This window comes from Hymenobacter pini, from assembly GCF_020421205.1.
GTDB classification, from domain to species: domain Bacteria; phylum Bacteroidota; class Bacteroidia; order Cytophagales; family Hymenobacteraceae; genus Hymenobacter; species Hymenobacter pini.
The window spans coordinates 403,701-460,568 of sequence record NZ_JAIZZH010000001.1 but is presented as its reverse complement, the minus strand read 5'-3'; the positions used below and the strand labels follow the sequence as shown (position 1 = coordinate 460,568).

Below are 56,868 nucleotides of genomic sequence, written 5' to 3'. Positions count from 1 at the left end.
GCGGCTGCGGAGCTGCCACCACTAGCCCCCATGGCCTTTACTTTGGTAGATACTGGTATGGCCACCGGTCCCGCCTGCACACCGGGCGGAAACTGTTGCTAGTCCGAGCACTCTTCTTGGCGGATGGGCAGGGGAATGTAGAATCTGACAGTCGGGCGCAATGGTTCTGCTTGGGGCCGGCCCGGCATGTGGTGTACTGGCGGCTGCCGTGCTTTTTTGGGCTTATCTGTAGCATGCTACCACATTTCCCGTATACTTCCGATAGTATATTCCCTGCTCCCACCTGCTAATCTGCTCTGCGATATGGCCGCTCCTTTCCTCGTACTCACCGATTTTACCCCCGCTGCCGACCAAGCCCTCCGCTACGCGGCGGCACTGGCAGCCCCCGTACAGGCTCCACTGGTGCTGTTACACATCCGCCGCGAAACCCTGCTCGACCCGGATGCTTTTAATGGCAGCATCCGGCATCTGAGTGAAGGAGAAGTAGCAGCCTCTCTGCAGGAGCGGATTCAGGGGCTTACGTTGCCAGTAGTTGTGGAGTCGGCGGTGGATGGGGTTGAAGTGGCCGTGGCTGATGCGGTTCGTCGGCATGCTCCCAGCGTGGTGGTGCTGGGCAAACCCGATACCGAAACTACTCCGGATGAATTGGTCAGCAGCACGTCATTGAAACTGCTGCGTGCCACCCGTACCCCGCTGCTGGTGGTACCCGTGGGTACGCAGGCCGCCGTGCCGCCCCACAACATTACGGTAGCCGCCGACAACAACTCTATCAGCCTGAAAGCCCAATCGGAAGGCATTCGGGAGCTGCTGCTGCAACTGAAGCCTCGCCTTACGGTAACGCACGTAGCAGAGCCCGAAAACGACGATACCTGCTCAGCAGCGGTGCAAGCGGTGGCAGCCAGCTCCCTGGTGGCTGGCTCCGACATCCGGATTCACTCGCACGGAGTGCGCCACCGCCGGATTCCGGAGGGCATTTTGCAAGCTGCACAGGAAACGCACGCCGATTTACTGGTGCTGGTAGCCCGCCGCCGCAGCTTCCTGGGGCAACTATTTAACCGAAGCGTTACGTCACAGGTGATCTTGCACGGGCACTTGCCCATGCTCCTCCTTCCCGCCCTGGACTAACGGTAAACCGGTAAAAAACCGGGTGCAGCTGACGCTCCGCAGGCACTACCTGCGCGGATTGAGCGTCAGCTGCACCTGGTCACTTTTGCACCGGTGCATTAGCTGCCCACTACCGGACTACGACGTTCCAGCAGGCATACGTCGCGCCACTCACCGTGCAGTTGCCCTAGCTTCTCCCGCACCCCTACCAGCCGGAAGCCAGCTTGCTCGTGCAGCCGTAGGCTGGCAGTATTCTCACGAATAATACCCGATTGCAGCGTCCAAATGCCGTTTTGCTCTGATTGTTGCACCAGTTCACGCAACAGCAGCAGGCCGGCGCCTTGCCCTCGGTGTAAGGCCCCCACGTACACGCTCACCTCAGCTACTCCGCTGTACACGCACCGCCCCGATACGGGCGTGAGGGCTGCCCAACCCGCTACCGCATCAGTGGGTGTGAGAGCCACCAGACGGCTATGCCTCACATGCGCGGCATCCCAGGCGGCCCAGTCGGGTACCTCAGTGCTGAACGTGGCCTGCCCGGTGGCAATGCCTTCGGCATAAATAGCCGCCACGGCCGGGTAATGAGCTGGTAAAAGTGGTGCCAGGGAAAGAGTTTCAGCCATGACTGGAACGTGAAGCAGTACATGGCTAAGGTAGAAGAATTGCTGTGCAAAACGACCACCAATGGCTGTTCGGCTTTTCCTGGGCAGACAGGAGCAAATACGCACCTGGACAAAAGAAGCCACACCATAACCCAGCACCCCGGCTACCTCTGCAGTTGCAGAAGGGGCCGGGGTGCCAGTGGAAGGATAAGCCTCGTTAGAAAGTAACGGAATAGGTGTAGGTGCTACCGGCCGGAATAAATAAGGAATCGGTGGTGTACTCTGTGAGGCTGTTTTTCTTTTTGTAGCCCTTCACCAAAATGGGCTGGTCGCCGGCAATGGGCAGCGGGTTTTCGATAGGTAGTCCGTCCCAGAACACAACCGGCCCGCCGCCCTGAATTTTTCGGCTGAAAGTGGTACTGAGGCCATAGGTGGTGTTGAAGTCAGACATGAAGGCGTAGCGGGCCACATCGGCCGGATTCGTAATAACGAGGCGCACGTACGCTTTGCGCGGAATCAGGTAGGCGGGCAGCGTAAACGTAGTATCACGGCGGGCATTATTTAACACCTGACTATCCTCCCCAATGGTGTAATACTGACTCTTGTTCGGGGTGTAGCGCACTGAGAAGTAGCCATCAGTCAGTTCCTCATCCTTGATGAAGAAGGAGAGTCGGTAGTTGCCGTTGGCGTCGGTGGTGGCCTGTGCTTTTAGCGTTGATTTCGGCTGATACGCCTGTCCGTAGTGCCAGCGGACTTCAACCGGCGTATTGGCCAGTGGCTGCTGCCCGTTGGCCGTTATCAGCCGGCCAACCACGGTAGTGCAGGAACCCATGCAGGTTTCCAGCTCTTCTTTTTTGGTACAGCCAGTTGCCAGGATAGCCAGAGCAGCCGCCAGGGAGATAATCGTAGATTTCATGTACACAGCGAATACAACTAGGACGGTAGAAAAACACAACCCCTAGCGAGGCAGCCTCACTCCTTGGGCTCCTTTTGAGTTTCAGTTAAGCAATAGTAACATCCGGGCCCGTCACCCGGAAAACCAACCTACGGCTTCAACCAACTTTACCGCAGCCCACCCGGCCACCTCAAAACGGTTAAAATCTCAACTCTGGCAGGCCATTACCGCACTATACCGGTCGTTATTTCTGACTTTTCAACGCGGATATACAGTTGTGCCATTTACTGGCTGCTATTTACCATTTCCACCCCGCCTGGAGGCCCGCGTACCAGTTGCGGCCCGGCGCCGGCTGGAAGTAACGCCCCCCAAAGGCGTTCAGGTCGTTGCCGAGGGAGTACTGCCGGTCCGTAAGGTTTTCGCCGCCCCCGAACACGTCCAGCGAGAAGCCGCCGAAGCTATGCCGCCAGCCGCCCCGCGTGCCGAACGTCCAGTAGCCAGGGGCCGCTTCCGTGTTGGCATCATTGAGGTAAATACGAGCCTGGTGGTTGACGGTGGGCTTGAGGTAAAAGCCAAGTGGGGCCGCTACATCAAGGCCGGCAGTGAGGGTGTGCGGGGCGGTACCGGTGAGGCGGTTGCCGCTGAAATCCTGCCCGCCGCTCTGGTAGCTGCCGAAACGGTAGTGGTTGTAGGCGTAACTGACGAAATACCACAGCCCTGGCCCGTTGGTTACCACTGTTTCCGGCATATCCGGTATTGCCTTCATCTGCCGCCACAGATAACCACTCAGTGCTGCTTCCAGTCCGCGCTGGCGGGTATTGCCAGCGTTGGCAAAGAGCTGGGTGCCCTGGTCGGTAGTGCGGGTGGTAATAGTTTGACGCTGGCGCTGGTCGTAGAGGGCCACGTCGTAGCGCAGCCGTTCGTGCCAGACAGCGCCGCGCAGCCCTACCTCGTAGCTGGTACCCCGCTCCGCCTGCAGCCCGCGGTTGATGGAGCCGTCGGAAGGCCGGATTTCCTCCTCGGTGGGTGGCGAGAAACCAGTGCTCAGGCTGCCGTACACCGTCAGTTCCGGCCCAAACTCCCGCAGCAGCGCTACCCTCGGTGACACCTCGGGGAGAAAGTTGCGTTCCAGCTCGTAGCCAGTGGGGTTGGTAGCGGCATCGGAAAGGCGGCTGATGCGGTAACGGAGGCGGTTGTAGCTGGCCCCGGCCGTGAGCAACAGCCCGGCCGGCAGCTCGTAATCGGCCTGGGCGAAGGCAAAACCGGTGATGGTCCGAATTTCATCGTCGTAGCGCAAGGTACCGGGTTGGCCGGCCCGGTTCTGGTAGTTGCGGGAGCTTTCGAAACCGGTCTGTCCTTCAGCCCCCAGCTGCAGGCGTAGCGTACGGCCGGCCAAGGCAGTGCGGTAGCTGGCCACCGTGCGCCCGCCCCCACCTAGTAACGTGTTGCGCTCAAAATCTATCAGGTAGGGCGTATTGATGCGGCTGCCGCTCAGGTACAGCGTGGTACGCAGGCTGAACCGGTCAGTGAAGCGCACCTCATGCGTGCCCCCGAGCAACGCCGCGCGCGAAGCATAGTAGGTGTGCTGCTGCACGGTGCCGGGTGCGGTGGCGGTACCGGGGCGGGCCTGGCGCGGGTTGGCCTGGAACTGGGCGCGGGTGAGGCCGCCGGGCAGCTGGTACCACAAGTCGGAGTACAGCGCGTGCAGGCCGATTGTTTGCCGTTCAGTAGCATGCCATTCGCCATCCAGGGCCAGCACGTCGCGGCGCAGGGCGCTTTGCTGACGGTACCCATCGAGGCTTTGGCGGGCATAGGTGGCGCGCAGGTAGCCCGTGGCCGAGCCAGTTTCAACGGATGCGGTGTAGCGCCGCAGCCCGAAGCTGCCCGCCGTGAAACCCACCTGGGCGGCGCTGGTGCCGGGTTCCGGCCGGCGCCCCCGGAGTAGCACGGCCCCGCCGGTACCGGCTCCGTACACGCTGGCGGCGGGGCCTTTCACTACTTCCAGCCCACCCAGCAGCGCGGGGTCGAGGAGGTTGAGCGGGGTGCTGCCACTGGCCTCGGTGAACGGAATACCCTGGTAGTACACTTTGGTATTGCGTACCCCAAACGGGGAGCGGAGCGTGCTGCCCCGCACGCTGAGGCGGTAGCTGCCACTGGCCCGCTCCTCCAGCCGCACCCCGGGCAGCGTATTCACGGCCTGCGTTAGGGCGTTCTGCGGAAACCGCTCAAAGTCGCGGGCCTGGAGCACGCCTACAGCGGCAGCAGTGCGGCGCAGCGGCAGCTGCTGGCCGTAGCCGGTTACAGTGGCTTCGGGCAGAGTTACGGCGCGGGCAGTGTCGGGCGGCGTGGTTTGGGCGAGGGCAGTAACAGGCAACAGCAACAGCGGCGCGGCGTAGCGGTAAGGCATTCTTGGTAGAACTGAGAAGTCAGAGGTGAGAACCGAGACGCGACGAGGCGCTGGTCTGGGCTTGCTAACCTGTAACTAGCGGCCAGGGTTGGGCACAGACGAATTTTCGATGCAAAATCGTTTATCTTCCTACTCTATTCTTTACCCCTATTCAACCACGTATGCACTACCTCCCCTTTCCTCGTCGTCGATATCGGGCGCTGTTTTTCCCGCCGGGCTTACTGGCGCTGGCCGGGCTGTTGTGGCTGGGGTGCGTGGCGGTACCGAGAATAGTGCCGCCGAAGAAAGCTGTGATGGAAATAGCTGTGTGGTCGCCCAAAATGTGCTCTGTTGATTTCGACGCCCCGTCGTCTATAGCAGCAAAATGGCGCGCCTCGCCTGCTTGTCTGTCACCTACAGCATTAGAAAACTTCCGGCCTTGGTATACCTCTCAGTTTACAGGAAGCATATTCTCCGATTACTTCTCTTTGCAAAAGACCCGATTTATTGCGCGTGATTTGCAGCAAAAACCTAATCAAAACCGAGGATTCCGCGTGTACTTTGCTCCTAGTGCAACGTACGCCAACTTTGTTCAACTACTGGATTTGCTTAATCAAGAGAGTGTTAGTAGGCACTGGATTGATTTATACCATCTGCCTGTAACAATATACAGTTATACCGAAAAGCCTTTGGAGAAGCCTTTATCCGAAGAGCACAATGATAGTTTAAGAGATTGGTCATGCTTACTATGTGGCGATACTATACCATATATCCCGACTGCTTTCGAGACTATTACACACTGGCTCAAAGAACAATGGGCTGCTATACTCTCCATCGACTGGCGCAACACCTGGCTTCTCCTGCTACTGCTCACCGCCCTTTCCACATGGAAACTGCGGCAACAGTGGCGCACCGCCAGTTAAGCCGTAACCTCGACCGGAAAAACGCAGTTAAGCCAAGCGCAACTATTCACCTGCGCTATGCTCCCGAAACTGACGATACCCCTGGCCGCTGCTCTTCTGGCCAGCTTTACCACTTCGGCCCAGAACGTGCCCCCGGCCGCCACGCCTTTCCACATGACGGGCAACATTTACCTGCCTAACAAGTTGCCGGCCACGCCCGAGCGAGTGGCTAGTCTGCAGGTACCTGCCGGCTTTACTATCAGCAAGTACGCCGAGGGCCTGGATATGCCGCGCATGCTGGCCGTGGCTCCCAACGGCGACGCCTACGTGAGTAACCGGGTGAAAGGCACCATCACGCTGCTGCGCGACGCCAACAAGGACGGCAAGGTGGAAACCATCCAGCAGGTAGCCCAGAAACCCCACTTGCACGGCGTGGCTCTCAAGGATGGGAAGCTGTACATTGCCGCCATCCGGGAGGTGTACGTGGCCGATGTGAAGGCCGATGGCACCCTGGGCGAGCTTCAACCCCTGTACAAAGACCTGCCCGACGCCGGCCAGCATGCCAACCGCACCCTGCAGTTTGGGCCCGATGGCCTGCTCTACCTCTCGGTGGGCAGCACCTGCAACGCCTGCGACGAAGACAACCCCGAAAGCGCCACCCTGCTCCAGCTGAAACCCGACGGCTCGGGCCGACGTGTGTACGCCCAGGGCCTGCGCAACACCATCGGCTTCGACTGGCACCCGGTTACCAAACAGCTCTATGGTCTCGACCACGGCATCGACTGGCTCGGGGATGAGGACCAGCAGGAAGAATTCAATCAGATCAAGGACGGCGGCCACTACGGCTGGCCCTCCATCATTGCCGACGGCAAGCACTACCCCGCCAACAAGCCCAAATCGGGGGAAACCTACGAGCAGTTTGATGCCCGCACGGTGCGGCCATTGCTCACGTATAAGGCCCATTCCGCGCCGCTGGGCATGGTGTTCTACCGGGGCCAGCAGTTTCCGCAGCAATTCCGGCAGGATGCCTTCGTGACCATGCACGGCTCCTGGAACCGGGCCCAGCCCTCGGGCTACAAAATCGTGCGGGTGAAGTTCAATGAGCAGGGCCAGCCCCAGCAGTTCGAGGACTTCATCACGGGCTGGCTGGTAGAAAACGACAAGTCGGAATTCGGCCGCCCCTGCAGCATCGTGGAGGCCCCGGATGGCTCCCTGCTGGTTTCCGACGACGACAACGGCGTGATTTACCGCGTAGCCTACGGCGCAACCGGTAAAGACAACAAAAAGCCGAAGAAGCGCGGGTAGTAGCGCGCAGCTCCGCTTCGCGCACGAGCCGCAGGCGAGTAGCCGGTTCCGCACCTGACGCTTGTTACTCGCTTCGCTCGTGCGCGAAGCGGAGCTGCGCGCTACTGTTACCCGCGTTAGGATTTAACAACGGATTTTGGAGCCGTTACGGGTATTGTAGCTGGCAACGGCTCATCAGGTTCAGGAAGGGCTTGCCCACTGAGCGTACGGGCTAATTGGGCATGGTCGAGGGCGCCTTCGTTGTGGGAGAGGAAAATGGTAGCCACGCCGTTGCCCACGAAATTGGTGAGGGAGCGGGCCTCGCTCATAAACCGATCCACGCCCAGCAGTAGGGCCAAGCCTTCTACCGGAATAACCTTCACCGCCGTGAGCGTGCTTGCCAGCACCACGAAACCCGAGCCCGTAACGCCAGCCGCGCCTTTGCTGGTTATCATCAGAATACCCACGATGGTGAGCATCTGAGCCCCGGTGAGCTCCACGCCAAACACCTGGGCCAGGAAAATGGTAGCCAGCGAGAGGTAGATGGTAGTGCCGTCGAGGTTGAAGGAATAGCCGGCCGGGACTACCAGCCCCACCACGGGCTTGGCGCAGCCCAGGCGCTCCAGCTTCTCCATCAGCCCCGGCAGCCCTGCTTCAGAGGACGAAGTACCCAGCACAATCAGCAGCTCCGCCTTGATGTAGCCCAGGAACGCCAGAATGCTCACCCGGCAATAGCGCAGAATGGCCCCCAGCACCAGAAACACGAACAGCCCGCAGGTAATGTACACCGTGGCCATGAGCTTGGCCAGCGGCAGCAGCGTGGCAATGCCGTACTTACCAATGGTATAGGCCATGCCCCCGAAAGCCCCGATGGGCGCAAACAGCATCACCAGGTGCAAGCCCCGGAACACGTACTTCGAGGCCCAGCTTAGCCGGTCGATGATGGGCTGGCGGCCGGCGTAGCGGCTCAGCACCATGCCCAGCACAATGGACACCAGCAACACCTGCAGCGTGAAGTTATCGGCCAGAAAGTGCAGCCAGCTAAACTCCCCGGCGCGTTGCGTGAACTCGCCCACCGCTTGCCCATCCAGCTTACCGGTGCTCACCCCGTCGCCAGGCCGGATGAGGTAGGCCACGCCCACGCCGATGATCAGGGCCAACGTGGTTACCACTTCAAAGTACAGCAGCGCCTTGCCCCCAATGCGGCCTACTTTTTTCAGGTCGCCCATGCTGCTGATACCCAGCAGAATGGTGAGGAAGATAATGGGGTTGATGAACAGCTTAACGACGCTGATAAAGCCTTTGCCCAGCACATCCATGCGCACGGCGGTGGCCGGGGCGAAGTGGCCCAGCAAGGCTCCGGCCACAATGGCCGTCAGCACCCAGAACGTCAGGTTGGAAACTAGTTTTTTCATGATGGAGTCGGGGAAAACCCGGCGGCACACGGTGCCGAGAACAGGAGTGGCTAGTGAGTGTACCCCTCGGTGCCGGAAAAAGTGTCAAGAAAAAAGTGCTAGTGAGGCCCAACTGCCCCCAGCCACCACGCCAGCAAAGCTAGCAGGGGCAAGGAAAGCGGAATGCCCAGGCCCACCATTTGCGCGGCCAGCGGCGGATTGAGGCCGTAGCGCTCCGCCACCACAGCAGCCGTATTCATGGGCCCGATGGCCGCGCCCAGCACGCACAAATCCACCACCCGGCTGGGTTGCGCGCCCAGGCCGTGGTAGAGGCCGAAGATGAGCAGCGGGGCCAGCAGCAGCTTGTACGTGAGGCCCAGGCCCAGAGCCCGGCGCTGAGCCTGAGGCACCTTCAGGTTCATTTGCAGCCCCACCGAGAGCAGGGCCACCACCGAAAACGGGGCGCTAAGCTTTTCCAAGACCCCACGCACCAGCTCCGGGTGCCGGTAGCCGGCAGCATTGGCCCCCAGCGCCAGCACAAAGGCCACGAAGGGCGGAAAGCGCAGCACCGTACCGGCCATACTTCGCCACGAAGGCTCCGCCGACCCGTACCACGCGGACACGGCCACGCCCAGCGTCACGCCAATCAGAAACGAGCCCGCCTGGCTCATCATAATGCCCAGCTCCAACCCCGCCGGCCCGTACAGCAGCTCAAAAATGGGAAAACCCACGAAGGAGGTGCTGCTGATGCCCGCCGTGATAATGAGCGCGCCCACCGTATTCCGACTCAGCCCCAGCCGCGGCCCCAGCGTGCCGAACAGCAGCCCGCTCATCCCAAAAATCAGCCAGGGAGCCAGCACGGGCAACAGGAAGTGCCGGTCGAGGTGGGCGTCGGCGAGGTGCAGAAACGTGAGAGCGGGCATGAACACCAGCACCAGCAGCTGATTGAGCACTGCGGCCGTACCCGCCGGCACGGCCTGCCGCCAGCGCAGCCAGGCACCTACTACCAGACACATGAGCAGCAGCAGCAGGTTGGTCATGCAGGGAAGGTAAAAGCAAAAACGTGAGGGGCCGCCAGACTGGCCGGATAGCAGGTTGAACTCGTTGCAGCTATAAAGCCCAGTCTGCTAGTCTGCCGCGCCCGGCAGCCCCAGGCGCCGGCCTAGAAGGTCAGCGTCACGTTGGTGTAGTAGTACGCGCCGTTGAAGCCAAATTGAGCCACGTTGCGAGAGTAGGGAATTTCGCCGTTGGAGTAGCTGGCAAAGCGGCGGGAGTCCACCCGGTCGGGGTACACGTTGGTCAGGTTGTTGGCACCCAGCGTAATCGACACCTTTTCGCTGGGCGTATACACGGCCGAGAGGTCGAGCAGGGTTTTGCCGCCGAATTTCTGGCTGATGTGAGGCACGTAGATGACGGTGGTAACGCCGTTGGTGGTGACGGTGCGGTTGGCCGGCTTTTCGTAGGCGATAACGGAGCCGAAGTAGGTGGCCCGGGGCGTGATGCTGAACTTGCCTACCTGGTAGGTGGCCGAGAGCAGAATTTTCTGCCGGGGCTGAGCCCGCTCAATCAGCCCGATGCTCACCGTATCAATCAGCAGAATGGGCTTGGCGGTGCCTGCCTGCAAAGCAGCCGGCGTGGCTGCCGTCGAGACGATGTTGGTGGCGTTGAAGGTCAGGGCCAGGCTGGCCGTCAGGCGCTGCTTCTCCCCCATTTCGGTTTTGTAGGTCGATACCAGGTCAATACCGCGGGTGCGGGTATTGATGGCGTTGGTGAAGAAGCGGATTTCGCTGATGTTGGCGAAGTCCGAGGTTTGCAGCGCCTTGATATCGGACTTGATGAGTCGCTCACTATTGATGATGCGGTCCTTGATGTCGATCTGGTAGGCATCCACGGTGAAGAGCAGGTTGTTGCCGGCCTGCACGGCCGCGCCCACGCTGTAGTTCCAGGAGGTTTCGGCCTTGGGGTCGGCCACGCCCAGGGGCTTCAGGCGCGGGTCGTTGTTACGCAGCTGCTTGGTTTGCACAATGGCCCCGGCCTGCACGGTGGAGGTGGTTACGCTGTTGTAAATCTGCTGGAGCGAAGGTGCCCGGAAGCCCCGGTTGATGGAGCCGCGCAGGGAAATATTTTCCGTCACCTTGAAGCGGCTGGCGAGCTTACCCGAGAGGTTGGAACCGAAGTCGGAGTAGTTTTCGTAGCGCAGGGCCGAAGTCAGCAGCAAACGGGGAGTAATGTCGCTTTCCACATCCACGTACACGCCCACGTTGCGGCGGGTGGAGTTGGTTTCGTCCTCGGGGGCAATGCCGGGGCGGCCGCTGGAGCCGGGGGCCTTGGCCGTGCGGGCCGGGGTGGTAGGCGTGGCCGGGGCTGCCAGCGCAAACGGCCCTACGAAATATGATTCGGGGCTCCCCTTCTCCAGCTTAAACTGGTCCACGCGGAATTGCCCGCCGAAGGCCACGTTAAAGGACTTGACCCCGAACCGGTCCAGGTAATTGCGCGATATGTTCACCTCGCTGGTACTTTGCCCGAAGGCGCTACGGCCCACGTAAAAGTCAGTCGGCGAGTCGGCGCCCATGGAGGGGTTGGCCGTTTTGTTGGCGTTCAGGTCGAGGTAGTTGTAGCCGTAGCCGGTGCTGAAGTCGAGGTTCCACTGCCCGGCTACCTTGCGGCTCAAACCCACCACGGCCGAGTAGTCGTCGGAGCGGCCGGGCAACTCGGGCAGGTAGCCGTTGGGCTGCACGGGGCTGTAGTTCACGTTGTTGGGCTGGGCATTGCGGAAGAAACCGTAGGCCAGAATGTCCTTGCGCGACGCCCCCCCGAAGCTATACACCGTCCAGCCCGAGCCGCCAACCGGCAGGCCCAGGTTGTAGAAGCCCTGGTAGATATCGGCCTTGTTGCTGCCGTACACGCCCACTCGGAAGGGCTGCCCCACGGGCGGGTACACCCCGGCCTTGGCCCGGGCGTTGTTTTCGGCCTCAATCTGGGCGGCGGTGGGCTGGGCCGGCAGGGCCGGGAAAGCCGTGTAGATGCCGCCCACGTAGTTGTCGGAGCGGTTGGTCTGGCCCTGGTGCTGGTACTGCAGCGTCAGGTTGAGGTAGCCGGGGTTCGTCTTGCCCAGCTTCAGGCCGTAGTTGGCCCCGGCCAGGTACTGGGCCCCGTCGCCTTCCTGGGTAATACCAAACTGGGTTTTGACGGTAGCCACGCCGGTGCTGCGGTTCAGCCCCAGGTTGATAACGCCGGCAATAGCATCGGAACCGTACTGGGCCGCTGCACCGTCGCGCAGTACTTCAATCCGCTCAATGGCCAGGGCCGGGATGGAGTTCAGATCGGTAACTACCGTACCCGAGCCTACCGTTACGTTCAGGTTCAGGGCCGAAAACTGGTGGCGGCGCTTGCCATCCACCAGCACCAGCACCTGGTCGGGGGAGAGGCCGCGCAACGAGGCCGGGTCGGCGTAGTTGGCCACCCCGTTCACGCCGGTTTTGGCCGAGTTGAAGGAAGGCGAGTTGAACTGTACCTGCTGGCCCAGGTCGGTCTGGCCGGTGAGCTGCAAATCCTTGGCATTGAGCACGTCCACGGGCATGGGGCGCTCCACGTCGGTGCGAGGCAGGCCGCGGGAGCCCACTACGGTCACGTCGCCCAGGTCGGTGGTGCTGGTTTCCAGGCGCACGTTAATGGTAGTTTGCTGGCCCACGGTAATCTGCTGCGCTTTAAAGCCAATGGCCGAAATTGCCAGCGTAGCACCGGGCTTCACGGTGAGCGAGAAGTTGCCGTCGGCATCGGTGCTGGTGCCGTTGGTGGCTCCTACCTCCACCACCGTGGCACCGGGAATGCCGGCCCCATCGGGCCCGGTAATGCGGCCCTTCACGGGGCCGGCCACCGGGCGGCTCAACTCAGTAGCTGCGGGCAGGGCCAGACCGTGGGCCGCCGCTGCGCCAGGCAGAGCCAGCAGCAGAAAAAGCGCCTGTCCCGGGAGCAGGGGCCGCCGCGTAGGCGCGGAAAAAAAGCGTAAAGGAGAGGTCATGTGCAGGGGGAATTTTGGGGTTAGGGAAAGAGCAGGAAACAGTTCTCCAAACCGGCCTGGGGAGCCGGAAAGCGGAGTAAAAACCGAGCGTACGGGAAGGGCAAAATTTCAGGCCAGGCGGCTTGTGCTAAGCTGGAGGCTGGCCTTCGAGGTCGTGGAAGGAGGTGTGCCGGGTTTCCGTCATCAGCAAACTCACCAGCAGGGAAATGGCAATGCAACCGGCTACGTACCAGTAGAAGTAGGCTTCGTGCCCGATGCGCTTGCACCAGAGCGCAATGTATTCGGCCGTGCCCCCGAACACCGCCACCGTGAGGGCGTGGGGCAACCCGATGCCCAGGGCCCGCACCTGCACCGGAAACAGCTCCGACTTCACCACCGCGCTGATGCTGGTGTAGCCACTCACGGCCACCGAAGCCAGCAGTAGCAGCCCCAGCGCCGGGGCAGGCCGCGTTACGTGGCTCAGGGCCGTGAGCAGGGGCACGCTACCCAACGCGCCCAGCAGCCCGAACCCGATGAGCAGAGGGCGTCGCCCAATCCGGTCGGCCAATGCACCGAACAGGGGTTGCATGGCCGCAAAACCCAGCAGCGCCAGAAAGCAGGTGTTGGTGGCCGCACTCCGGGTCATGTGGGCCGTATTCACCAGAAACTTCAGCATGTAGGTGGTGAGCGTGTAGAAGGCCAGCGTGCCGCCTACCGTGAGACCAATCACCTTGAACACCGAGCGGGGGTAGCGGCGTAGCAGCTGGATACTACCGCGCAGCTCTTCCGACTCCTGCTGCTGGGCGATAAAAGGCGCTGTTTCGTCAAGATTATGGCGCAGGTACAGGGCTACCACCGAGAGCAACGCCCCCACCACAAACGGAATGCGCCAACCCCAGGCCAGCAGCTCGGCCTCGGTGAGCAGCACCTTCAGCAGCACCAGCTGAATGCCCAAAGCCAGCAGCTGGGCCCCAATCAGGGTGAAGTATAGAAAGCTGGAGTAGAAGCCCCGGCGGCGCTGGGTGGCCATTTCGCTCAGGTAGGTGGCCGATACGCCGTACTCCCCGCCCACGCTCAGGCCCTGCAGCAGCCGGGCCGTGAGCAGCAGAATCGGTGCCACGATGCCCACCGTTTGGTAAGTGGGCGTGAGGGCAATCAGCAAGGAGCCCAACGACATCAGCAGCACCGACAGGGTCATAGACTGCTTGCGGCCCACTTTATCGGCAATGCGCCCGAACATCCAGCCCCCGATGGGCCGCATCAGAAAACCCAGGGCGAAAATGCCGGCCGTTTGCAGCAGTTGGGCCGTGGTGTCGCCGGAGGGGAAGAAGGAGGCCGAGAAGTAGAGGGAAAACGCCGAGAAAACGTACCAGTCGTACCACTCCACCAGGTTGCCCACCGAGCCGCTGAAGATGGCCCGCAGCCGGCGCCGCGAAATCTGCTCGGGAGCAGCGGCGGCAACGGATGGAGCGAGCAGAACCATGGCGGGGAGTATCGGGGGTGGGAGAAGTAAGTCAGCCCGCGTATCCGGCTGACTTGCTTCAAATGAACAACCCGATTTTGAAGAAACTTTATAGAAAACTTATGGGGAGTATGAAATTTACTGTCCAGCCTCCACGGCGGCGGTAGGCGGAGCAAAATCCACCCGCAGGCAGTGCCAACCGTCGGCAAAGGTGTAGGCCAGTTGATGGTGGTACAGTGCCCCGATGCGCTGCACAATGGCCAGGCCAATCCCAATGGAATCGAGGGCGGCATTGCCTTTCTTGAAGCGCCCGAACAGCTCAGCCACCGGCAGCAAGGGCGGCAGCCCGGTGTTGCGCAGCTCCAATGCGGCCGGCGTGAGCGTCACCTCAATTTCACCGCCCGGCAGGTTGTGGCGGATGGCATTACTGAACAGGTTATTCAGCAGCAGTTGGGCCAGGGCTTCATCCAGGGGCACGCTCACGCCGGGCGCCACGTGCTGGGTGGTGCGCAGGCCCTTCATTTCGGCCAGGTCGGCGAAGGTGGCCTCGGTGGCGGGCACCAGTTGGCTCAGGTCAGTAAGCGGGGCCGGGTGGGCTTCGTAGTGCTCCAGCTTGGCCAGCAGGGTCAGGGCCTGGTTGATTTTGGCCAGGCGCTCCAGCTGGTCGTGGATGCCCGTGAGCATGAGCAGCTGCTTCTGGGTAAGCTCCGAATCCATGAGCAACTCTACCTGGGCTTTCATGCTGGCAATGGGCGTTTGCAGCTCGTGAGAGGCGTTTTCCGAAAATTCCTGCAGGCCCTGGTAGTCGCGCTGGGCCTGGCGGGTCATCTTCATCAGGAACTCGTTGAGCACGTTGAACTCCAGCGTGCGGCTGGGCTGCAGGCTGATGGTGGTTTTCTGGCTGAGCTGAAACCGCTCGATGCCGCGCAGCAGGGCGTTGAAGGGCTTGAGAATGTACCAGGAAATCACCTCGCTCAGAATGACCACCAGCGCCAGCAAAAACACAAACGTCCAGGCAAATACCAGCATGATGCCGGTCAGGTATTCGTCGCTGGGAATTACCACCACGGCCTGGCTGGTAATGCCGTAGCGCTGCCCCCTGATGCGTGGATACGTGGTAAGCCGCACCACGCTGGCCGTGGATTGCAGAGCCGGTACCCACTCCTCCCGCACCCGCACCTGCTGGTCGTGGGTGGCCGTGTCGGCGGGGGCCAGGCGACGGATTTGCACCTGAGCCCGGGCCGGGTGGGCGGAATAGTCCCGGCCGCTGGCCAGCTGGCGGCCTACTGTGGCGTTGAGGTGGCGCAGCTTGCCAATGGTAGTCTGCGTGACGCTGCGCGACATGGCCCCGTACACGATGGTAAAGCCCACGGCCAGCACAAACAGCGTAATTACCGCGTAGGCAATGGTATAGCGGTAATTGAGCTTCATGGCTGGTGAGATGGTGAGTTCTTGTTCTAATGGCGCGAGAGGCGCGGCGTTGCCTTTCTAGCGGCGTTGTTATTCAGCAGTATCAATGTGGACTTTGGGCTAGTGGCGCCACTGGCGCCGACATAACGTAAACTCACCAGTTCACCATTTCACCTCACTCCGGGGCATTGAGCTTGTAGCCGAGGCCGTACACGGTGCTGATGTAGTCCTGACCGCCGCTGTCGGTGATTTTCTTGCGCAGGTTTTTGACGTGCTGGTACACAAAATCCACGCTGTCAAGGTTGTCGGTGTAGTCGCCCCAGAGGTGGGCGGCAATGGCCTGCCGGCTCAGCATGCGGCCTTTGTTGTTGATGAAGTAGAGCAGCAGGTTGGTTTCCTTGCGCGTGAGGTTGAGCAGCTTCCCCCCCACCCGGCACTCCAGCGAGTCCAGGTCGGCCGTAATGTTCTGAAACGTGAGGACGTTGTTTTTCTGGGGGCTGCGGCGGCGCATGATGGCCTTGATGCGGGCGTGCAGCTCGGGCAGCGGGAAGGGCTTGGTAATGTAGTCGTCGGCCCCTTCGCTGAGGCCGGTGAGCTTGAAGTCCAGCGCGTTTTGGGCCGAAATGATAATCACGCTGCTTTCCACCCCATCCTTCCGCAGCAGCTTGAGCAGGTTGATGCCGTTGCCGTCGGGCAGCATAATATCCAGCAGCACCACATCGTAGGTAAACAGCACGAGCTTCTCGCGGGCCTCATCGAAGGTGGCGGCCACCTCGCAGATGTAGTGCTCCTGCACCAGATACCCGGCAATACTGCGGGCTAGATCCGGGTGGTCCTCAATCAATAAAATTTTCATACGGGGGCAGACGGCGGCTCCGGCCCGCAAACCGGAACCTGAGGTGGGTACCGGTAAAAATATTGAAAAGCTCGACTATACCATGCTTTTGTAATAGGCTGCGTTACAGAATCCGAAACTCTACCGGCAGTTCATACGGCACCGCCACAGCCTGGCCCCCCACCACAGCTGGTTGCCAGGCCGGCATGATCTTCAAGAGCCGCAATACTTCCGCATCCGTGCTACTGCTAATTCCTTTCATCACTTCCGAGTTCTGCACCCGTCCCCGCTTATCCACCACAAACCGCACCCACACCCTGCCTTCCACCTGATTGCGCAGGTCGCTAGCTGGGTAGCGCAGGTTACGCGTGAGCCAAGTGTGTAAGGCTTGGTCGCCGCCCACAAATTGCGCGGGCCGCTCGAAGGCAAACCACGCGGTATCCCGGCCGGCGCGGGTGTAGCAATGGCCGGTGGTCCGCTGGCCGCGCTGGTAGGTTTCCAGGCGCATGAGGCGGCCCGAGGGATACCAGGCCCGCAATGCGCCCTGGCGCTGCCCTTGCTGGTACGTCAGCTGCCAGTGCCGATGCCCGGTGGGGTACCATGCCTGTGCAACACCCTGCAGCTTTCCGTGCTGGTAAGGGTAGCGGGCCACGCGCCGGCCAGTGGCAGCATTCCATTCGGTACTGAATCCGTGATGCTGCCCGCTCCGCAGCTGGCTGTACTGTTCCTGGTGCAGGCGCTGGCCGTTAGGCCGGTACGTAGTAATGGTGCCTCCCATGCCTTGTTTGCGCACTACCGTATAATAGGCGGCAGAGTCGGAGTGGATGGTGGCGCGGCCGGTGGCGGTGTAGTACGTGCGGGTCGGCAGTTGGGCCCACGTAGGCTGACTAAGCAGCAGGTTGAGGACGAGTACCCCAAGGGCTGAAAAAAGTGCGTGCGGCATGTGGAATTGGAATAGAAGAAGCATCAGGTGGAAAGTAGATGCCCAATCATGCCATATTCCACACCGCGCCCCATGCCTACTTCACATGCTTACCTCGCTATTCCGCAGCCCTGCCACGAAAACTGGGACCTGATGACGCCCACTGAGCAGGGCCGTTTCTGCCAGGCCTGCCGCAAAGAGGTATGGGACTTCAGCGAAATGCCGGCCGCCGATATTCTGCGGGTGCTGCAGCAAGCCCCGGAAGGCAGCGTGTGCGGCCGCATTCCAGTGGATACGCTGCAGGAAAGCCGCCGTCTGGCCGAGGCGGCTTTCCAAGTACAGCAATGGCCGTGGGTTAGCCGCCTCCGCCAAGTAGTGGCTGCCGTTGGGCTGCCGTTGCTGACGTATTCGCCGGGGCTGGCCCGCACTACCGCTGCCGAATCGGTTACTCAAACGCCTCCGCCCTGGGTGCGCACCCGTCCGGTTACCGTGCAACTGCGCATCTATGACCCTGCCACTGGCCAAGGACTGGGGTTTGCGGCCGTGCAGCTCTGGCAGGCTGATTCATTACTGCGCACCGCCCAAGCCGAGGCCGATGGCACACTGCAGCTTACACTACCGGCTGCCGATACCCTCCGGTTGCGGGTGCAGGTGCCTGGCTACCGTGCAGCGGAGGAAATGCTTCAGCCCACGCTGGTTTCGGGCATTGTGGCCATACCCATGCAGGCCGGAACGGAACAGCTGGCGGTGGTAGAAAAGGCCGTGGCAGCACCGCAAACACAACGACAGGTCTTGGGTGGCGCTATCAGCTCCATCGTGCTGTACCAGCCCACTCCGGTGCAGCGCATAGTACAGGCTCCGAAGCGGTTGTTTTGGTGGCTGCGGCAGCGGGTGCAAAAGCAGTAGTACAGCACAGGGAGCCAAAAACTCGTTTTTTGCGTTAGTGATACGCTCCTGGCTTCTCTGCCTTTATTCTGATTATGCCCGTTCTCTCCCCCGACCTCCGCAAAGCTCTGTTCAACCTTCCCCAGAAAGAAAAAGACCAGCTGCTGGCCCGCCTGGTGGCTCAGGACGCCACGCTGGTGGAACAGCTTACTTACCGCTTATTAGAAGGCGAAGATGCCTTGGAGGACCGCCGCCACCGCCTGCGCCAACAGGTAGACGACCCCGTGCGCGGCTTCCATCAAACCCCCAACGACCTGCTGCACATTACCCGGCAGCTGCAGCAGCGCCTCGCGTACCACGCCAAAATTACCGGCGACACGCTGGGCGAAATCGAGCTGACCCTGCGCCTGCTCACCAACGTGCTGCGCCACCAGCCCGAGGCTACCGGCCGCCTGCATGGCCCCACCCAGCCGCTGCTCCAACATCTAGCCAAACGCACCCAAGAGGTATTGAAAGCCATCGACAAGCTCCACGAGGACTACCGCGTGGAGTTTGCCCCCGCCACCAACGAGCTACTGCCGCTGCTCTACGCCTCGGCCGCGGCTCCCCTGGCCCGGGAGCTGGGTGTACCGATGAGCTGGTAACAGGTAACAGGTAACAGGTAACAGGTGGATACGTCATTCCGAGCGCAGCCGAGGAATCTCGCGTGCTGATGTTGTGGGAGTATCTCAGACGTCAGCACGCGAGATTCCTCGGCTGCGCTCGGAATGACGTTCTTTTTACCCGTTTCTACCGATGTCCATCTTATCCCCAACTCAATCCAGCGCCCGGAAGATGATGGGCAGCGTGTAGGACACCCACACGGGGCGGCCGCTGATGCGGCCGGGCGTCCACCAAGGCATAATGCGCACTAAGCGCAGGGCTTCCTCATCAAGGCCGCTGCCCAGCCCTTTCACCACTTCCACGTCGCGGATTCGGCCTTCGTCGGTGATGACGAACCGCACAAACACCCGGCCCGATACTCCCTTGCGCAGGGCCTCATCGGGGTATTTCAACTCTTTGCGCAGAAATTTCTGAAACGCCTCGGCCCCACCGGGAAAGGCCGGCATTTCGTCAGCGGCGTGAAAGACTTCGGGCGCGGCCGGGGCCGCTCCCGCTGCCTGGGTGGGGGCCGAGTCGGCCAGAGAAACCGTACGGACTTGCGCCCGCCCTACGGCAGCAGACAGGCAGGCAATAAGCAGAAACACCAGACGGACGCGCATAACCGGGCAACTGAGTAGCAGAGCGTTGTCTGCAAAGCTAGGCGGCGCGCCCGTGGCCGGGATGAGCGGTGTGTTATGCTTATATTGTTGAATTGTTGGTAACATGGCGTGCATCCTTTTCCGGGCCCCGGAGGTACACGTTCGTAGGCTTCGGTTATTCCCTGGTTGTTTTTCCTCCTTCCTGTATGGCTACTACTCCCACCCCCGACCACATGCGGGCTCCGGCCAACCTGAGCGCCGAGAACCTGCACCAGGCTCTGACTGAGCTGGATGGCAAAATCAAGACGTTACACAACCGGGCTAACGCCACCACGGCTGGCTCACAGGCTACCTATCAGCAGCACGCGGTGGCGCTGGAAGCCAAACGGGCCCGCCTGCTGGAGCGCCTGCACCAAACCAACCACACCCCCGCTGCTGCCTCAGCCACTGACGCAGACCACTCCCAGCCTGCCGGGCCGCTCGATGAAATCTGGCGGGGCATTGAAACCCTGCGGCAGGACTTACGCAACATCATTTAGCCCCGCAATGCCTTCTGTGGCGTTTTCAACTCAAAAGAGCTGCCGCCCGGTGGCTCTTTTGGGTTTTCGAAGGGCTGTGGCGGGCGCTTACCATTCACCACCGGTTCCTTCCGTTCGGGGCGCGGCTCCGGCAGTTCAGCCCTTCAATTTACCGTTCCCTGAAAAGCAATTTCATTCGGCGTAGCAAGCGGGTAGGTTTGAATCATCAATCAACCCTCAACCTCCCTGCTGCTATGAACCTGACTGCCTCCCTCCGCCCCCTGTGCGCCGCCCTGCTGCTGTCGGCTGGTGCCGTGCTGCCCGCCGTTGCTGCCGCCCCTGCTACCACCATTGTTGCCGATTCGCCGGCGGCCCACCCCAACTTTACCGTGCAGGTGGTGGGCAAAGGCCGGCCGGTGCTGCTGATTCCGGGCCTTACCTGCCCCGGCTCGGTGTGGAACGAAACCGTGGCCCGCTACCAGAAGCAGTACCAGTGCCACGTCATCACGCTTACTGGCTTCGGCGGAACTCCCGCCCCGGCCTCTACCGACCAGCTGCTGCTGAACGTGCGCGACCAGCTGCTCACCTACATCCAGACGCAGAAGCTCAACAAGCCCACCATCATTGGCCACAGCCTGGGCGGCTTCATGGCCCTGTGGATGAGCAGCACCCGCCCCGAGGCCGTAGGCCCACTCCTGATTGTGGATTCGCTGCCGTTCATGGGTGCCGTTCAGAACCCAACGGTTACCGCCGAGCAGATGCGCCCCATGGCTGAGAACATGCGCCGCCAGATGAGCCAAGGCCATATGACGGCCGCCCAGCAGCGCCAAATGACCGCCTCCATGGTAACGGACACGGCCCGCATTACGCAGGTAACGCGCTGGGCCCTGCAGTCGGACCCAGCTACCGTAGCCCAGGCCATGTACGATATGTACACCACCGACCTGCGCCCCGACGTGGCCCGCATTCAGCAGCCCGTGCTGGTGCTGGGTGCCTGGGCCGCTTACAAAGCCTACGGCTCTACCAAGGAAAGCACCAAGGCTATTTTCGACGCCCAGTACGCCAAGCTGCCCAACCACCGGGTGGAGATGTCGGAGGCCGGCAAGCACTTTCTGATGTACGACGACCAGCAATGGTTTTTCCAGCAGGCTGATGCATTTTTGAAACAGCCCGCCGTAGCCGCGAAATAACCTTATTTTGGCTCGCCGCCTCGGCAGTATTGCTACTTTCCTCTCCCTCTATTCCTTATTGAGTATGACACCCGTGCAGCAGTTTGATGCCCTTCGGCTGGAGTTAGCCACCAAAACCAAAACGGGGCTCGATTTTATAGTAGCCGCCAGCCTGGTGTGGGCCGCTATTACGCTTCTCTGGACGCTACCGCTGCCCGTGGCCACTCAGGGCTTCATCACCTTCTTTGTGGGCGCGCTTACCCTACCGCTGGCCTGGGTGCTCTCCAAAGTATTCCGCACTACCTGGACGCTGCCCCACAACCCGCTGCAGCCGCTGGGGCTGCTGTTCAACCTGGCTCAACTGCTCTATTTTCCTATTCTAATTTTTATGTACATGCGTTATCCCCAGCATTTTCTGATGACCTACGGCATCATTACGGGCGCGCACTTCTTTCCCTACGCCTGGCTGTACCGGGCCACCCCGTACGCCCTGGCGGCCGGCCTGATTAGTCTGGGCTGCCTGGTGCTGGGGTTACGCGTGACCCCGGAGCAGCTGTACCTGATTCCGGGTTTTATTACGGGGGCATTGCTGCTGCTGGCGGGCCTGCTGCTGGTTGTGTATCGTCGTCATTCGCAAGCGTATGCCCCTGCTGCCATCTAATCCGGTTCCGCTCGTTCCCGATGCCGCAGCGCCGGTTCGCCGGGTGCCAGCCCCCAGCCGCCTGTACTGGTACTGCCAGCTGATTGGCTGGAGCTCCTATGCAGTACTCAACCTATTCCTGTTTCTGTCGTCGCGGGGGCTTACCCTGGAGCTGCTGCTGGTAGATCTAGCTATTGTGGTGCCCATTGCCCTGTTGTCCCACGGAGTACGGTATCTTATCCGGGCGGCCAATTGGCTGGAACTGTCCCCGGTGGCGCTGCTGGGCCGCCTGTTCCTGCTAAATCTGGTCATGTCTCTGCTGAGCCAGGCTATCATCTGGAGCCTGATGATTTGGGTGATTAAGCCAGCTGGCAACGGGCAATCCTTCAGTTGGGGGGCGTTTATGTTGTTCGCCGTCAACGTGAATATTCTGCTGTGGCTGTGGGAGGGCTTTTACCTGGGCTGGCACTACCTGCGCCGGTCCCGGCAGGCCGAGGTCGATACGTGGAAGCTGACCGCCGCCGTGCGGGAAGCCGAAATGCGGACGCTCAAAGCCCAGATCAACCCGCACTTCATGTTCAACGGGCTCAACAACATTCGGGCCCTAGTGATGGAGGACCCCGCCCGGGCCCGCGACATGATTACCCACCTCTCCGATTTGCTGCGCTACTCCATCCAACTGAACTCGGCGGAGCAAGTGCCGCTGCGCCGGGAGCTGGAAATTGTGGAGCACTACCTGGAGTTGGAGGCCCTGCAACTGGAGGAGCGCCTACGCTACTCCCTGGATGTGGACCCCGCCGCCCTCGACGTTTCCATTCCGCCCATGACGCTGCAGCTGCTGGTGGAAAACGCCATCAAGCACGGCCTGGCGCCCCGCCCGGCGGGTGGGTTCATTCAGCTCACGGCCCAACTCAACGACGGAGGCCTACTGCACGTGACGGTGCGCAACACCGGCCGGTACGAGCCCCGCCCCGGCCACCAGGGCGTGGGCGTCCGGAACGCCCGGGAGCGGCTGAGCCTACTATTTGGCACGGCCGCCCACTTGCACCTGGCCAACGACCCACACTCGCCTGATACCGTGGTGGCGCACCTGCAGCTACCCGTGCGGGCACTTGCACCGGCGGGGGCATCTGCCCCCGTATCGGCTACTACCATCTGATTTTTATCGGTTCATGAACGCACTGTTAGTTGACGATTCCCGCTTGGCCCGCACCGAGCTGCGCCACCTGCTGCAGGCTTTTCCGGAAGTTCAGGTAGTGGGCGAGGCCCGCCACGCCGAGGAAGCCCGCATCCTGCTCCGGCAGTTGCAGCCCGACCTGCTATTTCTGGACATCCACATGCCCGGCGAAACCGGCTTCGAGCTGCTGGCTTCGCTGGAAACGGCTCCCCAGGTCATTTTTACCACGGCTTACGATGAGTACGCTCTGCGTGCCTTCGAGGTAAACGCGCTGGATTACCTGCTCAAGCCCATTCAGGAAAACCGCCTCGCTGCCGCCCTCCAGAAAGCCCATGCCAAGCTTGCTGCCCCAGTGCTGCTGCCCGCTGCCCTCACTTCCTCCGAGCCGGAGGAACCTGCCCCTACCCTGCTCACGGAGCAGGACCAAGTGTTTGTGAAGGATGGGGAACGGTGCTGGTTTGTGCGCCTCTCCGACATCCGGCTGTTTGAAATCAACGGTAGTTACACGCAAATCTACTTTGACCAGCATCGGCCGCTTATTCCGCGCACTCTGCAGCACCTGGAGCAACGCCTCGATGCGCGGGTATTTTTCCGGGCCAACCGCCAACAGATTATCAACCTGAAATGGGTGGAAAGCATTGAACCCTGGTTCAGCAACACCCTCAAAATCAAGCTACGCGGTGGCGGGCCCGAGGTGGAAGTATCCCGGCAGCAGTCGGCCCGGTTCCGGGAGATGCTGAGTTTGTGAACCCACTGCTTTTTGCGGTGGTATTTCGTTGTAATTGTATCCTTTTCAGACAGTTTGGAGTAAAAGCCGGATATCCGGCCTTCCGTATTAGGAGCGGGCCGCTATGCCACTCGCCACCGTTTTCCTGATGAGAAATTTCCTACTTCTGTCTGCCTGTGCCTTGTTGTTGGCAGGCACTTCGTGCTCCAGCGAAGATAAAATGATGGAGCGCCCCAGCCGCTACGGCACCGTTTCCACGAACCGCACCAAGCGCGACAACAACAAAGCCCGCTTCCGGAAGGAGCGCCGCACTGTTGGGTTGGGCCTCAACATCGACCCCAACGCCAACAACCCGTATAAATACCGTACCGTCGACGCCCCGAAAAAGTACAAATACGCGAAGCCCCGGTAACTTCTAAACGCGCTACCCCACTACCCGCCACCGGTTTGTTCGGATTATCCGGATAGTCCGGTGGCGTTTTTATAGAATATTCCGGTGAAGTTGCCCGTACAGGCAGTATCTTTCTGAATGCTGCACTGCTGTTTGCACCCGTTGTTTCGGTTCTGATATCGTCTCTATGCTGCACTATCTACTTCGCTTTTTCTATTTCGCTTTGCTGTGGATGGGCCTTACTGCGCAACTGCCCGCTGTAGCCCAGGCACCGATTAAAACCGTGCAGCCCGGCCGGCTGGTATTTAAGCTGGCTGCTGGTCCAGTCAGCCCGCAGGCGGTACCCGCCCTGGCCGCCGCACTCCGGCAGCTGCCCACCCGGCAGAAATTCCCGCACAGCTCCCCTTTACCCCCCGATTTGCCCGGGGCCGTGGACCTGCGTAAAGTGTACGAAGTGACGCTGCCGGCTGATTTTTCGGTGGAAGAAGCGTGCCGCCGGCTGCTGAAAACCGGGGCCGTGGAGTATGCGGAGCCACTGTACTACTACCCACCCCTGCAGCAGACTTCTGACCCTCTGGCCGATTCAACCCGGGCCGGGGGGCAGTACCACCTGAAAAATATTCGGGCTTACCGGGCCTGGGACGTAACCCAAGGCGATACTGCCATTACCATTGCCATTGTGGACGGCGGCACCCGCCTCACGCACGAAGACCTGACAACACAAATACAGCGCAACCGGCGGGACCCCATCGACGGCATCGACAACGACCAAGATGGCTACATAGACAACTACAACGGCTGGGACTTTGCCGACAACGACAATGACCCCACCCGCGAATCGAACAGTGTGCACGGCGTACTGGTGGCCGGCTGCGCGGCGGCGGCTACCAACAACGGTAAGGGCATTGCGGGCGTTGGGTACCGGTGCCGGTTTCTGCCGCTCAAAATCTACTCCAGCACGCTTGTCGGCTCCTTTGCTGGTTATGAAGCCATAGTGTACGCCGCCGACCATGGTTGTCAGGTGATTAACTTATCCTGGGGTGGAGTAGGAGGCTATTCCCGCTTCGAGCAGGACGTGATTCGCTACGCCGCCATCAACCACGATGCGGTGGTGGTTGCCGCCGCTGGCAATACCCCCGCCGACCTCGACTTTTACCCCGCCAGCTACGAGCACGTACTGTCAGTGTCCACCCTCACGCCCTCCGATGAGCGGAGCGCTAACGCCACATTCAGCCGCCGCGTCGATTTATCGGCTCCTGGCACCCAGATTTTGACCACACTGGGCAACACCGATTCTGACTATTTCGCGGTGGGCGGCTCGTCGTTTGCCGCCCCGCTGGTGGCCGGGGCAGCCGGCTTAGTGCGGGTGCGGTTTCCGCAATACAACGCGGCCCAGGTGGCCGCCCAGCTGCGCCGCACTACCGATAACATTGATGCCCTGCCGGGCAATGCCGCCTACGCCGGCCGTATTGGTTCAGGCCGTCTGAACGTGTTACGCGCCGTGACGGAAGCGGGGCAACGCTCCGCCCGCGTGGTGGCCCGCACGTACGCCCCGGCCCGGCCCAGCTACGCCCCCGGTGACACCCTGCGCCTGACTGTGCAGGTGCAGAACCTGCTACAGCCCATCAGCAACCTGTCCGTTACGCTGACCTCCCTGTCGCCGTACTTGCTGGTGCGGCAGGGCTCGTTTGCGGCCGGGCCGTTGGTTACCCTGGAGCAGCGCACCAATGCCGTTGCGCCCTTCCGGTTGGCCGTGGTTGCGGGCACGCCCCTCAACACCAAAGCCATTATCCGCTACCGGCTGCAGGATGCGGCCACCGGCTACCAGGAAGACCAGTACGAAACCGTAGTGCTGAACCCCGATTATGTAGTTCTAAACGTCAATAACATAAACCTGACCCTGACCAGCCGGGGTTCGATTGGGTACGACGACCTGGGCGCTACGGTGGGCGAAGGCGTGAGCTACCGCCAGGGCGCGCCGCTACTGGCCGAAGGCGGGCTGCTGGTAGCTACCTCTCCCAGCCGGGTATCCGACAACCTGCGCAATGACCGGCGCGGAGCCGACGCAGATTTCTGGACATTGTCGCGGGCTGCCCTGTTGGCTCGCCCTTTGCGCGCCGATCAGGAGGCCAGCAGTGTGTTCCGGGACTCATTGCCTTCTCTTACCAAGGGCCGCACCGTAGGGGTGCGCATTCGGCAGCATGCCTACGCCTGGGCGGCGGCCCCGCACCGCGACTATGTGCTGCTGGAATACCGGCTAACCAACCTGACTCCCGACACCCTCAAACCGCTATACGTGGGGCTGTTTATGGATTGGGACCTGCCCGGGGAAGGCAGCCGCAACGCGGTGGCCTGGGATGCCTCCCGGCGGTTGCAGTATCAGTTCGACCCCGCGGCTCCCCGCCTCTACGCGGGCGTGCAACACCTGAGCGGGGGCCAGACCAGCGCCTTCGCCATCGATAACCAAGCCCCCGCAGGCATGCCGGTGTATCTGGCTAATGGCTTCAGCGGCGCCGAGAAATTTCTGGCCCTGAGCAGCGGAACCGCCGAAGCTGAGTTTCCGAACGGCACCGACGCCTCGCAAGTAACCGGGGCCGTGCTGCCCTTCCTGGCCCCCGCCGATTCGGCCACGGTGGTGTTTGCCGTACTGGCGGCCCCTACTCTGGCTCAGTTGCAAGCCGCAGCCACGGCCGCGGCTACGCGTTACCAGCAGGTTCTGCCTACCACCCAAGCCAACGCAACACAGCTAGCAGTGTACCCGAACCCTACTACTGGTTTTGTAAACGTATCGGTGCCGGGCGGCGCTGGCACTGTGCAAATACTTTCGGCGGTAGGTCAGGTGCTTAGTGTGCAAAGGCTCCAAACTGGACAGGCTACGCTCAATTTGAGTGGCTACCCGGCTGGCCTCTACCTGATACGCGTGCAAACTCAGAACCAGCAGCACATAGTCAGGCTGCAAAAACTATAAGGTGGTAATTGCCTCAGCAGAAGTAGGAGCAACTGATTCGCCCCCTAATCCATTTAGCAGACATCTTCACTTAACACATATTTTACTTAACCCAAAGCAGCTATTCCTGTATCTTTATACGCCTCTATTTTTCGAATTAGACAAGCCTAATTTATGGTTTACAGGTGTCTAACCCCGCTATTTTACACACTAATTTTTTTAGCCAAATTGCAGTAATATGTGTATCTTTGGATATGTCAAACACGAAGCTTCCTGTCCCTCTTCCACTGCAGCAGTTTGCTCGGTGCGTAGATGCCACCCGACGCCCTGTTGACCATATTGGAGATTGGCCGACGGCTGGCCAGGTATATCCCATTCAGATGCGCCGCCACGCCAGATCCGGCGAGTTGCAGGTGCACGTACTGGGGTTTTATGCTGAGCAGCCTTACGGTGCTTTTGCCAAGCACCGCTTCGAGCCAATAGCTCAGGTGTGGCTGAACTAGTCGCATTTTTTCCAACCTCTTTGATCCGGCTGCTTTCGGTGCGCTACCCGAAAGCAGCCGGTTTTTTTATGCAAAGAAGCGGAGCACCTTACCGCTGGGTTTCAGCTTTGGCGCTGCCAATGGCCTCCGCCGGGGCCGCCTTGGATTGGAAGATGGGCTCGTCGCCGAGGTTGTAAATTTCCTGGATGTTGTGCAGAATCTCCACGAAGTCCAACTTCAGATCCTTTAGCAGACCGGTCTTCAAATCAAACACCCAGCCGTGTACCGTGGGGTAGCCATTCTGCAGGTATTTCTGCTGCACCACAGCCATTTTAATTACGTTCACGCACTGTTCCTGCACGTTTAGCTCTACCAGCCGGTCGTAGCGGGCATCCACATCCTCAATGGTATCCAGCTCAGTCTGGTGCAGGCGATACACGTCACGAATGTTGCGCAGCCAAGGGTTCATGAGGCCCAGATCTTTCGATTGCATGGCCGCTTTTACGCCGCCGCAGCCGTAATGCCCGCATACCACAATGTGCTTTACGCCCAAATGAGCCACGGCATATTCAATTACCGAGGTGGCATTCAGATCAATGTTATTCACCAGGTTGGCAATGTTGCGGTGCACAAACACCTCGCCAGGGGCTACCCCCATCAGGTCCTCGGCCGTCACCCGCGAGTCGCTGCAGCCGATGTAGAGGTATTCCGGCTTCTGGTCAGAAGCCAACTGCCGGAAAAATTCGGCGTTGGAGCCAGTCTTGGCGGATACCCATTGGCGGTTGTTCTCAAAAATTTCTTCGTAGGTCGTCATGTGTGCGTGGTGATGAGTGGAAATTATGGGGTTGAAGAAAGTTGTCGCTACGCTGGCTACCTAGCGGTAGTGCCAGAAAATTCCGAAGTCGAAGGGCGTCCAGAGGGCCGCTTTCTGCCCGGCCACTTTCAGGCCATTATTTGCCCAAGTGTTGCAGGTGTAAAACAGGTTATACGTACGCTTGGCTTCGTAAAACGCATCGTGCTGGCCGTAGCTATGGCCCTGAATGTGCTGGGGCTGGCCCTGCGCATCCAGCTGAAAGCTGTTCCTGATGAACGTAATCAGGCGGGCGTACTCGGCCTTGCTTAGGCGCAGCTGCACGCAGTCGGGGCCCACGGTGGGGCGATGATGAAACGTGGTGTGCATGGCCGTTGTGCTGAGCCAGAACATGGCTTTCACAGCCGTACTCGGCTTTAGCTCCGCCCAAGTGGGTGTATCGAGGTAAAACCCTTTGTCGCCCCACCCAAAGCCGATAAACTGCATGGAGCTGTCGGCGGCTGGCGTGTCCGTGTAGGGCACGAGCTGGGTCCAGTCGATTTGGGCTGACCGCACGGGCACCACCAAGTCAGTGTGCACGCCGTTGGAGAGGATGTAGGCCTCAACGGTATTTTCGGAGACTGGGGCTGGTGCTCCGCCATCCGGCACGGCCGACAGCACCACAGCCCCCGCCAGATACGCGGCCACGGCTCCTACTATTCCGGCTCCGGTCCAGGCTACGGTTTTGGCAACTTTTTTGGCGGTTATCGTCATGAGCGGGCAAGGTACAGCAACAGCGGTTGGCCCTCATACGCAACTGCCCGAAAAAAGCTTAGCAGTGCAGCTACACGGCCCTTGTGAGCCCAACAGACCCAAACGTAACTTTGGGCTTTCTACCAGCACCATGCCCCAACCCGACGACCAGCTATACAGCATTCCAGCCCCTTACCGGCGCATGGAAAACCTGCACATTCTCTTCTGGCTGCTGAAAGATATTGGCTGGTGCATGATCTGGAAGCCACTAGGTATCAGCATGATTTTCCCCACGCTCACCATTGCTTTGCTCATTACGTGGCGTACCCGCGAGATTAAAGCCGAACTGGCCCACAACCTAGCCATTGTGTTCTGGATTTCGGCCAACTCCTACTGGATGATTAGCGAGTTTCTGGGCTTTGACACCATGGTAGTGTGGCACGGCATCACGGGCAAGCACTTGGCGCTGGTACCGTTCCTGACGGGCCTTTTTATCCTGCTGTATTATTATCTGGTGCAGCGCCCCCGCGAGAATCGGACGGAGCAGGTAGCTACGTTATAGCCGCACCTCCAGCCGGAACAGCTTCTCAATTAGCGCCACCGCTTGCTCCCAACGCTCCGTCCAGTTGCCGCTTATTTCGTGGTAGGGCACGTTGAAATCGGCCAGGGTTTGGCGGTGCAGCGCGTCCAGCCGGGTCCGCTCCGGCTCGGGCAGACGGGTACCATCCTGCACCAGCGGCACATCAGCGGCGAGGTAGAGGTACAGGTCGGCGCGGTTATGCTGGTATATCTCCGGGGGCAGCGCCAGGTACTCCTGCCCCAGCAGCCGGGCATACGATTGGGTAATGTGCACGTCGGTATCCAGCAGCAGCAATGGGCTGGCAGTAGCTCGGATTTCCGTGATGCGCCGCGCGTGCTCGTTGGCTACCGCCAGCAGCTCGTCGGGCCCGAAGGAGGTGGAATCCGGAATCAAGTCGCGCCCGGTTTCTGGTACCCAAGCTGCATTGAAATGCTTAGCCAGCTGCTCGGCCAGGGTGGTTTTACCCGTTGATTCGGTGCCCAGAATAGCTACGGTACGCTGGTAATAGCGCTGCACACTAGCCGGTAGCTGGTGCCAGCTGGCCCGCACATCGGCCCGAACAACCGTCCCTGATACGGGCACCTGGGCCCGGAACACATCGAAATCCAAGTGCTCAATACCCATGCGGGCGGCCACCAAAGCCCCGTAGGGTTCGGAGGTGACAACCAGCGTCACGTCGGGCAGCACTTCCCGAAACCGGTCGGCCCAGGCGTAAGCCACGGCGACGGAGGTTTCGGAGGTATTCGCTAATTCATCTTCCCGGTATTCCAGCACCTGCACCTCTACTTCGGGCTGGGCAGCATACGTTTCTCGTATCCAGGTGGCCCGCACCTCGCCCGGCACGGTTTCCTGGTTACTGGCGCACACCAGCACGGTAAGGCGGGTGCTGTGGCCGCGGGCAAAATTGATGAGGGCGGCGTGCCCGGTATGAAACGGCAGAAACTTCCCAAATACCAACGCGTGCTTCATACAACAAGGAAAACGGCTACTACAAACTGCGCACTTCGGTACGATTAAAAATGCAGCCGCACATCCAGATACACATTGGTGGGGGCCTGTACGAAATACTTGCGGGTACCATCGGGCTCCACGTAGCCGTTGTTGAAGTAGCGGCTATTGGTGAGGTTGTTGCTAAACAACGTGGCCTCCCAGCGCGACCGGGCGTAGCGCACCCGCGCATTCAGCAGCCCGTAGCCAGCAATGGTAGCCGAGTTGGCAAAATCTAGGTAAGAGCGGCTCTGGTAGCGCGCCGATACGCCCAGCAGCCAAGGCCCGCTTGAGTAGTTCACTTCCTGGTTGAGCAGCACGGCGGGCGTTAGGATAGGCCGGAAATCCTGAGTTTGCTCCCGAATGCGGCTGTGGTTGAAGGCGGCGTTGTGCACCAGCTGCAGCTTTGGCGTAGCCTGCCACTGCGCAGTGGCCTCCAATCCGGTGCGGTAGCTCCGCTCCACATTGCTGGTAAGGGCCAGACCGTTGGGGCCCAGCTTGCCGTTGAGCACAATTTCGTCGCGGAAGTTCAGGTAGTAGCCGTTCAGGCTTAGCTCCAGGCGCGGAGCCACATAACGCACCCCGCCCTCGTGGTCGGTTACGTACTCGGGGCGGGAGTTGAACAGCAGGGCTTGGCCGGTGCTGTCCGCCGCCAGGTCGTCGTTGCCCCCGAACAAATCGTTGCGGGTTGGTTCGCGGCCGGTGCGGCCCAGACTATAATAGAGGGTAGTGTGCTCCGTGAGTTGGTAGCTGAGGCCGGCTTTGGGGTTGAGAAACTGCCAGCGCTGGGGTTGTAGCGGCACGCTGCCCCGGTAGCGAAACGTGGCGGCCCGGCCCTGCACGTCGGCAAATAAGGTGAGCGGGCCCAGGCGGTATTCCAGCTTGCTGAACATGCTACCTTCCCGCTTGTAGCCAATATTGCGGTATAGCTCCCCGGCCGCTTGCTCACTGCCCAAGTGCCGCCGCCGGTAGGTGCTCAGGTGCAGGCCGCTGGTCCAAGCATAGTGCTTCCCCCGCAAGGTGTAGGCACTAAACGCTCCCAGCCAGCCCGAGCGAAAATCGTAGCGGTAGAGCTCCGCTGTGGAGGGCAGCCCCAGAAATGCGTTCAGGTCGAAGTCGTAGCCGCCCTGCAAACCCGAGCCGTAGATGCTCGTGCTGATTTCGGAGCGGCCCGACAGTCGCCACTGATTCTGCAGCTGCACCATGGCCTGCCGGAACCGGTCGTTTTCGGGGCCGTTGGCATTGGCCCGCCGGTTCACTTGAATTACCGAATCGGGCACGCCCAGCCAAGCCAGCTGGTTGCGCTGCTGCCCGGCCAGCACGCTCAGTTTCCAGGTAGTTTTCTCGTAGAACAGTCCTCCACTCAGGTACACCGAGTTGGACGTGTTGGCCGAGCGAATCTTGTACCCATCCGAGTGCAGGTGCGACACCCGGGCGTAGAAAGCTCCGTGTCCGCGCCGCCCACTGGCGTGCTCCGCATACAGCCGGTAGCTGTTGTAGGAACCGTAGCCACCACCCAGCGTTGTGCGGGCCGAGTCCAATAGACTTACCGACGTCAGCTGCAGACTCCCGCCGAAGCTGGCCACGCCGTTCTGGCTGGTACCCACGCCTCGTTGCAGCTGCACGCTGCTCAGGGAGTTAAATAAATCGGGGTAGTTGGAGAAATACGCTCCCTGGTCTTCCGGCTCATTCAGCGGCACGCCATCCAAGGTACTGTTGATGCGGGTCTGGTCGATGCCGCGCAGGCGGAAGTAGGCGTAGCCCTGGGTACTGCCAGCATCGGAGTAGGCCGTTACGGCGGGCGTCTGCGTCAGCAGGAAAGATGGTTCCTGGCCCACACTGCGGGCTTTCAATTCCCGTCCGCTCAGGTTCAGGAAAGTAACTGGGGTGCGGCTGCCCGCGCGGTAGGTTACCGTTACTTCCGGCAGGGAACGGGCTGTGTCGGGAACGGTTTGGGCAGTTTGCGCCTCAGCTGAAAGAGCCGACAGGCAGGCCAGAACAAGCAGTACAGGTTGCTTCATGCACGATAACTCCAGGCAGAAAAGGCAGCCAAAGGTACATTCCTTCCGGTAGGAACCATTGCCCTCGCAATTTCTCCGGTTTTTATCGCGCAGGTTTCGGCCCTAACGCAAAGCAGCCGCCTCCCTACTTTTTTAGGAGAGGCGGCTGCGTAACGGACCTTGTTTCCAGATGCGGTAGAGCTACATTTCTACATCAACCTGCACGGTTTCCTGCGGGGCCAGCTTAGGTACTAGTGCGTGGTAGGTCAGGATGGGGGCATCGTTGGTCATGCCCTGGGTAAACTTTACCCGTAGCTTCAGCTGCCCAGTTTCACAGCTGCGGCCATAGGTGTAGGCAATGGACGAGCTGCCGCTAGCTGAGCCTTTGTTGCCAATCACCAAGTCATATTTGGTGAAATCAATTTGCGGATGGCAGCTGCCCGTCACCTGCTGATCAAAGTCGGTTTGGTTGCGGATGATGACGTACGTCTGATTCAGATTCACGCTAAGCTGCCGGCGCGTGTCACCGCACCCGTATTCTTTTTCCAGACTGGTCGTAGGCAGCGTGGCATCTACGCAGGGCTCATTTTCGCCTACGCAGGTCACGCAGCCCGTGAACAGAGCAGCTAGCATGCCGCCAGCAACAAGAGTAACAGTACGTTTCATAGCAGCTTACTAGGTGTTATTGAATATGGTGAGGTAGTAGGTTGAGCCGATACAGCCGATAAACGTTGCAAGTCCGATAAAAAAACAACGGCCGCCTCCCCTATTCGGGAAGGCGGCCGTTGCACTTCAGTTGCTCAGAAATTACTTCTGCGACAGTTGAGCTTCGCCCGATTCTTTCAGACGGATCAGGTTCAGGGCCGAGCCGGCTTTGAACCACTCAATCTGGCCCTCGTTGTAGGTGTGATTCACCGTAATGAGGTCCGTGTCGCCGTCGGCGTGGTGCAGGCGCACCTGCAGGGGCTGGCCGGGGGCAAACGTGGTCAGGCCGAGGATGTCGATGGTGTCGTCCTCCTCAATCAGGTCGTAGTCGGCCTTGTTGGCGAAGGTCAGGGCCAGCATGCCCTGCTTCTTCAAGTTGGTTTCGTGGATACGGGCGAAGGACTTCACCAGCACGGCGCGCACGCCCAGGTGGCGGGGCTCCATGGCGGCGTGCTCCCGCGAGGAGCCTTCACCGTAGTTCTCGTCGCCTACTACCACCGAGCCGATGCCCTGGGCTTTGTAGTTACGGGCAACCTGCGGCACGGGACCGTAGGGAGTGCCCGAAGTCAGCTCATCCTTCACCGAGTTAGCCTCGCCGTTGAAGGCGTTGATAGCCCCGATGAGCATGTTGTTGGAGATGTTATCCAGGTGGCCGCGGTATTTCAGCCAGGGGCCGGCCATCGAAATGTGGTCGGTGGTGCACTTGCCTTGGGCCTTAATCAGCAGACGCAGACCTTTCAGGTCGGTGCCTTCCCACGGCTTAAAGCCTTCCAGCAGCTGCAGACGGTCGGAAGCGGGGTCTACGAGCACCTGCACGCCCGAGCCATCGGCGGCGGGAGCCTGGTAGCCGGCATCCTCCACGGCGAAACCGCGGGGGGGCAGCTCAATGCCCTGGGGCTCGTCGAGCTTCACCTGCTCCCCGTTGCGGCCGGTGAGGGTATCGGTGAGGGGGTTGAAGGTCAGGTCGCCGGCAATGGCGAAGGCCGTCACGATTTCGGGCGAAGCCACGAAAGCGTGGGTGTTCGGGTTGCCGTCGTTGCGCTTGGCGAAGTTGCGGTTGAACGAGGTGATGATGGAGTTCGGCCGCTTCATGTCGTCCATGTGGCGGGCCCACTGCCCGATGCACGGACCGCAGGCATTAGCCAGCACCACGCCACCCATTTGGGCGAAAGTGTCGAGCAGGCCGTCGCGCTCCACGGTGTAGCGCACCAGCTCCGAGCCAGGCGTTACGGTGTACTCAGCCTGTACCGTCAGGCCTTTGTCGGCAGCTTGCTTGGCAATGCTGGCGGCGCGGGTGATGTCTTCGTACGAGGAGTTGGTGCACGAGCCAATCAGGCCTACTTCCAGTTTGGCGGGCCAGTTGTGCTCCTTCACGGCCGCAGCAAACTGCGAAATCGGCCAGGCAGCGTCCGGCGTGAACGGACCGTTCACGTAGGGCTCCAGGGTGCTCAGGTCGATTTCGATGAGCTGGTCGTAGAAAGCCTCGGGGTTGGCGTACACCTCATCGTCGGCGCGCAGGTGCTGGGCCACGCCAGCAGCCATGTCGGCAATTTCGGCGCGGTTAGTGCCTCGCAGGTAGTCGCCCATCTTCTCATCGTAGCTGAACACCGAGGTGGTAGCCCCAATTTCAGCGCCCATGTTGCAGATGGTGCCTTTGCCGGTAGCCGACAACGAGTTGGCACCTTCGCCGAAGTATTCCACGATGGCACCGGTACCGCCTTTCACGGTCAGGATACCCGCCACGCGCAGGATTACGTCCTTGGCCGAAGTCCAGCCGTTCATTTTGCCGGTCAGCTTCACGCCAATCACTTTCGGGAACTTCAACTCCCAGGCCATGCCCGACATTACGTCTACGGCATCGGCCCCGCCTACGCCAATGGCAATCATGCCGAGGCCGCCAGCGTTGGGCGTGTGCGAGTCGGTGCCGATCATCATACCGCCGGGGAAGGCGTAGTTCTCGAGTACCACCTGGTGAATGATACCAGCGCCGGGCTTCCAGAAGCCGATGCCGTATTTATTGGAAACCGAGGCTAGGAAGTCATACACCTCCTTATTTTCGGAGTTGGCTACGGCCAAATCCTGGTCGGCACCCCGCTCGGCCTGAATCAGGTGGTCACAGTGTACGGTGCTGGGAACGGCAACTTTAGCCTTGCCGGCCTGCATGAACTGCAACAGCGCCATCTGGGCCGTGGCGTCCTGCATGGCTACGCGGTCCGGAGCGAAATCGACGTAGGAAACGCCCCGCTCATACGCCTGCGAAACAGAGCCGCCGTACAGGTGAGCGTACAGGATTTTTTCAGTCAGGGTAAGCGGGCGGCCAACGGCGGTACGGGCGGCTTCAATGCGGGAGCCCATGCCATCGTACACGGCCTTGATCATTTCTAAGTCAAACGCCATAATGCGAAATGGAAAAAGTGGAGAGAACGAACCTGCATGAAACAGGTACGCAAATATAGGTACCGGCCGTTGCGCAGCCCAACTTTTCGGGCCTTTGCCCCCACCCTACTGCCTCATTTAGAATGATTCTAACGGATAGTGGCGGAATTGTTGCAGCTTGGGCAAACAGAACGTCATTCCGAGCACAGCGAGGAATCTCGCCAGAGGGTAATCAGATTACCGTTACAATGTCAGCACGCGAGATTCCTCGCTGTGCTCGGAATGACGTTCTATGTACTATACTGCTGGTCGCAACGGCCTTGAGTTGTAAACAACCGAGGGCCGGCTGTAGTTTAGCCCCGAACTCACTTAACTTTTTCATCATGCCCGTAGCCATTGCATTTCGCAAGGCCGTAACCGGGGCCGGACTCGCGCTGGCCGCGGTGGCCTGTCAGTCCAATTCCACCACTTCCGAAAACACGGCGGCCACCGATGCCGCTGTTACCAATGCAGCCCCGGCCCTCACGGCCGGCACCTGGCGGGGCGTCCTCTCGGCCCAGGGCCAGGAAATTCCGTTTCTGTTTGATGTAGCCCAGGACGGTGGCAAGCCCACCGTAACGCTGCGCAACGGCGAGGAGCGTCTGAAGCTCGATGAAATCAGCACGGCCGGCGACTCCACTACTATCCGCTTGGGCGTGTTCGACGCCGCACTGGTCGTGCGCCCCGACGGCACCGATAAGCTAAAAGGAGCCTGGGTGAAGTACGACGGCAAGGAGCCCTACCGGGTGGCATTTACAGCGACGAAGGGTGAGCAACAATACCCGGCTACCACAGCTCAGCCTCAATCCTTTGCCGGTACCTGGAAAGTTGATTTTAAAGGAACCGAAGGTGACGTGACGCCGGCCGTAGGCGTGTTCGAGCAGAAAGGCTCGAACGTAACCGGCACCTTCCTTACCACCACCGGCGACTACCGCTACCTGGTGGGCCAGGCCGAAGGCGACCAGCTGAAGCTTACCACATTTGATGGTAGCCACGGCTTCCTGTTCACGGCCAAAAAGGCCGGCAATACGCTGCAGGGCGACTTCTACAGTGGCAAGAAGGGTCATGAAACCTGGACCGCCACGCTGGACCCCAACGCCAAACTGCCCGACGCCAATGCCCTCACCGGTATGAAGCCCGGCCAGAAAAAGCTGGATTTCAAGTTTCCGAGCATCGTGGAAGGCGCCAGCATCTCCCCTTCCGACCCCAAGTACAAGGGCAAAGTAGTGGTGGTGCAGATTCTGGGTTCCTGGTGCCCCAACTGCATGGATGAGACCAACTTCCTAGCTCCCTGGTACGAGAAGAACAAGCAGCGCGGCGTGGAAATCATCGGGCTGGGCTACGAGCGTACTACTGACCAGAAAGTGGCCGCCCAGAAGCTGCAGAAGATGAAGCAGCGCATGAACATTGGCTACGACATTGCCATTGCCGGCGAGGCTTCCTCAGAAGCGGCCAGCAAATCGTTGCCGCAGGTGCAGAAGGTGCTGGCCTTCCCCACCACCCTATTCCTGGATAAAAAAGGCGAGGTGCGCAAGATTCACACCGGCTACTCAGGCCCCGGCACCGGCAAATACTACGAGCAGGAAGTGGCCGAATTCAACAAAACCATCGACCAGCTGCTGGCTGAGTAAAAGCTTTCCGGTTACGGTATCACGGCCCTGCTTTCTTTGGAAGGCGGGGCCGTTGTGTTGCTGCCATCACGGAATGGCGCAGTTCGGCAGTATATTGTGCCTTCAACTTTGCGCGGTAGTCGCCAGACCTGTCTTGTGGCCCCGCTTTTTTCTGCCCGCTATGTTTCATTTGTCCTCTACCGTTGCGCGCGGCGCATTGTTCTGCTCTTTACTGACGGGCCTGCAGCTATCAACTTTTTCTGCGGCTTTTGCACAATCGTTTGCGAAAGGAGCTGACACGGGCTGGCTGCAGCAGATGGAAGCCAATAACTACTTGTTCTATAATGACCAGGGCGTGCAGCAGGACTGCTTTCAGATTCTCAAGGACAAGGGCATCAACTCCATCCGGCTGCGGGTGTGGGTGAACCCCTCCATGACGGACTGGGTGAATGGCCACTGCAGCCCGGCTGAGGTAGTAACCATGGCTACGCGAGCCAAGAACATGGGCTTTCGGGTGATGATTGACTTTCATTACAGCGACAGTTGGGCCGACCCCAGCAAGCAAACCAAGCCGGCGGCCTGGGCCAACCACAGCTTTGCGCAGTTGCTTACCGATGTATACGACCACACGTACAGCGTGCTGAGCGCCCTAAAGGCCAACGGCGTAACGCCGGAATGGGTGCAGGTAGGCAACGAGATACCTGGCGGCATGCTGTGGCCCGAGGGCAGCAGCACCAACAACTTCGGTCAGCTTACCCAACTCATCAACAAAGGCTACGAGGCCGTGAAGGCAGTAAGCCCCGCTACCAAAGTGGTGGTACACTTGGACAAAGGCAACGACAACGCCCGGTTCCGGTGGTTTTTCGACCAGCTGACTACCAACGGCGGCAAGTATGACGTGATTGGCATGTCGTACTACCCCTACTGGCTCAACCAAGACTACACGGCTTCCATCAGCAACCTGCAGGCCAACCTCAAGGACATGGTGAGCCGCTACAACAAGGAGGTAGTGGTGGCCGAAGTAGGCGGCGACTGCGCCACTGCCCCCCAGAACGTGTACGACATGCTGATAGCCGTGCAGCAGGCCGTACGGAATGTGCCGGACAACAAAGGCCTGGGCGTATTTTACTGGGAGCCGGAGGGGTACCGCAGCTTCAGCGGCTACCAGCTCAGCGCCTGGAACAACGATGGCCGCCCCACACTGGCCATGAATGCTTTTCTGGGTACTTCCACCTCCCCGCCTCCGGCAACCAACCCGGTAGCTAACCCCGGTTTCGAGGCAGATGGGGCCGCTACGCAAACGCCTACCGGCTGGCTTACCCGCACCACAGCTAGCACCAGCAACGCCGCCGATTATACCGAAACCAACGGCCAAGCCAGTTCTTACCGGCTCACGCACTGGCTGAGCTCCGCGTACCAGGTTACCACGTACCAAACCCTTACCAGCCTGGCTAATGGCACGTACACGCTGCGGGCCTGGGTGATGAACGGCGGCGGCCAGACTACTTGCCAGTTGTACGCCAAGAACTTCGGTGGCACTGAGAAAAACGTAGCCCTACCTGTGTCGGGCAGCTGGACCCAAGTTCAGATACCGGGCATTCAGGTGAGTAACGGGCAGTGCGAAATTGGGCTAGCATCGGATGCCAACGCCGGTAACTGGTGCAGCCTGGATAACGTGGAGCTGGTATCTACCACCGTTACGGGGGCGGCCCAAGCAGCCGAGGCTCCGCTTTTCGTGGCTTTCCCGAACCCGGCTACTACTGAGCTGACGTTTACCCGCCTGCCCGGCAGCGGCACCACCACCGTGCGGATTTACTCGGCAACCGGCCAGCTGGTGTTCACCCGGAAAATTACGGCGGCCCGCCCCCGCGTTGACATTGCCGAACTAGCACCCGGGGCGTACACGCTGCAACTGGAAGGCGGCAGCCGCTCCACTACGCAGCAGTTTATCAAGCAGTAGCGAATTAGCTTACCGGGTACGCTCCAGCAGCACAATGGGCTCGTTGTGGTACGAAGCACGCGCAAACTCGTGGAAGCCGAATTTGCGGGCCACATTGAGGGAAGCCACGTTGTCAGGGTCGATGATGCAGGTGATACGGGCTTGGGGAAAGCGCGGCTCAATCCAGCCTAAGGCTGTTTGCACGGCCTGGGAAGCATAGCCCCGACCGTGCAGGCGGGGTGCAATGGTCCAGCCAGCTTCCAGGGTGCCTTTCAGGGAAGGCGTCAGGTCGCGCTGAAAATCAAAGAACCCCACGGAGCCGCAGTACCGGCCGGTGGCTTTTTCTTCAATGGACCACGCCCCGTAACCAAACATAGCCCAGTGGCCGAGCTGCCCCATCATGCGGCGCCACACTTCTTCCTCAGTTTGCGGCTTGTTGCCCAGAAACCGGTAAAATGCCGGGTCGTTGGACAAGGCCGTAAATTCCGGCAAATCAGCAACCCGCGGGCCGCGGAGCAGCAAATCCGGCGTTTCTAGTTCGGGCACTGTTACGGCCGGGGCATCAAGCAGGGAGAGAGGAGGCGTCATGCGGGCAAGTATAGCAAAACAAGCAGTATTCCCCAGTGGCGCGCAGCTCTGCTTCGCGCACGAGCGGAGCGAGTTACTACGCGGTAGATCCACACGTCTGATACTTACCTGCAGCTCGTACGCGAAGCGGAGCTGCGCGCTATTGAGCTGTTACATCCAGCCACAGCGGTGCTTTAGGGCGCAGGGTGATGAGCGGATCGGTACCGGGCACAGTAGCAGAAGTCAGGTGAAATTGGAAGAAGCGCACCGCTTCCAGCAGTACCAGCTGGATTTCGGTGAGGGCAAAATTGTTGCCCACGCATAGCCGCGGCCCGCCCCCAAACGGCAGGTAGGCATAGGACGGAATGGGTGGTTCGGCATCGGGCGCAAACCGCCCAGGCCGAAACGCTTCGGCCTCCGGCCACAGCTGTGGGTGGTGGTGCAGGCCATGAATGTAAATGGAAAACAACGTGCCTTTGGCAATAGGTAGCCCCCGAAACTCGTCATCTTCCAGCGCCACCCGGTCCAGAATCCAAGCGGGCGGGTACAGGCGCATCGTTTCCTGAATAACCTGCTGGCTGTAGGGTAGTTGAGCGAGTTCCTGAAACTCGGGTGGGCGGGAGACTAAGCCTGCGGCGCTTCGCTCCTGCTGCACCCGCTCGGCGGCTTCCGGGTGGCGAGCCAGCAAATAAAACAGCCAGCTTAAGGCATTGGCGCTGGTTTCGTGGCCGGCCAGCAGCAATATATTCACCTCATCCAGCAACTGGTCCTCGCTCATGGGCTGGCCACTGTCTTCGTAGCGGGCATCCAGCAGCATTTGCAGCAGGTCATCAGGCGGAGTGGCGGCGGGCGGGGCCGCCTGCCGCTGCCGAATGTAGCCCCGCACCAGCTCGCGCAGTTCCCGGCTGAAGGCATCGTGCCGGTCGAAGGTACCGGTGGCCGAAAACCAGGGCCGCAGGTAGGGTTGCCGCACCGTGCGCACGTAGAAGGCCTGAATGCGCGTGAGAATATCCGATAGCCGCAGTTGCTCCTGGCTAGTCATGCTGGTGCCGAAGGTGGCGCGGGCAATAATATCGAAGGCCACCTGCGTCATCTCCTGATGAATATCCACCCGCAGGCGGCCGCCGGGAGCGGTCTGCACCCGCCGCTGCAGCTGCTGCCGCCACTGCTCCACCACGCCCTGCATCAGCCGCGTGAGGGCCGCCAGCCGCTGCCGGTGGAAGCCGGGCTGAATGAGGCGGCGCTGCCGCAGCCAGTCGGTGCCCTCGTTGGTGAGCAGCCCCCGGCCCAGGTACCGAATCAGGCCGTGCGTCAGGTCCGATTTCAGATAACGGCGGTGGTTCTTCTGCAGAATATGCTGGGCCAGGGCAGGGTCGCGGGTGATAATGGTGGGGCGCAGCCCACCCAAGTACAGCCGCACCGTGTCGCCGTGCTGGGCCAGCACCCGGTCCAGGTTTTGAATGGGCTGCCGGGCCATGGCCAGGGAGCCCAGCAAGGTGCGCCAACGCGGCACCTGGGGCAAGGTAAGCTGCTCGGATGATTCAGGAAGGGCCATTTTGGTAGGTAGTGTAAGGCCACGGAAGGTACAACAGCCGCATCTAGCAGCCACTGTTTTTTTGGTGGTAATAACCCATTGCCCGGCTTCCCGCGTACAGCCTTATAAGGCCCCACGCGGCCGCCCGTACTCACTTCCTTCTACAACCAAATTCGCGCTTTCCTATGTGGATTCAACAGAAAAGCACCCCGGCCCCCGTTGATGAGCTGCAAGGCCGCACCGTCGGGCTCAAATTTGAGTGCAACCAATGCCACACCGAGGTATTTACCGACTTGATTGGTGTGCCGCCCGCCGACCATTTCGCCAATTCCAAAGAGGACGACGGCCAGTACGAAACCGAGGAAATTAAATGCCCCGGTTGCGACATGACCCACGAAATTACCATCAAAAGCAACTTCGATGGCGTGCATTTCGATGTATCAGAGGTAAAGCCCGAAAGCGTAGCATACCAAGTGCACGCGTAAACCCGCCTCACTTGTAAACACGAAGTGGGGGCCGGCTGTATAGCCGGCCCCCACTTCGTGTTTACAAGTGAGGCGAATTGGCAGCGGTCAGATATTATTTTTCCCGCTCAATGGTGTAGTTAATGAGTTGCTCCAGCGAGGTGCGGGAGGCGGAGGCCGGGAAAGTCCGCAAAATTTCCAGCGCCTCGTCGCGGTAACGCTCCATCACCTGAATGGCATACTGCAGCCCACCCGACTGCTTCACAAAGTCAATAACGACCTGCACCCGGTCTTTGCGGCCATCGTTGTTTTTCACGTTGAAGATGACGCGACGTTTGGTTAGCCAGTCGGCCTGGCTGAGGGCGTAGATGAGCGGCAGCGTCATCTTTTTCTCCTTGATGTCGATGCCCACGGGCTTGCCAATTTCGGCCGTGCCGAAGTCGAACAAGTCGTCTTTGATTTGGAAAGCCATGCCCACTTTCTCGCCAAACAGTCGGGCCCGCTCAATGGTATCAACATCGGCGCCGGCAGAAGCGGCCCCCACAGCGCAGCAGGAAGCAATGAGTGAGGCCGTTTTCTGGCGGATAATCTCGAAGTACACGTCCTCAGTGATATCGAGGCGGCGGGCCTTCTCAATCTGCAGCAGCTCGCCTTCGCTCAGCTCCCGCACGGCGTTGCTCACGATTTTGAGCAGCTCGTAGTCGTTATTCTCCAGGCTCAGTAGCAGACCCTTGCTCAGCAGGTAGTCGCCCACCAGCACAGCAATTTTGTTTTTCCAGAGGGCATTCACGCTGAAGAAACCGCGCCGATAATTGCTCTCATCCACCACGTCGTCGTGCACCAGCGTAGCCGTGTGCAGCAGCTCAATGAGGGCCGCACCCCGGTACGAGGCCTCCGGCAGTGGGTCGCCCCCGCTGATTTTGGCCGTGAAGAACACAAACATGGGCCGGATTTGCTTACCCTTGCGCTTCACGATGTAGCCCATGATTTTATCCAGCAACAACTGGCGGGTTTGCATGGACTGGCGGAATTTCTTCTCGAATTCCTCCATCTCGGCGGCAATGGGAGCCTGTATTTGGTCCAGCGTAACGGTCATGCGGGTAATTTGGGCGCTGCAATGATACGGGTAAACGGTGAGATAGTACGGAGGTGAAATCCAGGCGGCACTAGTTGTTTTCCGGTTATCTATGTAAATACTGTTGTTGCTACACGAAACCGGACGGTTTCGTGGTTTTACCGGTCCAGCCCTACCTTCGTTCTATGTCTGCCGCCCCTACTTCCGTTGATTTTCTGCTCACCAGCCCCCACCACAGCCGGCCATTTGCGGCTGATGCCCGTTTCGTGCCCAACGGCGTGCCTAAACCGGTAGTAGTATTTGTGCACGGCTTCAAAGGTTTCAAAGACTGGGGCCACTTCAACGTGCTGGCTGATTGGTTTGCCCGGCAGGGGTTTGTGTTCGTGAAGCTCAACCTCTCGCACAATGGCCTGGTAGTGGGTGGCACCGGCGACCTGGAAGACCTGGAGGCATTTGGGCAGAACAACTTTTCGCTGGAGCTGGACGACATTGGCTGTTTGCTGGATTACCTGCCCACGGCCGCTTACCTGCCGGCCGAGGAAGCCGACTTCTCCCGGCTGGCCCTCATCGGGCATAGCCGGGGCGGGGGCTTGGTGCTGCTGAAAACGGCCGAAGACCCGCGCGTGCAAGCCGTGGTAACCTGGGCCGCCATCAGCGACGTGAACCCCGGCTGGCCGGAGCCGCTGATGCAGCAGTGGCAGCAACAGGGCGTGTTTCACGTGGAGAATAGCCGCACCGGCCAGCAGCTGCCGCTGTACTTCCAGATTGTGGAGGACTACCACCGCAACCGCATCCGCCTCGACATCCGCCACAACCTGCGCCGCAAGCTGCGCGGCCGGCCGCTGCTCATCATCCACGGCGACCAAGATGAAACGGTGCCCCTGCAGCGTGCCCACCAGCTCAAGGAGTGGCAGCCAGCCGCCGAGCTGTTGGTGCTGCCCGGTGTAACGCACAACTTTGGCGGAGCGCACCCCTGGCAGACCACTAGCTTACCAGCCGAGGCCCAGCAGGCCGCAGAGGCCACGGTAGAGTTTCTGAAGCGCGTATTATAGCACAAGATGCCTACCGCTTACCTCCTGCTCGGCTCTAACCTCGGCGACCGAGCCGCCGTTCTGCGCGAAGCCGTGCACCAGCTTGGAGCTACTACCGGACACATTGAGGCTGTTTCAGGTTTGTACGAAACGGCGGCCTGGGGCTTGGAAGACCAGCCGGCTTTTCTGAACCAGGCCGTGCAGTTGCGTACCACCCTCTCGCCGGAAGAGCTGCTACAAGCCTGCCAAGCCACCGAACAACAAGCCGGCCGGGAACGGCTGATCCGTTGGGGAGCCCGCACGCTGGACGTGGATATTCTACTGTACGATGCCCTTGTGCTTGGCACGCCCTGCCTGCAGCTGCCGCATCCGCGCCTGCCGGAACGCCGGTTTGCCTTGGTGCCCCTAGCTGAAATTGCTCCTGTGCTGCTGCACCCCGTGCTGCAGCAAACCATAAGTGAGCTACTACAGCGCTGCACGGATACGCTGCCGGTTAAGCAAATTTCTTCCTCCAAAGACTGAATCAAAAAAGGCCCGCCGGATATTCAGCGGGCCTTTTTTGATTCTACAGACCGAGTACTAGACTGCCGCTGAGCTGACAGCTGCCTCCGGGGCGATTTTCTTTACCAGGCCCTGTAGTACTTTGCCAGGGCCGCACTCCACAAACTCGGTGGCACCGTCCTGCACCATGCGCTGCACGCTCTGCGTCCAGCGAACCGGGGCCGTGAGCTGGCGCACCAGGTTTTCCCGAATTTCGTCGGGGTTGGTATGCGGAGCCGCATCCACGTTCTGATACACGGGGCAGATACCGGCCGAGAAGGTGGTTTGGGCAATGGCTTCGGCCAATGCTGTTTCGGCCGATTTCATCAGCGGCGAGTGGAAGGCTCCACCCACCGGCAGCGGCAAAGCGCGCTTAGCACCAGCGGCTTTTAGCTGCTCACAGGCCAGCTCAATACCCCGCTGGGAGCCGGACACTACCAACTGGCCGGGACAGTTATAATTGGCCGCTACCACCACGTTGCCGCCCGCCGTAATTTCCTCGCAGATGCGGGCCGTGGTATCGTCATCCAGACCCAGAATGGCCGCCATGGTACCCGGCTGTTCCTGGCAGGCGGCCTGCATAGCCTGGGCCCGTTTCGACACCAGCCGCAGGGCATCCTCGAAACGCAACACTTTGGCTGCCACCAGCGCCGAAAACTCGCCCAGCGAGTGTCCGGCTACCATATCGGGCCGAAAATCGGGCAGCACAGCGGCCAGGGCTACGGAGTGCAGAAAGATGGCCGGTTGGGTAACATCGGTCCGGCGCAAGTCCTCCTCTGAGCCCGCAAACATCACGTCCGTCAGCGAAAAGCCCAGAATATCGTTGGCTTGGTCCATCAGGCGCTTGGCCTCTGGATGTTGCTCGTACAAGTCACGGCCCATGCCGCTGAACTGGCTACCCTGGCCAGGAAAAATAACTGCTTTCATCATCGGTGGTTTTGGCGGCCGGGCAACGGATGGCGCTGCTTCGGCCGGATTCAATGAAGCTGCAAGCTGCAGAAAACCGCCCGAATGCACAACGCAGGTACTCCGCTGGTTACTTTACCCGTACCGGGCTGACGCGCCCCGTGCTTTTCTCAATATCAATGGCGCTGCCATCGGGCATGCGGCCTACCCGGTCGCGGCGCTTCACCAGTACCTGCCAGTTGTCGCCAGCGTCCATCACCCGTAGCGTGGGCAGCAGGTACTCCGCCGAGTCAGTCTGGGTCCGGAAGTAGCGCGTGGCTATGGTAGCGGCCTGTTCCTGAGTAGTAGCTTCGGCAACGGCCGGCGCGGCAGGCTGCTCGGAGGTTGAGGCGGTTTGCGCCGGGTTGCAGGCGGCCAGCAGCCACGCGCTTAGAAGGATGGTGTATTTCATACTCAAATAAAAAACTCCGGGCTCGTTCTACCTGAACGAGCCCGGAGTTTTACGCAAAGCTGGTACCGCAGTTAGCGGTTTATCTGCACCCAGCCTTTAAAGGTGCGCTTGGTGCGGTTGGCGTCCCGGAACTCCACGTCAGCCTGGTAGAAGTACATGCCATCGGAGACCCGACCGTTGGAGTTACTCTCCGAGCCACTGCCGCCCCCCGTCCAGTTAATCAGCGGGTCTTTGTCGCTTTCGTACACTTTGGTACCCCAGCGGTTGAAGATTTTGATGCTGGTGCGCTCGATGGGGCTGAATACTTTGGGCCGGAAGGTATCATTCTTGCCGTCACCATTGGGAGTGAAAATGTTAGGTAACAAGAACAACAGACAGTTGTCCTTGCACTCTTTGTTGCTCAAGGCGCTCACGGCGCCATTATCATCCACGGCCTGCACGGCGTAGCAGCCCTGGGCCGAGGCCAGATTCCGGTGTTCGAACGTAAACTGACTGCCTGGTACCCGCGCCAGTTCCTGCAACGGCTCTGCATCAGTGGCTGCGTAGTAGATGATAAACGACACGATGTTCCTGTTGCAATCGGCTGTGGGCAGATTACTGAGCGTCCAGCTCAGGTAATTGGTGTATACCTGCCCGCCCAAAGGCGTTACCGGCAAATCAAACAGGCGGCTGGCCAAGCTGTCACAATTGGTGGCTTTCAGCTTAAGCACCGGCGTACACGGAATAGTCAGCAGGGCCACGCACTGTTCCTGGCTGAGGTTGATGAGCGAATCGGGCCGGGTGGCGTCGTAGGTGCCATTGGTTTTAACGTAGTAGCAGTAGGTGCGCCCTTTCACCAACGGGCCGCCTACCGTGCCCCGATCCACGTAGGTGCCACCGGTGGTAGTACCCGTCACCTTGGCAATGGGCCGGAAAGTACCCGTGCTTTCCCGCCGGTACACGGTGGTGGGGCGTTTGGTATTATCCCACGGAACCTGGTACGTCCAAGACACTGAAATAGTGTTTGCTACCGGATCAGGGGTGCCATTTACCCGCACGCTGGAGGCTGGCCCGGCTACTTCCACCGTTTCAGAAGCATTAGCCGTTGCCACGTTGTAGAAATCCAGCCGGTACGAGTACGCGTTGGCTGTGGTGTTCAGGTCTGTGTTTACAAAGGTGGTATCATCCAGATTGGAGCTGGTGTATACCTGCGTAAAGTCGGCGGCTACCGGATTCTGCCCCATGGCCCGGAACAGCCGATATCCGCGCGTGGCCCCGAAGCCGGTAGAAGAAGTAGGCTTCGTCCACCGCACGGTAATCTGCCCATTGATAGCATCCGTCCGGTCAACAGTGACATTGGTGAGCCGGGCCGAGCGCCCCGTCAACGACACACACGATTCGTTGGAGGCAATGCTGGCTCCCAACCCGGGCGAGGCAAACTGCACGTAAATGCGGTAGCAATAGGTTTTGCCCCGGTCAAGGCCTCGGCCATTATTATCATCCAGGAATGTCCGGGAGCCCACGCTCACTGAGCCAACCTGCGTATAGCCAGCCGCAGCGGGCAGGCCGGTTTCGCAAGGTCCGGGAGTGAAAGGATACGAATTCTCGCGGCGGAAAATCAGAATCTGGGCACCGGCATTCTGGCAGCTGTAGCTGTCCCAGTCGAGGCGGGCCGTACTGCCTTGCAGAGCGGTGCGTAGGTTTTGCGGAGCGGGCCCCACCACCCTGATACGCCACACCCGTTCGTCAATAAGAGCTGTTTGCCCGGCAGCTGGCCGGTCAGTAGCCTTGAACAGCACCTGATACGGTTCCGCGCGGATATCAGCACAGGTCGGCGTCCATCTGAATACACCCTGTGCTGTGGGAGGGCCAACGCTGGTTTGTGTAAACGAACCAGGAGTGGGCAACATTCCTCCGAATGCCTCCAGAGTAATTGGGTTATTATCTGGGTCAGTGGCCGTTACTATTCCATTTGGAACAGGATTACCGGCTATTACGCAGATATCGTTGGGTACCACAATAGTAGGACGTAGATTGGGGGTAGCGCGAACAAAAATCTGCATATCCCGCACTACCTCCCCAATAAGCCGGGCCCTGGTTCCAGGAATACGACGATACTCCCGTACTACGAATGCAATGTTGTACACCCCCTGCTGAATAGGGGAGTTCCATACAATCTGCCCGGTAAATCGATCCTGTACGAAAATAGCCGGAGCATCAGGAATCCCTGCCGGAGGGCCGCTATACTCAACCTGCCGCGCGTTTCCGTTTATCGGATCATTCGGAAAAGAGAATCCACTGAGTTGAGTTGCCGTTGTTGCACACGCGGTGGCTCTTGCTTGCTGGCTGGGCAGCAGCTCAAAAATCAGCGAGTCCCCATCGGCGTCATACGCCGATGGATTATGGAGAAATACTTGCCGAACAGATGCCTTATCAATAGGCTCAGCCTGCAATACAGGTGAGCGGTTTTGCAGAAACGGATCAATAGTAACTGATGTATAAATATAGAAAGATTCATTACCGGAATTGGGAGCATTTACGACGCTCTCGTACCGATTTATATCCAGATATACAACCTTATACGTTCCCGGTGAATTGTACGTATGCTCAAACGTGTATACGTTGCGGTAGGTATCGCCCGAGGCAAGCAGCTGTTTGCTATTAACCACACGCGGTATTGCATTGTCACCGACGGCACACGTATTATCACCAAAGTAAATCGCCGCCGTAGGAGCATCGGCAGCAGGGCCACCGGTAGGTCGTTCAACAGCCGTATATAGAACCAGCGTAAAGAATATGTGACGCGGATTGTTCGGGTCAGTTCGGGACTGAATATCACCGGCTCGCAAGTGCGTGGCCTGTGCCACCGTTGTGCACCCCAGCCAGCCAATCAACAAGAATAGGCCGGCCAGCCACTGCTGTACAGCACGATTACGTAAGGGAATACTCATATACTCAGCGGCTTTGAAGGCGGGAGAACAGGCGGAAAGGAAGGTCAGCAAAAACCGGTCAGGAACCTAACAAAAAAAGCGGTGGGCGGTTATAATCCAGCGCAAAGTACTAACGGAGTTGGCGCGGGATAGATTCACTAGAACGCGCTTCCCTTATCTAGATTGTTTCCTGTTTGGTTGGGGGCTACCTTTGGCCGTCATACCGACCTACCCAAACCCCTTTAGTAGCTCTCTATGAGTTGGATTTCAAAAACCTTTTCCAGCAGCATCGGCCGCAAAATCATCATGGCCGTAACCGGCCTGTTCCTCTGCTCTTTCCTGGTAGTTCACTTGGTGGGCAACCTGCAGCTTTTCAAGGCCGATAATGGCGTGGCATTCAATGCCTATTCTGAGTTCATGGGCCATAACCCTATCATTCGCACACTGGAAATAGTGCTGGTGCTGGGTTTTGGTTTCCACATCTACGAAGGCCTAGCGCTGGCTGCTAAAAACCGCGCCGCCCGCGGTGGCCAGGGCTACGTTTCCAACCACATTGAGCAAAACAGCTCTTGGCACTCGCGCAGCATGGCTATGCTGGGCTCCATTGTGCTGTTCTTCCTGATTGTGCACCTCTACAACTTCTTTGGTTCGCTGCGTTTCACGGACGTACCGCGTGATGCCAACGGGAACGAGGATGCTTACGCGCTGGTTCTGGAAGCATTCCACAACCCCATCTACGTAGCGTTGTACGTGGTAGCCCAGTTTGCCCTGCTCTATCACTTGCTGCACGGCTTCAGCAGCGCCTTCCAGACGCTGGGCCTCACGCACCGCAAGTACACGCCCGCCGTGAAGTTTGTAGGCTATGCTTTCTCCATCATCGTGTGCGCTGCTTTTGCCGCCATGCCGCTCTACTTCTACTTCGTCAAGTAATTCCTAAACTCGACAGCCGATGTTTCCGGATTCCAAAATTCCCGAAGGCCCGTTGGCCGAAAAGTGGGACAAGCATAAGTTTAATGTTAAGCTCGTAAACCCCGCCAACAAGCGGAAATACGACGTTATCGTAGTTGGCACCGGCCTAGCCGGCGCTTCGGCTGCGGCTTCCCTGGCCGAGCTGGGCTACAACGTGAAGGCCTTCACGTACCACGACTCGCCCCGCCGCGCGCACTCCATTGCCGCGCAGGGTGGTATCAACGCTGCCAAAAACTACCAGAACGACGGGGACTCGGTGTTCCGCCTGTTCTATGACACCATCAAGGGCGGTGACTACCGCGCCCGGGAAGCCAACGTGTACCGGCTGGCCCAGGTATCGGTAAACATCATCGACCAGTGCGTGGCCCAGGGTGTGCCCTTCGCCCGCGAGTACGGCGGACTGCTGGCCAACCGCTCGTTCGGGGGTGCCCAGGTAAGCCGCACGTTCTACGCCCGCGGCCAAACCGGACAGCAGTTGCTGCTGGGTGCCTACTCGGCCCTCTCGCGCCAGGTGGCGTACGGCAAAGTGAAGCTCTACACCCGTTCCGAAATGCTGGACGTGGTGGTAGTTGACGGCCAGGCCCGCGGCATTATCACCCGCAACCTCATCAACGGCGAAATTGAGCAGCACTCGGCCCACGCCGTGGTGCTGGCCACCGGTGGTTACGGCAACGTGTTCTACCTGAGCACCAACGCGAAGTATTGCAACGTAACCGCTCCGTGGCGGGCCCACAAAAAGGGCGCTTACTTCGCCAACCCCTGCTTCACGCAGATTCACCCCACCTGTATCCCGGTTTCGGGCGACTACCAGTCGAAGCTGACGCTGATGTCGGAGTCGCTGCGCAACGACGGGCGCGTATGGGTACCGGCCTCAAAGGAAACCGCTGAGCGCCTGCGCGCCGGCCAGATTCGGGTGCAGGACATTCCGGAGGAGGAGCGTGACTACTTCCTGGAGCGCAAATACCCGGCTTTCGGTAACCTGGTACCCCGCGACGTGGCGTCGCGGAACGCCAAGCAAATGTGCGACGAGGGTCGTGGCGTGGGCTCGTCGGGCCTGGCTGTGTATCTCGACTTCGCCGATGCCATCAAGCGCAACGGGGCCGAGTGGGTAAGCCAGAAGTACGGTAACCTGTTCGATATGTACGCCAAAATCACCGGCGAAAATCCCTACGAGCAGCCCATGCGCATTTACCCGGCCGTGCACTACACCATGGGTGGCCTCTGGGTAGATTACAACCTGCAAACCACCATTCCCGGCTTGTACGCTACCGGTGAGTGTAACTTCTCCGACCACGGTGCCAACCGCCTTGGCGCTTCGGCGCTGATGCAGGGACTGGCCGATGGGTACTTCGTAATTCCTTACACCATTGGGGATTACTTGGCTCAGACTCCGCCCAAACCGGTTACTACCGACCACCCCGCTTTCAAAGAAGCGGAGGCGGAGGTACGGGCCCGTATTCAGAAGCTGATGAGCATCAACGGTACGCGCACTCCCGATGATTTCCACAAGGCCCTGGGCCACATCATGTGGGAATACTGCGGCATGGCACGTACGGCTGAAGGCCTGCAGCACGCGAAAAAGGAGATTCAGAAGCTGCGCAAGGAGTTCTGGAGCGACCTGAAGCTGGTAGGCACTGAAGCTGAGATGAACCAGGCCCTGGAGAAAGCCGGCCGCGTAGCCGACTTCCTGGAGCTGGGCGAGCTGATGGTAGATGATGCCTACAACCGCAACGAAAGCTGCGGTGGTCACTTCCGCGAGGAATACCAGACGCCCGAAGGTGAAGCCCTGCGTGACGATGAGAACTACGCGTATGTAGCTGCCTGGCAGTACGTGGGCGAAAACCAGCCCGAAATCCTGAACAAGGAGGAGCTGAAGTTTGAAAACGTGAAGCTCACGCAGCGTAGCTACAAGTAGTAGTGAGTAGTGGGTAGCGAGAATTTCCTTGCTCAATACCCACCCTTTCTCACTACCTAATACTCACTACTCAATACTCTCAACATACAATGGCTGGAAGTAACCCCAATGCCAAACCGATGAATCTGACGCTGAAGGTGTGGCGGCAGAAGAATCGTAACACCCAAGGCGCCATCGTAGATTACCAGGTAAAGGACATTTCGCCCGATATGTCGTTCCTGGAAATGCTGGATGTGCTGAACGAAGACCTGCTGCGCAAAGGCGAGGAGCCGGTTGCCTTCGACCACGACTGCCGCGAAGGCATCTGCGGCTCGTGCAACCTGTTCATCAACGGCCGCGCCCATGGCCCCGAGGCGGGCACTACTACCTGCCAGCTGCACATGCGTAAGTTCAGCGACGGTGATACCATCACCATTGAACCCTGGCGCGCTGCGGCTTTCCCCGTAAACAAAGACCTGAGCGTGGACCGCTCAGCCTTCGACCGGATTATTCAGGCCGGTGGCTACGTATCGGTGAACACCGGTGGTACCCCCGACGCCAACGAAATTCCGATTCCGAAGGAAATTGCCGACCGTGCTTTCGAAGCTGCTACCTGCATTGGTTGCGGTGCCTGCGTGGCCTCGTGCAAAAATGCCTCAGCTATGCTGTTCGTATCGGCCAAGGTGAGCCAGTTGGCGTTGCTGCCCCAGGGCCACGTGGAGCGCAAAACCCGCGTGGAAAACATGGTAGCCCAGATGGACAAGGAAGGCTTTGGTGCCTGCACCAACATTGGTAGCTGCGCCGCTGAGTGCCCCGTGGGCATTTCGCTGGAAAACATTGCCATCCTGAACCACGAATTCCTGGCTGCCAAGGCAACTTCCAATAACCTGGCGTAAGGTTTCGGGGTTATACCCTAGGATTTCTCAGAAGGCGAAGCGGATTTCCGTTTCGCCTTCTTGTTTTTCAGTAACCTTGCTGCCGGCTAGTGCTACCATTGGCCCGCTGTTTCCTACTTATCTCCCGCATGGTAACCATTATTGCCGGCACCAACCGCCCCAACTCCCGCGCCCGGCGCGTAGCCGACCTATACCTGAACATGCTAGCTGCCCAGGGCGTGGAAGCCCAGATTCTGGACTTGCTGCAGCTTCCGCTGGATTTCACTACTACGGCTCTATACCACAATACCGGGCAGCATCCGGAGTTCAACCAGCTAGTGCGCATGGCGGAGCAGGCCGAGAAGCTGGTTTTTGTAGTGCCAGAGTACAACTGCTCATTCCCGGGCGTGCTCAAATCCTTCATCGACGGCCTGCCCTACCCTGGCGGCATTCGGGGTAAAAAAGCAGCGTTGGTGGGCCTGAGCACGGGCACCCAGGGCGGTGTACTGGCCCTGAATCACCTTACCGACGTGCTTATGTACCTTGGCACGGCTGTGCTTCCCCAGCGGGTCCGGCTGCCACTCATTGATAAGTACTTAGCCGAAGACGGTACCCTCTCGGAGCCGCTGTACCAGCAGTTGCTGCAGGAGCAAACGGAACAGCTCATCGGTTTCTGATGCGCGTTTTTTGTCGATTTCTGGCCGATTACTGCTGATTGCGCCCTAACTTGCGGCCGCATTGTTGAGTTGGTGGCCTGTAGGATGACCCGCGTTTTCGCCTTTTTCCTGTGTACCCTGGTGGTGCTCCAGACGTTTAGTCGGGAGTTGCTGGTACTGGATTATCAGGCCCGTAAAGCGGAAATTACGCAGCTGTTCTGCGTGAACAAAGACAAGCCCCGGCTGCATTGCAACGGCAAGTGCCACCTAAGTAAACAACTGCGCAAAGCCTCCGACGCTGATAGTAAAGCTCCGGCCGGCGGCTTTGCCAAAGTGAAGTATGAGGTGCTGGCTCCGCAGCCGCACTTTGTGCCGCAGCCGCTGCAGGTGGCCTTTGCCCCGGTGCGGCAGTTTGCGCCCCGCATAGCCAGCTGCTACGCCTTTTCGCCGGTATTCGGTGTGTTTCACCCGCCCGCAGCCTAGCTGATTTCTGGAAGTACCCGGCCCTATAGGGGCTGAGGTTTGCCGTTGGCCCTCCTCCTGCCGGAGTGGCCGGAGCGGCTGTATTCTCCTGTTTTCAGCTTTTGGCTTTTTCCCGATGAAATTTCGCTCGTTTACTTTCCTGTTTGTTGCCTCTCTTGCCACCCTGTTCAGCGCCTGCAAAGACGACGCTGACAGCGTAACTCCTGCTATCGGCCCCCTCGATATTGAAATGGACCACTTGGTAGGCAACACGCCGCTTACCCTCAACACCAGCACGTATACCACGCCGCTGGGCCAGCAGTTCACCGTTTCTACCTTCAACTACTACCTCTCCAACATCAAGCTCAAAAAGGCCGATGGCACTGAATACGCTGAGCCGGAGAGCTACCACTTGGTAAAAGAATCGGACGCCAAAACCAAAATGTTCACGCTGACGGACGTACCGGCCGGCGACTACACCAGTCTCACGTTCACCATTGGCGTTGACAGCACCCGGAACGTATCGGGGGCGCAAACCGGCGCGCTTGACCCGACTAATGGCATGTTCTGGACGTGGAACTCCGGCTACATTTTTACCAAGCTGGAGGGTTCGTCGCCGCAGGCTGGCGGCAACAAGCAGCTGGTGTTCCACATCGGGGGCTTCAAGAAGCCCAACAACACCATTCGCACGGTGTCGCCGAGCCTGAACGGAGCCACCATTCAGATCCGGAAGGACCGCACACCGGCTGTACACCTGCAGGCCGACGTGTTGAAGATGTTTACGGGCCCGAACCCCGTTGATTTCAGCACGCTCTCGAACACAATGGGCGGGGCCAACTCGGTGAAAGTGGCTGACAATCAGGCTGCGGGTATGTTCCGCGTCGACCACGTGCACGCCAACTAGGCAGCGGCATGCTGCGCTTTGCAATGGTTCGGCTGGTTCTGTTTGGGCTGGCCGGACTGGGGCTGGCCGCCTGCGCCCCCGAGGCGGAAGTGGCGCCAGCCTGGGAAGTGCCCGGTACCACGGTACCGGCCAACTTTCCGGCTCCGGTGTACGGTATCGAGCAGAATGCGCCCACCCGTGAGGCGTTTGAGCTGGGCCGCACCTTGTTTTATGACCCGCGCCTGTCGCGCACGGGCGACATTTCCTGCGGCAGCTGCCACCAGCAGTTTGTGGCCTTTGCCCACCAGGACCACCGCGTGAGCCACGGTGTGGACAACCTGCTGGGTAACCGCAACGCCCCAGCCCTGCAGAATTTGCGGTGGCGCAGCGAGTTTTTGTGGGATGGTGGGGCCAAAAACCTCGAAACCATGCCGCTGGCTCCCATTACCAACCCGGTGGAGATGGACGAAACGCTGGAAAATATTCTGCGCAAACTGAATGCCGATGCCCGCTACCCGCAGCAGTTTGCGCGGGTGTACGGGCCGGGCCCCATCACCTCACAGCAGTTTTTGAAGGCCTTGGCCCAGTTCACGGCTTCGCTCACCAGCAGCAACTCCCGATACGACCAGTACTCCCGGCACGAAAAGGACGTGATACTATCAGCTTCGGAGCTACGGGGACTGGTTGTAATGCGCCAGAAATGCGGTTCTTGTCACGCGGGAGAGTTGTTTACCGACGAAACCTACCGCAACAACGGCTTGGACCGCACCTTCGCCGCTGACTCGGGGCGGGCCCATATTACGGGCCGGCCGCAGGATGTGGGCCGCTTCAAGGTACCCAGCTTGCGCAATGTGGCTCTTACTCCACCCTACATGCACGATGGGCGCTTCCGCACGCTGCGAGAAGTGCTCGACCACTACAGCAGCGGTATGGTAGAATCAGCCACGCTGGACCAGCAATTCCGCCGTACTGCCGGCGGGCCGGGTATTTCCCTTACGGAGAATGAAAAGGTGGATTTGCTGGACTTCCTGCAGACCCTCACCGACACAGATTTTGTTACGGACAAGCGGCTGGCCGAAAGCCAGTAATTGCTCTCATCATTGCCTCTGCGCCATCTCGCGCGGTTTGCAACCCGATAAAGTAATTTGAATTGTGCTTTCGGGCAGCAAACCGCGCACGGGCGCAGCGTGGGCACACTTTCAACCATGAAAAAAACTCTTCTTCTGGTAATACCGCTGCTGTTGCTGGCCGTGGCGGGCCGGGCCTGTGACATCTGCGGGTGTTTTATGGGCATCACTCCCTACGATAACCAGAGTGGCTTTGCCCTGATGCACCGCTACCGGGTTTTCAATGGGTACCAGAGCTATGGCCAGCAGCCGCAGTTCTTTCCGGCCGGGGCCCGACCGTTCATTTCCCGTCCCCTTAACCACGTGGACGAAGGTTTTCGCCACTCACACAAAGGCGACCCAAGTGACTATGAGATTTACCGAGTGGTGGAGCTGCGGGGCAAATACTTTTTGAGCAAGCGCCTGGAGTTGAACGCATTTTTGCCCTACGTGATGAATTCGGCGCGGGCCAACGGGGCCACCCTAAACCTGGCCGGCATCGGCGACGCAACGGTATTTGCGGGCTTCCATCTAATTCGGGCCATTGAAACGGCCGGGGTGCAGAGCCGCCTGATTGTAGGCGGCGGCGCCAAACTGCCCACTGGCAATTACCAGCGGCGCAATACCCTGGGCCGCCGCTACCCTACGCTCAACCAACCCGGCACCGGCACCACCGATGGATTTGTGTATGCCAACTACATCGGCAGCTTTCGTAATGTGGGGCTGAGCCTAAACAGCAGCTACCGTCGGGCCACGCGCAACACTTTTGAGGAAAGCTTAGCCCCGAGCAGCACCACGTTTGCCAACCTGTTTTACCGCGTGGCGCTGGGTGCCGGCAATCAGTGGCAATTGTATCCCTCAGCCCAGTTTTTCTACGAGAAGACCAAAGGCGAAACCTTCGAGGGCCAGCTTACCGGCGAGCATGCCATGAACAATGCCCTCTTGGGGCCGGGGCTGGATGTGTACTATAAGAACTTCTCGTTGAACACCAGCTTTCAACTACCCGTGTACACTGCCTCCACCGACCACCCCGCCAGCGCAGGCCGTATGGTTGTATCGGTTGGGTACAGCTTCAAACAAACCAAGTATCTGTTACGCTAGTAGCCTAAGCCGCCGGTAGGCTGTCATTCGGGTAGTGGCTTCAGAATGACAGCCTACCGGCTGGTTTACAGGTTGCGGAGCGGCTGACCCTGCTGCCGCAGCCAGCGGCGGTGTTTGGGCTCCCCTATCACCTGTGCGCCGTAGATACCCTGGTGCCCCGAGAACAGATAGCTGGTTACGCAGGCTAGCCCGACATATAGCCCACAGCCGCTCCCGAACAGCTCCATGGCCATCAGGGTGCAGGCTAGCGGGGTATTGGCAGCCCCGGCAAAAACGGCTACAAACCCCATACC

General features: G+C 59.8%; 52 protein-coding genes (2 of these 52 running past the window's edge). 28 read left to right on the top strand and 24 right to left on the bottom strand.

Translation table 11 applies throughout. The features are described from left to right. Together LF252_RS02020 and LF252_RS02015 are read left to right on the top strand one after the other, a co-directional pair. A protein-coding gene (locus LF252_RS02020; protein ID WP_226266852.1) for a VOC family protein crosses the window boundary here: on the top strand, positions 1-102 show its 3' end. Its footprint begins 423 nt before the window's first position; only the last 102 of its 525 coding nucleotides appear in the window; the start codon falls outside the window, past its left edge; its stop codon occupies positions 100-102. Positions 103-303: 201 nt separating this feature from the next. Next, the gene (locus tag LF252_RS02015) at positions 304-1,125 is read left to right on the top strand and encodes a universal stress protein (RefSeq protein WP_226266851.1); all 822 of its coding nucleotides are present in this window, start codon (positions 304-306) and stop codon (positions 1,123-1,125) included. 98 nt (positions 1,126-1,223) lie between these two features. On the opposite strand, the gene LF252_RS02010 is transcribed toward LF252_RS02015, so the two are convergent. The 3 genes from LF252_RS02010 to LF252_RS02000 form a co-directional block, all read right to left on the bottom strand. Further along, complete coding sequence (locus LF252_RS02010) at positions 1,224-1,727, bottom strand: GNAT family N-acetyltransferase (protein WP_226266850.1); 504 nt, start codon at positions 1,725-1,727, stop codon at positions 1,224-1,226. Between the two features lie 196 nt (positions 1,728-1,923). Continuing rightward, positions 1,924-2,622, bottom strand: coding sequence for a hypothetical protein (locus LF252_RS02005; RefSeq protein WP_226266848.1), 699 nt, complete (start codon positions 2,620-2,622; stop codon positions 1,924-1,926). Between the two features lie 277 nt (positions 2,623-2,899). Then, on the bottom strand, positions 2,900-5,008 hold the full coding sequence (locus LF252_RS02000; RefSeq protein ID WP_226266846.1) for a TonB-dependent receptor family protein: 2,109 nt from the start codon (positions 5,006-5,008) through the stop codon (positions 2,900-2,902). Between the two features lie 161 nt (positions 5,009-5,169). Between LF252_RS02000 and LF252_RS01995 the strand changes: the two genes are divergently transcribed. Together LF252_RS01995 and LF252_RS01990 are read left to right on the top strand one after the other, a co-directional pair. Next, positions 5,170-5,910 carry a hypothetical protein gene (locus LF252_RS01995; RefSeq protein ID WP_226266843.1) on the top strand — a complete coding sequence of 247 codons (741 nt, stop codon included), beginning with the start codon at positions 5,170-5,172 and terminating at the stop codon, positions 5,908-5,910. A 57-nt stretch (positions 5,911-5,967) separates the two neighbouring features. Beyond that, positions 5,968-7,194, top strand: a complete 1,227-nt coding sequence (locus LF252_RS01990; protein ID WP_226266841.1) for a PQQ-dependent sugar dehydrogenase — start codon at positions 5,968-5,970, stop codon at positions 7,192-7,194. A gap of 116 nt (positions 7,195-7,310) precedes the next feature. Here the strand turns inward: LF252_RS01990 and LF252_RS01985 are convergent, their stop codons facing one another. From LF252_RS01985 to LF252_RS01955, 7 genes are all read right to left on the bottom strand, one after another. Next, complete coding sequence (locus LF252_RS01985) at positions 7,311-8,588, bottom strand: cation:dicarboxylate symporter family transporter (RefSeq protein ID WP_226266839.1); 1,278 nt, start codon at positions 8,586-8,588, stop codon at positions 7,311-7,313. 98 nt (positions 8,589-8,686) lie between these two features. Beyond that, complete coding sequence (locus tag LF252_RS01980; protein ID WP_226266837.1) at positions 8,687-9,607, bottom strand: AEC family transporter; 921 nt, start codon at positions 9,605-9,607, stop codon at positions 8,687-8,689. A 122-nt stretch (positions 9,608-9,729) separates the two neighbouring features. Continuing rightward, on the bottom strand, positions 9,730-12,588 hold the full coding sequence (locus LF252_RS01975; protein WP_226266826.1) for a TonB-dependent receptor: 2,859 nt from the start codon (positions 12,586-12,588) through the stop codon (positions 9,730-9,732). A 127-nt stretch (positions 12,589-12,715) separates the two neighbouring features. After that, complete coding sequence (locus tag LF252_RS01970; protein WP_226266824.1) at positions 12,716-14,050, bottom strand: MFS transporter; 1,335 nt, start codon at positions 14,048-14,050, stop codon at positions 12,716-12,718. Positions 14,051-14,167: 117 nt separating this feature from the next. Next, positions 14,168-15,460, bottom strand: coding sequence for a sensor histidine kinase (locus LF252_RS01965; protein WP_226266821.1), 1,293 nt, complete (start codon positions 15,458-15,460; stop codon positions 14,168-14,170). 154 nt (positions 15,461-15,614) lie between these two features. Further along, positions 15,615-16,295, bottom strand: a complete 681-nt coding sequence (locus LF252_RS01960; protein ID WP_226266819.1) for a response regulator transcription factor — start codon at positions 16,293-16,295, stop codon at positions 15,615-15,617. Between the two features lie 103 nt (positions 16,296-16,398). Beyond that, on the bottom strand, positions 16,399-17,217 hold the full coding sequence (locus LF252_RS01955; protein ID WP_226266818.1) for an energy transducer TonB: 819 nt from the start codon (positions 17,215-17,217) through the stop codon (positions 16,399-16,401). A 72-nt stretch (positions 17,218-17,289) separates the two neighbouring features. Here LF252_RS01955 and LF252_RS01950 point away from each other — a divergent pair, with 72 nt between their 5' ends. Next, positions 17,290-18,102: a hypothetical protein gene (locus LF252_RS01950; protein WP_226266816.1), complete on the top strand. Its 813-nt coding sequence runs from the start codon at positions 17,290-17,292 to the stop codon at positions 18,100-18,102. Between the two features lie 74 nt (positions 18,103-18,176). Beyond that, complete coding sequence (locus LF252_RS01945) at positions 18,177-18,725, top strand: hypothetical protein (RefSeq protein WP_226266814.1); 549 nt, start codon at positions 18,177-18,179, stop codon at positions 18,723-18,725. A gap of 171 nt (positions 18,726-18,896) precedes the next feature. On the opposite strand, the gene LF252_RS01940 is transcribed toward LF252_RS01945, so the two are convergent. Then, a complete protein-coding gene (locus tag LF252_RS01940; RefSeq protein WP_226266812.1) occupies positions 18,897-19,343 on the bottom strand; it encodes an energy transducer TonB in 447 nt (148 codons plus the stop codon). Between the two features lie 185 nt (positions 19,344-19,528). Between LF252_RS01940 and LF252_RS01935 the strand changes: the two genes are divergently transcribed. The 8 genes from LF252_RS01935 (at position 19,529) to LF252_RS22735 (ending at position 27,394) form a co-directional block, all read left to right on the top strand. Then, on the top strand, positions 19,529-19,861 hold the full coding sequence (locus tag LF252_RS01935) for a hypothetical protein (RefSeq protein WP_226266810.1): 333 nt from the start codon (positions 19,529-19,531) through the stop codon (positions 19,859-19,861). A 233-nt stretch (positions 19,862-20,094) separates the two neighbouring features. Beyond that, positions 20,095-21,030 carry an alpha/beta fold hydrolase gene (locus LF252_RS01930; RefSeq protein WP_226266808.1) on the top strand — a complete coding sequence of 312 codons (936 nt, stop codon included), beginning with the start codon at positions 20,095-20,097 and terminating at the stop codon, positions 21,028-21,030. A 64-nt stretch (positions 21,031-21,094) separates the two neighbouring features. Beyond that, the gene (locus LF252_RS01925; RefSeq protein ID WP_226266806.1) at positions 21,095-21,670 is read left to right on the top strand and encodes a DUF7010 family protein; all 576 of its coding nucleotides are present in this window, start codon (positions 21,095-21,097) and stop codon (positions 21,668-21,670) included. Beyond that, positions 21,651-22,808 (top strand): sensor histidine kinase, encoded by a 1,158-nt coding sequence (locus LF252_RS01920; RefSeq protein ID WP_226266804.1) that lies wholly within the window; start codon positions 21,651-21,653, stop codon positions 22,806-22,808. Before LF252_RS01925 ends, LF252_RS01920 begins: the two co-directional genes overlap by 20 nt. A gap of 13 nt (positions 22,809-22,821) precedes the next feature. Continuing rightward, positions 22,822-23,574: a LytR/AlgR family response regulator transcription factor gene (locus LF252_RS01915; RefSeq protein ID WP_226266803.1), complete on the top strand. Its 753-nt coding sequence runs from the start codon at positions 22,822-22,824 to the stop codon at positions 23,572-23,574. Between the two features lie 127 nt (positions 23,575-23,701). Then, the gene (locus LF252_RS01910) at positions 23,702-23,965 is read left to right on the top strand and encodes a hypothetical protein (RefSeq protein ID WP_226266801.1); all 264 of its coding nucleotides are present in this window, start codon (positions 23,702-23,704) and stop codon (positions 23,963-23,965) included. A 166-nt stretch (positions 23,966-24,131) separates the two neighbouring features. Next, the gene (locus LF252_RS01905; RefSeq protein WP_226266799.1) at positions 24,132-26,912 is read left to right on the top strand and encodes a S8 family peptidase; all 2,781 of its coding nucleotides are present in this window, start codon (positions 24,132-24,134) and stop codon (positions 26,910-26,912) included. A 359-nt stretch (positions 26,913-27,271) separates the two neighbouring features. After that, positions 27,272-27,394: a hypothetical protein gene (locus LF252_RS22735; protein ID WP_262904826.1), complete on the top strand. Its 123-nt coding sequence runs from the start codon at positions 27,272-27,274 to the stop codon at positions 27,392-27,394. A gap of 88 nt (positions 27,395-27,482) precedes the next feature. Here LF252_RS22735 and LF252_RS01900 read toward each other — a convergent pair whose 3' ends face one another. Together LF252_RS01900 and LF252_RS01895 are read right to left on the bottom strand one after the other, a co-directional pair. Next, positions 27,483-28,187: a carbonic anhydrase gene (locus LF252_RS01900; protein WP_226266797.1), complete on the bottom strand. Its 705-nt coding sequence runs from the start codon at positions 28,185-28,187 to the stop codon at positions 27,483-27,485. A 60-nt stretch (positions 28,188-28,247) separates the two neighbouring features. Further along, positions 28,248-28,937, bottom strand: a complete 690-nt coding sequence (locus LF252_RS01895) for a TIGR02117 family protein (RefSeq protein WP_226266795.1) — start codon at positions 28,935-28,937, stop codon at positions 28,248-28,250. A 130-nt stretch (positions 28,938-29,067) separates the two neighbouring features. Here LF252_RS01895 and LF252_RS01890 point away from each other — a divergent pair, with 130 nt between their 5' ends. Beyond that, positions 29,068-29,478: a hypothetical protein gene (locus LF252_RS01890; protein ID WP_226266793.1), complete on the top strand. Its 411-nt coding sequence runs from the start codon at positions 29,068-29,070 to the stop codon at positions 29,476-29,478. Here the strand turns inward: LF252_RS01890 and LF252_RS01885 are convergent. The 4 genes from LF252_RS01885 to LF252_RS01870 form a co-directional block, all read right to left on the bottom strand. Beyond that, a complete protein-coding gene (locus tag LF252_RS01885) occupies positions 29,473-30,465 on the bottom strand; it encodes an AAA family ATPase (protein WP_226266791.1) in 993 nt (330 codons plus the stop codon). The genes LF252_RS01890 and LF252_RS01885 overlap by 6 nt on opposite strands. A gap of 44 nt (positions 30,466-30,509) precedes the next feature. Then, a complete protein-coding gene (locus tag LF252_RS01880) occupies positions 30,510-32,504 on the bottom strand; it encodes a TonB-dependent receptor (protein ID WP_226266789.1) in 1,995 nt (664 codons plus the stop codon). 180 nt (positions 32,505-32,684) lie between these two features. Then, positions 32,685-33,149 carry a hypothetical protein gene (locus tag LF252_RS01875; protein WP_226266787.1) on the bottom strand — a complete coding sequence of 155 codons (465 nt, stop codon included), beginning with the start codon at positions 33,147-33,149 and terminating at the stop codon, positions 32,685-32,687. Between the two features lie 141 nt (positions 33,150-33,290). Further along, positions 33,291-35,585: an aconitate hydratase gene (locus LF252_RS01870; RefSeq protein ID WP_226266785.1), complete on the bottom strand. Its 2,295-nt coding sequence runs from the start codon at positions 35,583-35,585 to the stop codon at positions 33,291-33,293. Positions 35,586-35,947: 362 nt separating this feature from the next. On the opposite strand from LF252_RS01870, the gene LF252_RS01865 reads away from it, so the two are divergent. Both LF252_RS01865 and LF252_RS01860 read left to right on the top strand, forming a co-directional pair. After that, positions 35,948-37,234, top strand: a complete 1,287-nt coding sequence (locus LF252_RS01865) for a TlpA disulfide reductase family protein (protein WP_226266783.1) — start codon at positions 35,948-35,950, stop codon at positions 37,232-37,234. Positions 37,235-37,394: 160 nt separating this feature from the next. Beyond that, positions 37,395-39,173, top strand: coding sequence for a glycosyl hydrolase 53 family protein (locus LF252_RS01860; protein WP_226266772.1), 1,779 nt, complete (start codon positions 37,395-37,397; stop codon positions 39,171-39,173). 9 nt (positions 39,174-39,182) lie between these two features. Here LF252_RS01860 and LF252_RS01855 read toward each other — a convergent pair whose 3' ends face one another. Further along, entirely contained in the window at positions 39,183-39,740 is a 558-nt protein-coding gene (locus LF252_RS01855; protein ID WP_226266770.1) for a GNAT family N-acetyltransferase, read from the bottom strand. A 139-nt stretch (positions 39,741-39,879) separates the two neighbouring features. Continuing rightward, a complete protein-coding gene (locus LF252_RS01850; RefSeq protein WP_226266759.1) occupies positions 39,880-41,274 on the bottom strand; it encodes a cytochrome P450 in 1,395 nt (464 codons plus the stop codon). Positions 41,275-41,438: 164 nt separating this feature from the next. On the opposite strand from LF252_RS01850, the gene LF252_RS01845 reads away from it, so the two are divergent. Then, a complete protein-coding gene (locus LF252_RS01845) occupies positions 41,439-41,738 on the top strand; it encodes a hypothetical protein (protein WP_226266757.1) in 300 nt (99 codons plus the stop codon). 94 nt (positions 41,739-41,832) lie between these two features. On the opposite strand, the gene LF252_RS01840 is transcribed toward LF252_RS01845, so the two are convergent. Then, positions 41,833-42,813, bottom strand: a complete 981-nt coding sequence (locus LF252_RS01840; protein WP_226266755.1) for a polyprenyl synthetase family protein — start codon at positions 42,811-42,813, stop codon at positions 41,833-41,835. A 164-nt stretch (positions 42,814-42,977) separates the two neighbouring features. Between LF252_RS01840 and LF252_RS01835 the strand changes: the two genes are divergently transcribed. Continuing rightward, on the top strand, positions 42,978-43,844 hold the full coding sequence (locus tag LF252_RS01835) for an alpha/beta hydrolase family protein (RefSeq protein WP_226266753.1): 867 nt from the start codon (positions 42,978-42,980) through the stop codon (positions 43,842-43,844). A 6-nt stretch (positions 43,845-43,850) separates the two neighbouring features. Next, the gene (folK, locus tag LF252_RS01830; protein ID WP_226266751.1) at positions 43,851-44,345 is read left to right on the top strand and encodes a 2-amino-4-hydroxy-6-hydroxymethyldihydropteridine diphosphokinase; all 495 of its coding nucleotides are present in this window, start codon (positions 43,851-43,853) and stop codon (positions 44,343-44,345) included. Between the two features lie 57 nt (positions 44,346-44,402). Here the strand turns inward: folK and fabD are convergent, their stop codons facing one another. The 3 genes from fabD to LF252_RS01815 form a co-directional block, all read right to left on the bottom strand. Next, complete coding sequence (gene fabD / locus LF252_RS01825; RefSeq protein ID WP_226266749.1) at positions 44,403-45,290, bottom strand: ACP S-malonyltransferase; 888 nt, start codon at positions 45,288-45,290, stop codon at positions 44,403-44,405. A 109-nt stretch (positions 45,291-45,399) separates the two neighbouring features. Beyond that, a complete protein-coding gene (locus LF252_RS01820) occupies positions 45,400-45,720 on the bottom strand; it encodes a hypothetical protein (RefSeq protein WP_226266747.1) in 321 nt (106 codons plus the stop codon). Between the two features lie 71 nt (positions 45,721-45,791). Beyond that, positions 45,792-47,498, bottom strand: a complete 1,707-nt coding sequence (locus LF252_RS01815; protein ID WP_226266745.1) for a T9SS type B sorting domain-containing protein — start codon at positions 47,496-47,498, stop codon at positions 45,792-45,794. A gap of 1,386 nt (positions 47,499-48,884) precedes the next feature. Between LF252_RS01815 and LF252_RS01810 the strand changes: the two genes are divergently transcribed. The 8 genes from LF252_RS01810 to LF252_RS01775 all read left to right on the top strand — a co-directional run bounded on the left by LF252_RS01810 (position 48,885) and on the right by LF252_RS01775 (position 56,575). Then, positions 48,885-49,559 (top strand): succinate dehydrogenase cytochrome b subunit, encoded by a 675-nt coding sequence (locus tag LF252_RS01810; RefSeq protein ID WP_226266743.1) that lies wholly within the window; start codon positions 48,885-48,887, stop codon positions 49,557-49,559. A 19-nt stretch (positions 49,560-49,578) separates the two neighbouring features. Further along, positions 49,579-51,513 carry a fumarate reductase/succinate dehydrogenase flavoprotein subunit gene (locus LF252_RS01805; RefSeq protein WP_226266741.1) on the top strand — a complete coding sequence of 645 codons (1,935 nt, stop codon included), beginning with the start codon at positions 49,579-49,581 and terminating at the stop codon, positions 51,511-51,513. A gap of 119 nt (positions 51,514-51,632) precedes the next feature. Continuing rightward, positions 51,633-52,388 carry a succinate dehydrogenase/fumarate reductase iron-sulfur subunit gene (locus LF252_RS01800; RefSeq protein ID WP_226268701.1) on the top strand — a complete coding sequence of 252 codons (756 nt, stop codon included), beginning with the start codon at positions 51,633-51,635 and terminating at the stop codon, positions 52,386-52,388. 128 nt (positions 52,389-52,516) lie between these two features. Continuing rightward, positions 52,517-53,044 carry an NADPH-dependent FMN reductase gene (locus LF252_RS01795; protein WP_226266738.1) on the top strand — a complete coding sequence of 176 codons (528 nt, stop codon included), beginning with the start codon at positions 52,517-52,519 and terminating at the stop codon, positions 53,042-53,044. An 84-nt stretch (positions 53,045-53,128) separates the two neighbouring features. Further along, positions 53,129-53,506 (top strand): hypothetical protein, encoded by a 378-nt coding sequence (locus LF252_RS01790; protein ID WP_226266736.1) that lies wholly within the window; start codon positions 53,129-53,131, stop codon positions 53,504-53,506. A gap of 115 nt (positions 53,507-53,621) precedes the next feature. After that, the gene (locus LF252_RS01785) at positions 53,622-54,389 is read left to right on the top strand and encodes an MbnP family protein (protein WP_226266735.1); all 768 of its coding nucleotides are present in this window, start codon (positions 53,622-53,624) and stop codon (positions 54,387-54,389) included. 8 nt (positions 54,390-54,397) lie between these two features. Next, positions 54,398-55,456 (top strand): cytochrome-c peroxidase, encoded by a 1,059-nt coding sequence (locus LF252_RS01780; protein WP_226266733.1) that lies wholly within the window; start codon positions 54,398-54,400, stop codon positions 55,454-55,456. 117 nt (positions 55,457-55,573) lie between these two features. After that, positions 55,574-56,575, top strand: coding sequence for a transporter (locus LF252_RS01775; RefSeq protein ID WP_226266731.1), 1,002 nt, complete (start codon positions 55,574-55,576; stop codon positions 56,573-56,575). A 65-nt stretch (positions 56,576-56,640) separates the two neighbouring features. Here the strand turns inward: LF252_RS01775 and LF252_RS01770 are convergent, their stop codons facing one another. Next, positions 56,641-56,868 carry the end of a chloride channel protein gene (locus tag LF252_RS01770; protein ID WP_226266729.1) on the bottom strand. Its footprint extends 1,047 nt past the window's final position, so the window shows 228 of its 1,275 coding nt (coding positions 1,048-1,275); the start codon falls outside the window, past its right edge; its stop codon occupies positions 56,641-56,643.

Excerpts from the sequence above, each read along its gene's own strand:
- LF252_RS02015 (WP_226266851.1), top strand. The coding sequence starts at position 304 with ATGGCCGCTCCTTTCCTCGTACTCACCGATTTTACCCCCGCTGCCGAC.
- LF252_RS02010 (WP_226266850.1), bottom strand. The coding sequence starts at position 1,727 with ATGGCTGAAACTCTTTCCCTGGCACCACTTTTACCAGCTCATTACCCG.
- LF252_RS02005 (WP_226266848.1), bottom strand. The coding sequence starts at position 2,622 with ATGAAATCTACGATTATCTCCCTGGCGGCTGCTCTGGCTATCCTGGCA.
- LF252_RS02000 (WP_226266846.1), bottom strand. The coding sequence starts at position 5,008 with ATGCCTTACCGCTACGCCGCGCCGCTGTTGCTGTTGCCTGTTACTGCC.
- LF252_RS01995 (WP_226266843.1), top strand. The coding sequence starts at position 5,170 with ATGCACTACCTCCCCTTTCCTCGTCGTCGATATCGGGCGCTGTTTTTC.
- LF252_RS01990 (WP_226266841.1), top strand. The coding sequence starts at position 5,968 with ATGCTCCCGAAACTGACGATACCCCTGGCCGCTGCTCTTCTGGCCAGC.
- LF252_RS01985 (WP_226266839.1), bottom strand. The coding sequence starts at position 8,588 with ATGAAAAAACTAGTTTCCAACCTGACGTTCTGGGTGCTGACGGCCATT.
- LF252_RS01980 (WP_226266837.1), bottom strand. The coding sequence starts at position 9,607 with ATGACCAACCTGCTGCTGCTGCTCATGTGTCTGGTAGTAGGTGCCTGG.
- LF252_RS01975 (WP_226266826.1), bottom strand. The coding sequence starts at position 12,588 with ATGACCTCTCCTTTACGCTTTTTTTCCGCGCCTACGCGGCGGCCCCTG.
- LF252_RS01970 (WP_226266824.1), bottom strand. The coding sequence starts at position 14,050 with ATGGTTCTGCTCGCTCCATCCGTTGCCGCCGCTGCTCCCGAGCAGATT.
- LF252_RS01965 (WP_226266821.1), bottom strand. The coding sequence starts at position 15,460 with ATGAAGCTCAATTACCGCTATACCATTGCCTACGCGGTAATTACGCTG.
- LF252_RS01960 (WP_226266819.1), bottom strand. The coding sequence starts at position 16,295 with ATGAAAATTTTATTGATTGAGGACCACCCGGATCTAGCCCGCAGTATT.
- LF252_RS01955 (WP_226266818.1), bottom strand. The coding sequence starts at position 17,217 with ATGCCGCACGCACTTTTTTCAGCCCTTGGGGTACTCGTCCTCAACCTG.
- LF252_RS01950 (WP_226266816.1), top strand. The coding sequence starts at position 17,290 with ATGCCTACTTCACATGCTTACCTCGCTATTCCGCAGCCCTGCCACGAA.
- LF252_RS01945 (WP_226266814.1), top strand. The coding sequence starts at position 18,177 with ATGCCCGTTCTCTCCCCCGACCTCCGCAAAGCTCTGTTCAACCTTCCC.
- LF252_RS01940 (WP_226266812.1), bottom strand. The coding sequence starts at position 19,343 with ATGCGCGTCCGTCTGGTGTTTCTGCTTATTGCCTGCCTGTCTGCTGCC.
- LF252_RS01935 (WP_226266810.1), top strand. The coding sequence starts at position 19,529 with ATGGCTACTACTCCCACCCCCGACCACATGCGGGCTCCGGCCAACCTG.
- LF252_RS01930 (WP_226266808.1), top strand. The coding sequence starts at position 20,095 with ATGAACCTGACTGCCTCCCTCCGCCCCCTGTGCGCCGCCCTGCTGCTG.
- LF252_RS01925 (WP_226266806.1), top strand. The coding sequence starts at position 21,095 with ATGACACCCGTGCAGCAGTTTGATGCCCTTCGGCTGGAGTTAGCCACC.
- LF252_RS01920 (WP_226266804.1), top strand. The coding sequence starts at position 21,651 with ATGCCCCTGCTGCCATCTAATCCGGTTCCGCTCGTTCCCGATGCCGCA.
- LF252_RS01915 (WP_226266803.1), top strand. The coding sequence starts at position 22,822 with ATGAACGCACTGTTAGTTGACGATTCCCGCTTGGCCCGCACCGAGCTG.
- LF252_RS01910 (WP_226266801.1), top strand. The coding sequence starts at position 23,702 with ATGAGAAATTTCCTACTTCTGTCTGCCTGTGCCTTGTTGTTGGCAGGC.
- LF252_RS01905 (WP_226266799.1), top strand. The coding sequence starts at position 24,132 with ATGCTGCACTATCTACTTCGCTTTTTCTATTTCGCTTTGCTGTGGATG.
- LF252_RS22735 (WP_262904826.1), top strand. The coding sequence starts at position 27,272 with ATGCGCCGCCACGCCAGATCCGGCGAGTTGCAGGTGCACGTACTGGGG.
- LF252_RS01900 (WP_226266797.1), bottom strand. The coding sequence starts at position 28,187 with ATGACGACCTACGAAGAAATTTTTGAGAACAACCGCCAATGGGTATCC.
- LF252_RS01895 (WP_226266795.1), bottom strand. The coding sequence starts at position 28,937 with ATGACGATAACCGCCAAAAAAGTTGCCAAAACCGTAGCCTGGACCGGA.
- LF252_RS01890 (WP_226266793.1), top strand. The coding sequence starts at position 29,068 with ATGCCCCAACCCGACGACCAGCTATACAGCATTCCAGCCCCTTACCGG.
- LF252_RS01885 (WP_226266791.1), bottom strand. The coding sequence starts at position 30,465 with ATGAAGCACGCGTTGGTATTTGGGAAGTTTCTGCCGTTTCATACCGGG.
- LF252_RS01880 (WP_226266789.1), bottom strand. The coding sequence starts at position 32,504 with ATGAAGCAACCTGTACTGCTTGTTCTGGCCTGCCTGTCGGCTCTTTCA.
- LF252_RS01875 (WP_226266787.1), bottom strand. The coding sequence starts at position 33,149 with ATGAAACGTACTGTTACTCTTGTTGCTGGCGGCATGCTAGCTGCTCTG.
- LF252_RS01870 (WP_226266785.1), bottom strand. The coding sequence starts at position 35,585 with ATGGCGTTTGACTTAGAAATGATCAAGGCCGTGTACGATGGCATGGGC.
- LF252_RS01865 (WP_226266783.1), top strand. The coding sequence starts at position 35,948 with ATGCCCGTAGCCATTGCATTTCGCAAGGCCGTAACCGGGGCCGGACTC.
- LF252_RS01860 (WP_226266772.1), top strand. The coding sequence starts at position 37,395 with ATGTTTCATTTGTCCTCTACCGTTGCGCGCGGCGCATTGTTCTGCTCT.
- LF252_RS01855 (WP_226266770.1), bottom strand. The coding sequence starts at position 39,740 with ATGACGCCTCCTCTCTCCCTGCTTGATGCCCCGGCCGTAACAGTGCCC.
- LF252_RS01850 (WP_226266759.1), bottom strand. The coding sequence starts at position 41,274 with ATGGCCCTTCCTGAATCATCCGAGCAGCTTACCTTGCCCCAGGTGCCG.
- LF252_RS01845 (WP_226266757.1), top strand. The coding sequence starts at position 41,439 with ATGTGGATTCAACAGAAAAGCACCCCGGCCCCCGTTGATGAGCTGCAA.
- LF252_RS01840 (WP_226266755.1), bottom strand. The coding sequence starts at position 42,813 with ATGACCGTTACGCTGGACCAAATACAGGCTCCCATTGCCGCCGAGATG.
- LF252_RS01835 (WP_226266753.1), top strand. The coding sequence starts at position 42,978 with ATGTCTGCCGCCCCTACTTCCGTTGATTTTCTGCTCACCAGCCCCCAC.
- folK (WP_226266751.1), top strand. The coding sequence starts at position 43,851 with ATGCCTACCGCTTACCTCCTGCTCGGCTCTAACCTCGGCGACCGAGCC.
- fabD (WP_226266749.1), bottom strand. The coding sequence starts at position 45,290 with ATGAAAGCAGTTATTTTTCCTGGCCAGGGTAGCCAGTTCAGCGGCATG.
- LF252_RS01820 (WP_226266747.1), bottom strand. The coding sequence starts at position 45,720 with ATGAAATACACCATCCTTCTAAGCGCGTGGCTGCTGGCCGCCTGCAAC.
- LF252_RS01810 (WP_226266743.1), top strand. The coding sequence starts at position 48,885 with ATGAGTTGGATTTCAAAAACCTTTTCCAGCAGCATCGGCCGCAAAATC.
- LF252_RS01805 (WP_226266741.1), top strand. The coding sequence starts at position 49,579 with ATGTTTCCGGATTCCAAAATTCCCGAAGGCCCGTTGGCCGAAAAGTGG.
- LF252_RS01800 (WP_226268701.1), top strand. The coding sequence starts at position 51,633 with ATGAATCTGACGCTGAAGGTGTGGCGGCAGAAGAATCGTAACACCCAA.
- LF252_RS01795 (WP_226266738.1), top strand. The coding sequence starts at position 52,517 with ATGGTAACCATTATTGCCGGCACCAACCGCCCCAACTCCCGCGCCCGG.
- LF252_RS01790 (WP_226266736.1), top strand. The coding sequence starts at position 53,129 with ATGACCCGCGTTTTCGCCTTTTTCCTGTGTACCCTGGTGGTGCTCCAG.
- LF252_RS01785 (WP_226266735.1), top strand. The coding sequence starts at position 53,622 with ATGAAATTTCGCTCGTTTACTTTCCTGTTTGTTGCCTCTCTTGCCACC.
- LF252_RS01780 (WP_226266733.1), top strand. The coding sequence starts at position 54,398 with ATGCTGCGCTTTGCAATGGTTCGGCTGGTTCTGTTTGGGCTGGCCGGA.
- LF252_RS01775 (WP_226266731.1), top strand. The coding sequence starts at position 55,574 with ATGAAAAAAACTCTTCTTCTGGTAATACCGCTGCTGTTGCTGGCCGTG.